Origin of the sequence: Pseudomonas sp. GL93 (assembly GCF_003408955.1) — a bacterium.
GTDB classification, from domain to species: domain Bacteria; phylum Pseudomonadota; class Gammaproteobacteria; order Pseudomonadales; family Pseudomonadaceae; genus Aquipseudomonas; species Aquipseudomonas paracarnis.
Genome location: NZ_NKRF01000076.1, coordinates 1 through 56,366, shown reverse-complemented (window position 1 = coordinate 56,366; position 56,366 = coordinate 1). Strand labels below are relative to the sequence as shown.

The 56,366-nt window shown below is 61.5% G+C and carries 58 protein-coding genes (1 of these 58 running past the window's edge); 46 read left to right on the top strand and 12 right to left on the bottom strand.

The genetic code is table 11. From position 1 onward, the window contains the following. From CER19_RS14970 to CER19_RS14825, 27 genes are all read left to right on the top strand, one after another. Positions 1-433 carry the 3' end of a flagellin gene (locus CER19_RS14970; protein ID WP_005790094.1) on the top strand. 1,292 nt of this gene lie to the left of the window's left edge, so only the last 433 of its 1,725 coding nucleotides appear in the window; its start codon lies off the left edge, out of view; it ends in the stop codon at positions 431-433. A gap of 76 nt (positions 434-509) precedes the next feature. Then, the gene (locus CER19_RS14965; RefSeq protein ID WP_116666969.1) at positions 510-857 is read left to right on the top strand and encodes a flagellar protein FlaG; all 348 of its coding nucleotides are present in this window, start codon (positions 510-512) and stop codon (positions 855-857) included. Between the two features lie 83 nt (positions 858-940). Then, on the top strand, positions 941-2,308 hold the full coding sequence (gene fliD, locus CER19_RS14960) for a flagellar filament capping protein FliD (protein ID WP_032880058.1): 1,368 nt from the start codon (positions 941-943) through the stop codon (positions 2,306-2,308). 128 nt (positions 2,309-2,436) lie between these two features. Next, complete coding sequence (fliS, locus tag CER19_RS14955) at positions 2,437-2,826, top strand: flagellar export chaperone FliS (RefSeq protein ID WP_005790090.1); 390 nt, start codon at positions 2,437-2,439, stop codon at positions 2,824-2,826. A 25-nt stretch (positions 2,827-2,851) separates the two neighbouring features. Further along, complete coding sequence (locus CER19_RS14950) at positions 2,852-3,148, top strand: hypothetical protein (protein WP_003192968.1); 297 nt, start codon at positions 2,852-2,854, stop codon at positions 3,146-3,148. Positions 3,149-3,317: 169 nt separating this feature from the next. Continuing rightward, positions 3,318-4,790, top strand: coding sequence for a sigma-54 dependent transcriptional regulator (locus CER19_RS14945; protein ID WP_116666968.1), 1,473 nt, complete (start codon positions 3,318-3,320; stop codon positions 4,788-4,790). Between the two features lie 110 nt (positions 4,791-4,900). Then, positions 4,901-6,112, top strand: a complete 1,212-nt coding sequence (locus tag CER19_RS14940) for a PAS domain-containing sensor histidine kinase (RefSeq protein WP_116666967.1) — start codon at positions 4,901-4,903, stop codon at positions 6,110-6,112. 7 nt (positions 6,113-6,119) lie between these two features. Beyond that, on the top strand, positions 6,120-7,496 hold the full coding sequence (locus CER19_RS14935) for a sigma-54 dependent transcriptional regulator (RefSeq protein WP_116667128.1): 1,377 nt from the start codon (positions 6,120-6,122) through the stop codon (positions 7,494-7,496). 263 nt (positions 7,497-7,759) lie between these two features. Then, on the top strand, positions 7,760-8,089 hold the full coding sequence (gene fliE / locus CER19_RS14925; RefSeq protein WP_003192959.1) for a flagellar hook-basal body complex protein FliE: 330 nt from the start codon (positions 7,760-7,762) through the stop codon (positions 8,087-8,089). A 16-nt stretch (positions 8,090-8,105) separates the two neighbouring features. Beyond that, positions 8,106-9,881 (top strand): flagellar basal-body MS-ring/collar protein FliF, encoded by a 1,776-nt coding sequence (fliF, locus tag CER19_RS14920; protein WP_073527109.1) that lies wholly within the window; start codon positions 8,106-8,108, stop codon positions 9,879-9,881. Then, the gene (gene fliG, locus CER19_RS14915) at positions 9,874-10,890 is read left to right on the top strand and encodes a flagellar motor switch protein FliG (RefSeq protein WP_003192957.1); all 1,017 of its coding nucleotides are present in this window, start codon (positions 9,874-9,876) and stop codon (positions 10,888-10,890) included. The genes fliF and fliG overlap by 8 nt, the downstream gene beginning before the upstream one ends. Before the next feature lie 10 nt (positions 10,891-10,900). Further along, positions 10,901-11,665 (top strand): flagellar assembly protein FliH, encoded by a 765-nt coding sequence (gene fliH, locus CER19_RS14910; protein WP_116666965.1) that lies wholly within the window; start codon positions 10,901-10,903, stop codon positions 11,663-11,665. Beyond that, the gene (fliI, locus tag CER19_RS14905) at positions 11,655-13,013 is read left to right on the top strand and encodes a flagellar protein export ATPase FliI (RefSeq protein ID WP_003192955.1); all 1,359 of its coding nucleotides are present in this window, start codon (positions 11,655-11,657) and stop codon (positions 13,011-13,013) included. The genes fliH and fliI overlap by 11 nt, the downstream gene beginning before the upstream one ends. A 3-nt stretch (positions 13,014-13,016) precedes the next feature. Then, positions 13,017-13,466, top strand: coding sequence for a flagellar export protein FliJ (gene fliJ / locus CER19_RS14900; protein ID WP_003192954.1), 450 nt, complete (start codon positions 13,017-13,019; stop codon positions 13,464-13,466). 183 nt (positions 13,467-13,649) lie between these two features. Continuing rightward, entirely contained in the window at positions 13,650-13,955 is a 306-nt protein-coding gene (locus tag CER19_RS14895; protein WP_116666964.1) for an STAS domain-containing protein, read from the top strand. Then, positions 13,952-15,670 (top strand): fused response regulator/phosphatase, encoded by a 1,719-nt coding sequence (locus tag CER19_RS14890; RefSeq protein ID WP_116666963.1) that lies wholly within the window; start codon positions 13,952-13,954, stop codon positions 15,668-15,670. Before CER19_RS14895 ends, CER19_RS14890 begins: the two co-directional genes overlap by 4 nt. Before the next feature lie 30 nt (positions 15,671-15,700). Continuing rightward, positions 15,701-16,048, top strand: a complete 348-nt coding sequence (locus tag CER19_RS14885) for an Hpt domain-containing protein (protein ID WP_116666962.1) — start codon at positions 15,701-15,703, stop codon at positions 16,046-16,048. Between the two features lie 84 nt (positions 16,049-16,132). Then, positions 16,133-17,437, top strand: coding sequence for a flagellar hook-length control protein FliK (locus tag CER19_RS14880; protein WP_116666961.1), 1,305 nt, complete (start codon positions 16,133-16,135; stop codon positions 17,435-17,437). A 210-nt stretch (positions 17,438-17,647) separates the two neighbouring features. Beyond that, positions 17,648-18,148 (top strand): flagellar basal body-associated protein FliL, encoded by a 501-nt coding sequence (gene fliL / locus CER19_RS14875; protein ID WP_116666960.1) that lies wholly within the window; start codon positions 17,648-17,650, stop codon positions 18,146-18,148. 9 nt (positions 18,149-18,157) lie between these two features. Further along, positions 18,158-19,126 carry a flagellar motor switch protein FliM gene (gene fliM, locus CER19_RS14870; RefSeq protein WP_003192943.1) on the top strand — a complete coding sequence of 323 codons (969 nt, stop codon included), beginning with the start codon at positions 18,158-18,160 and terminating at the stop codon, positions 19,124-19,126. Between the two features lie 43 nt (positions 19,127-19,169). Further along, positions 19,170-19,637 carry a flagellar motor switch protein FliN gene (gene fliN / locus CER19_RS14865; protein WP_003192941.1) on the top strand — a complete coding sequence of 156 codons (468 nt, stop codon included), beginning with the start codon at positions 19,170-19,172 and terminating at the stop codon, positions 19,635-19,637. Position 19,638: 1 nt separating this feature from the next. Beyond that, positions 19,639-20,073, top strand: coding sequence for a flagellar biosynthetic protein FliO (gene fliO / locus CER19_RS14860; RefSeq protein WP_116666959.1), 435 nt, complete (start codon positions 19,639-19,641; stop codon positions 20,071-20,073). Then, entirely contained in the window at positions 20,073-20,816 is a 744-nt protein-coding gene (gene fliP, locus CER19_RS14855; protein ID WP_003192937.1) for a flagellar type III secretion system pore protein FliP, read from the top strand. Before fliO ends, fliP begins: the two co-directional genes overlap by 1 nt. Positions 20,817-20,820: 4 nt before the next feature. After that, positions 20,821-21,090, top strand: a complete 270-nt coding sequence (gene fliQ / locus CER19_RS14850) for a flagellar biosynthesis protein FliQ (protein WP_003192936.1) — start codon at positions 20,821-20,823, stop codon at positions 21,088-21,090. A 4-nt stretch (positions 21,091-21,094) separates the two neighbouring features. Further along, entirely contained in the window at positions 21,095-21,880 is a 786-nt protein-coding gene (gene fliR / locus CER19_RS14845) for a flagellar biosynthetic protein FliR (protein WP_057700899.1), read from the top strand. A gap of 3 nt (positions 21,881-21,883) precedes the next feature. After that, positions 21,884-23,020: a flagellar biosynthesis protein FlhB gene (gene flhB / locus CER19_RS14840; protein ID WP_116666958.1), complete on the top strand. Its 1,137-nt coding sequence runs from the start codon at positions 21,884-21,886 to the stop codon at positions 23,018-23,020. A gap of 684 nt (positions 23,021-23,704) precedes the next feature. After that, the gene (locus CER19_RS14825; RefSeq protein ID WP_116667127.1) at positions 23,705-23,908 is read left to right on the top strand and encodes a cold-shock protein; all 204 of its coding nucleotides are present in this window, start codon (positions 23,705-23,707) and stop codon (positions 23,906-23,908) included. A gap of 112 nt (positions 23,909-24,020) precedes the next feature. On the opposite strand, the gene CER19_RS14820 is transcribed toward CER19_RS14825, so the two are convergent. Further along, entirely contained in the window at positions 24,021-24,275 is a 255-nt protein-coding gene (locus tag CER19_RS14820) for a DUF6124 family protein (RefSeq protein WP_116666955.1), read from the bottom strand. 390 nt (positions 24,276-24,665) lie between these two features. Here CER19_RS14820 and flhA point away from each other — a divergent pair, with 390 nt between their 5' ends. From flhA to yegS, 15 genes are all read left to right on the top strand, one after another. Continuing rightward, complete coding sequence (gene flhA / locus CER19_RS14815; RefSeq protein ID WP_116666954.1) at positions 24,666-26,780, top strand: flagellar biosynthesis protein FlhA; 2,115 nt, start codon at positions 24,666-24,668, stop codon at positions 26,778-26,780. An 11-nt stretch (positions 26,781-26,791) separates the two neighbouring features. Beyond that, positions 26,792-28,108, top strand: coding sequence for a flagellar biosynthesis protein FlhF (gene flhF / locus CER19_RS14810; RefSeq protein ID WP_019818351.1), 1,317 nt, complete (start codon positions 26,792-26,794; stop codon positions 28,106-28,108). 105 nt (positions 28,109-28,213) lie between these two features. After that, on the top strand, positions 28,214-29,047 hold the full coding sequence (gene fleN / locus CER19_RS14805) for a flagellar synthesis regulator FleN (protein WP_003192912.1): 834 nt from the start codon (positions 28,214-28,216) through the stop codon (positions 29,045-29,047). Beyond that, positions 29,044-29,784 (top strand): RNA polymerase sigma factor FliA, encoded by a 741-nt coding sequence (gene fliA / locus CER19_RS14800; protein WP_003192909.1) that lies wholly within the window; start codon positions 29,044-29,046, stop codon positions 29,782-29,784. Before fleN ends, fliA begins: the two co-directional genes overlap by 4 nt. Before the next feature lie 167 nt (positions 29,785-29,951). Next, entirely contained in the window at positions 29,952-30,326 is a 375-nt protein-coding gene (locus tag CER19_RS14795) for a chemotaxis response regulator CheY (RefSeq protein WP_003192908.1), read from the top strand. Between the two features lie 18 nt (positions 30,327-30,344). Beyond that, a complete protein-coding gene (locus tag CER19_RS14790; RefSeq protein ID WP_003192906.1) occupies positions 30,345-31,133 on the top strand; it encodes a protein phosphatase CheZ in 789 nt (262 codons plus the stop codon). Positions 31,134-31,144: 11 nt separating this feature from the next. Further along, a complete protein-coding gene (locus CER19_RS14785; RefSeq protein WP_116666953.1) occupies positions 31,145-33,346 on the top strand; it encodes a chemotaxis protein CheA in 2,202 nt (733 codons plus the stop codon). Between the two features lie 48 nt (positions 33,347-33,394). Beyond that, a complete protein-coding gene (locus tag CER19_RS14780) occupies positions 33,395-34,525 on the top strand; it encodes a chemotaxis response regulator protein-glutamate methylesterase (RefSeq protein WP_116666952.1) in 1,131 nt (376 codons plus the stop codon). Further along, the gene (locus CER19_RS14775; protein WP_003192902.1) at positions 34,525-35,265 is read left to right on the top strand and encodes a flagellar motor protein; all 741 of its coding nucleotides are present in this window, start codon (positions 34,525-34,527) and stop codon (positions 35,263-35,265) included. The genes CER19_RS14780 and CER19_RS14775 overlap by 1 nt, the downstream gene beginning before the upstream one ends. A gap of 151 nt (positions 35,266-35,416) precedes the next feature. Next, positions 35,417-36,304, top strand: coding sequence for a flagellar motor protein MotD (gene motD / locus CER19_RS14770; protein WP_116666951.1), 888 nt, complete (start codon positions 35,417-35,419; stop codon positions 36,302-36,304). Positions 36,305-36,355: 51 nt separating this feature from the next. Continuing rightward, a complete protein-coding gene (locus tag CER19_RS14765) occupies positions 36,356-37,144 on the top strand; it encodes a ParA family protein (RefSeq protein ID WP_116666950.1) in 789 nt (262 codons plus the stop codon). Next, positions 37,144-37,935 carry a CheW domain-containing protein gene (locus tag CER19_RS14760; RefSeq protein WP_032902451.1) on the top strand — a complete coding sequence of 264 codons (792 nt, stop codon included), beginning with the start codon at positions 37,144-37,146 and terminating at the stop codon, positions 37,933-37,935. Before CER19_RS14765 ends, CER19_RS14760 begins: the two co-directional genes overlap by 1 nt. Positions 37,936-38,014: 79 nt before the next feature. Next, positions 38,015-38,497 (top strand): chemotaxis protein CheW, encoded by a 483-nt coding sequence (locus CER19_RS14755; RefSeq protein WP_003192896.1) that lies wholly within the window; start codon positions 38,015-38,017, stop codon positions 38,495-38,497. Beyond that, on the top strand, positions 38,498-38,890 hold the full coding sequence (locus CER19_RS14750) for a DUF2802 domain-containing protein (protein ID WP_098950739.1): 393 nt from the start codon (positions 38,498-38,500) through the stop codon (positions 38,888-38,890). It begins immediately after the preceding gene. A gap of 639 nt (positions 38,891-39,529) precedes the next feature. Continuing rightward, positions 39,530-40,450, top strand: a complete 921-nt coding sequence (gene yegS, locus CER19_RS14730) for a lipid kinase YegS (RefSeq protein WP_116666947.1) — start codon at positions 39,530-39,532, stop codon at positions 40,448-40,450. Here yegS and CER19_RS14725 read toward each other — a convergent pair. The 3 genes from CER19_RS14725 to CER19_RS14715 form a co-directional block, all read right to left on the bottom strand. Then, a complete protein-coding gene (locus CER19_RS14725) occupies positions 40,409-41,068 on the bottom strand; it encodes a response regulator transcription factor (RefSeq protein WP_116666946.1) in 660 nt (219 codons plus the stop codon). The genes yegS and CER19_RS14725 overlap by 42 nt on opposite strands. Next, positions 41,065-41,958, bottom strand: a complete 894-nt coding sequence (locus CER19_RS14720) for a sensor histidine kinase (RefSeq protein WP_116666945.1) — start codon at positions 41,956-41,958, stop codon at positions 41,065-41,067. Before CER19_RS14720 ends, CER19_RS14725 begins: the two co-directional genes overlap by 4 nt. Before the next feature lie 259 nt (positions 41,959-42,217). Next, positions 42,218-42,664 (bottom strand): hypothetical protein, encoded by a 447-nt coding sequence (locus CER19_RS14715; protein ID WP_116666944.1) that lies wholly within the window; start codon positions 42,662-42,664, stop codon positions 42,218-42,220. A gap of 549 nt (positions 42,665-43,213) precedes the next feature. Here CER19_RS14715 and CER19_RS14710 point away from each other — a divergent pair. Continuing rightward, positions 43,214-44,149 carry a chemotaxis protein CheV gene (locus CER19_RS14710; RefSeq protein WP_116666943.1) on the top strand — a complete coding sequence of 312 codons (936 nt, stop codon included), beginning with the start codon at positions 43,214-43,216 and terminating at the stop codon, positions 44,147-44,149. A 38-nt stretch (positions 44,150-44,187) separates the two neighbouring features. Then, positions 44,188-44,994 (top strand): MOSC domain-containing protein, encoded by an 807-nt coding sequence (locus CER19_RS14705; RefSeq protein ID WP_116666942.1) that lies wholly within the window; start codon positions 44,188-44,190, stop codon positions 44,992-44,994. 48 nt (positions 44,995-45,042) lie between these two features. Here the strand turns inward: CER19_RS14705 and CER19_RS14700 are convergent, their stop codons facing one another. From CER19_RS14700 to CER19_RS14660, 8 genes are all read right to left on the bottom strand, one after another. Further along, positions 45,043-45,327 carry a pyrimidine/purine nucleoside phosphorylase gene (locus CER19_RS14700; RefSeq protein ID WP_003226701.1) on the bottom strand — a complete coding sequence of 95 codons (285 nt, stop codon included), beginning with the start codon at positions 45,325-45,327 and terminating at the stop codon, positions 45,043-45,045. Positions 45,328-45,517: 190 nt separating this feature from the next. Then, a complete protein-coding gene (locus tag CER19_RS14690; RefSeq protein WP_116666941.1) occupies positions 45,518-46,060 on the bottom strand; it encodes an exonuclease domain-containing protein in 543 nt (180 codons plus the stop codon). Between the two features lie 75 nt (positions 46,061-46,135). Continuing rightward, complete coding sequence (locus CER19_RS14685) at positions 46,136-48,019, bottom strand: acetyl/propionyl/methylcrotonyl-CoA carboxylase subunit alpha (RefSeq protein WP_116666940.1); 1,884 nt, start codon at positions 48,017-48,019, stop codon at positions 46,136-46,138. 109 nt (positions 48,020-48,128) lie between these two features. After that, the gene (locus CER19_RS14680) at positions 48,129-48,890 is read right to left on the bottom strand and encodes an enoyl-CoA hydratase/isomerase family protein (RefSeq protein WP_116666939.1); all 762 of its coding nucleotides are present in this window, start codon (positions 48,888-48,890) and stop codon (positions 48,129-48,131) included. Next, complete coding sequence (gene atuD / locus CER19_RS14675) at positions 48,887-50,044, bottom strand: citronellyl-CoA dehydrogenase (protein WP_116666938.1); 1,158 nt, start codon at positions 50,042-50,044, stop codon at positions 48,887-48,889. The genes CER19_RS14680 and atuD overlap by 4 nt, the downstream gene beginning before the upstream one ends. A 68-nt stretch (positions 50,045-50,112) precedes the next feature. Continuing rightward, positions 50,113-51,726 carry a geranyl-CoA carboxylase subunit beta gene (atuC, locus tag CER19_RS14670; RefSeq protein WP_116666937.1) on the bottom strand — a complete coding sequence of 538 codons (1,614 nt, stop codon included), beginning with the start codon at positions 51,724-51,726 and terminating at the stop codon, positions 50,113-50,115. A 4-nt stretch (positions 51,727-51,730) separates the two neighbouring features. Then, the gene (locus tag CER19_RS14665) at positions 51,731-52,603 is read right to left on the bottom strand and encodes an SDR family oxidoreductase (protein WP_116666936.1); all 873 of its coding nucleotides are present in this window, start codon (positions 52,601-52,603) and stop codon (positions 51,731-51,733) included. A 12-nt stretch (positions 52,604-52,615) separates the two neighbouring features. After that, a complete protein-coding gene (locus tag CER19_RS14660) occupies positions 52,616-54,394 on the bottom strand; it encodes an acyclic terpene utilization AtuA family protein (protein ID WP_116666935.1) in 1,779 nt (592 codons plus the stop codon). Positions 54,395-54,547: 153 nt separating this feature from the next. Between CER19_RS14660 and CER19_RS14655 the strand changes: the two genes are divergently transcribed. Then, a complete protein-coding gene (locus tag CER19_RS14655; protein ID WP_034126813.1) occupies positions 54,548-55,171 on the top strand; it encodes a TetR/AcrR family transcriptional regulator in 624 nt (207 codons plus the stop codon). 92 nt (positions 55,172-55,263) lie between these two features. Then, positions 55,264-56,052 carry an ABC transporter substrate-binding protein gene (locus tag CER19_RS14650; protein WP_116666934.1) on the top strand — a complete coding sequence of 263 codons (789 nt, stop codon included), beginning with the start codon at positions 55,264-55,266 and terminating at the stop codon, positions 56,050-56,052. Positions 56,053-56,366 lie beyond the last annotated feature (314 nt).

Below are 56,366 nucleotides of genomic sequence, written 5' to 3'. Positions count from 1 at the left end.
GAACCTGTTCGCTGACAAAGACATCACCATCAAGGATGGTAGCGCCGGTACTGGCCTGGCTGCACTGGGTCTGACCGCTGTTGCAGCGGCCGGCACAAAAACCGCCGTCACCATGGAAACCAGCGTTTCCGACCTGAACATCCTGACTGCCGCTGCTTCGCAGCAGGCTACCCAGGCTCTGGACGATGCCATGCAGCAGATCGACAGCCAGCGTTCGCAGCTGGGTGCCGTACAAAACCGCTTCACCAGCACCGTCGCCAACCTGCAGAGCATTTCGCAGAACTCCTCCGCTGCCAAAGGCCGCGTAGAAGACGCTGACTTCGCTTCTGAAGCGGCTGAGCTGACCAAGCAACAAACCCTGCAACAGGCTTCCACTGCGATCCTGTCCCAGGCCAACCAACTGCCATCCGCTGTACTGAAGCTGCTTCAGTAATAGCGCTAGCGGTTAAATAACGGGAGGGTGCGTTTAACGACGTGCCCTTCCGTTTTTTCAGTTTGGAGGTGGTGACATGGACATGAGCATCAAGCTGACCTCGTCTTACCCCGCGGCCACGGCGCAGGCCAACCTTGGCGCAGTGGTGACCCAGGCCAAACCTGCGGCCAGCAATGAGCCGACCAAGAGTGAAGAGCCTCAGCGCGTGGCGCTGGAAAAGGCTGTTACCGATATGCGTGAGTTTGTGCAGGCTTCACAGCGCAACCTGGATTTTTCCATCGATGACTCTACCGGCAAGGTAGTGGTCAAGGTGATCGCCACCGACAGTGGTGAAGTGATTCGACAGATTCCATCGGAGACCGCGCTGAAATTGGCGCAGAACCTGAGCGATGCCGGCAGCCTGTTGTTTGATAGCAAGGCTTGAGTTGGCACGAAACATGTTTCTGATTGCGGTCTAGGCGTTTAAGCGCCAAAAAAACGGCCGCCGCAGGACAAGGAGAATGAAAAATGGCTAGTTCAACGATTTCCGGCCCTGGTTCGGGCTACGACACCCAGGCTATCGTCAAGGCGTTGGTGGGGGCTGAACAGGCGCCTAAACAACAGCAGATCACCAACGAGCAAAAAACTGCCACCGTCCAGTTGTCGGCAGTTGGTTCGATCAAGACGGCGTTGGAGGCCTATCAGGCGGCGATCACCAAGTTGAATAACCCCTCCGCGTTCAATGGGTTGGCGGCAAGTTCTTCGGAAGAGAAAAACGCCAAGGTGACGTTGGGTGACGGAGCATCCAGTGGCAAGTACGTGTTGCAAGTCGATAACCTGGCAACCGCTTCAAAAGTTACCACTGCGGTGAATGCTGAGGGTGCCTCGGGCAAGGCCAACACTACAGACGAAGACCAGACGCTGACCATCAACCAGTCGGGTAAAAGCTTCGATGTGGTGATTCCAGGTGGCGCGACCCTGCAACAGGTGCGAGAGTCAATCAATACCCAGCTTTCGTCCCAGGGTATCAGTGCCAACGTATTGAGCGACTCCAATGGTGCGCGACTGGTGCTGACCTCGACCAATATGGGCGAAGGCACCGACATCACCCTCAGCGGTGATTCGCAACTGGCCAGCGGGTATGACAAAGGCACGCCGCCGACCAACGCCAAGTACTCCATCGACGGCATTGCAATGTCATCCAGCAGCAACAAAATCACGTCGGCGATCAGTGGCGTCACGTTGGAGCTGTTGGACACCATTGATGTGAAAAAGCCGACGACCATTACCGTGGCCAGTAACACTGACACGTTGAAGACGTCGGTGCAGTCTTTTGTCAGTGCTTACAACACGCTGATGACCGCCATCAATACCCAGACCAAAGTCACCGCAACCGGTGACGCGTCGACTACCACCGCGGGTGCTTTGACTGGCGATGCATCGATGCGTCAATTGGTCAACAGTCTGCGCTCCGAACTGGTCAACGGCTCCGGCGCGGGCACCATGACCAGCCTGGCCCAGATGGGTATCACCACCGACCAGAAAACCGGGCTGCTGAGCCTGGATGACAAGACGTGGGACAAGGCGGTAGTCAAAGGCGCTGGCGATATTGCCAAGCTGTTCACCGGCGACACTGGTTTGATCACGCGCATGAACAAGGCGACGAAGAGCTACGTGGGCACCACCGGTACCCTGGCAACCCGGGCGACGGATCTCAACAACAAGTTGACCGACTTGACCAAAGAGACGGCCGACCTGACACGACGTATGGACGCCTTGCAAAAATCCCTGACCGCCAAGTACACGGCCATGGACACCATGATCGCGCAGATCAACGCCAGCAGCTCCAGCATCCTGACCACCCTCAACTCGCTGAACAATCCGAAATCGAACTGATGGGCGGCGCGCTTTCAGGCCCTGATTCAGGGCCTTGGCGTATGGTTGGGGATTAAAGTTTTCGTCGCCACGGTCGAAAAACTGGTTAAGCAAACCTATTCGATTGTCGCCAGTAACGAGGTAGCAACATGAACCCGATGAGAGCCCTTCGCCAATACCAGAAGGTCAGTTCCCATGCCCAGGTCTCCGAAGCCAGCCCGCACCGCCTGGTGCAGATGCTGATGGAAGGAGGCCTGGATCGCATGGCGCAGGCCAAGGGCGCATTGAACCGTGGGGATATTGCCCAGAAAGGGCTGATGCTGGGCAAGGCGATTGAAATTATCTCTGGCCTGCGTGACGGCCTGGAGCCAGAAAAGGCCGAAGATCCGGCAGCAGTGCACCAGTTGGACGCCTTGTATGGCTATATGAGCAATCGTTTGGTCGAGGCCAACCAAGTGAATGACGCCGAGATAATCGACGAAGTCGCCCGTCTGCTGATCACCGTCAAGACCGGCTGGGATGCCATCGCTCCACAATAAGGCCGATTGCCTTGAGGTACACATCATGAGCCACGCACTGCAACGCATCGACGAAACCCGCGAAGCCCTGATCGGCGCGCTGGCCGAGCGCAACTGGGAAGCCGTTGGCGAGTTGGACCTGGGGTGCCGGGCGGTGATTGATGAGGTGCTCAGCGAGGCGCCGGTAGATGAGGATGCATTGCGCGAGAAGCTTGAAAGTTTGTTGGTGGTGTATCGGCAGTTGCTGGAGGTGACGACCGGCGAGCGCCAGGCGATTTTCGAAGAGATGTCGCAGATCAACCAAGCGAAAAATGCGTCAAAGGTTTACCATCTGTTCGGTTGAACGGGCGCAGTTAATCCGAACGGCGCGTCATATATTTGACTGTGCCAGCATTTTTGACTTAACTAGTGCTGTTTTCAGATTTCAGACGTCTAGAAGGTAAGAAATCTTACAGACGTCTAGATTGCCCTCATTCCGGGGCAGGAAGTTTTACTAGGGAAGTTGCTATTGCATGTGGCGTGAAACCAAAATTCTGCTGATCGATGACGATAGCGTCCGCCGCCGCGATTTAGCGGTGATTTTAAATTTTCTCGGTGAAGAAAATTTACCCTGCGGCAGCCACGATTGGCAGCAGGCGGTCAGCTCGTTGTCGTCGAGCCGTGAAGTCATTTGTGTATTGATCGGGACGGTAAACGCTCCTGGCGCAGTTCTGGGCCTGTTAAAGACACTGTCTACCTGGGATGAGTTCCTTCCGGTGTTGCTAATGGGCGATATTTCTTCCGTGGACCTGCCAGAAGACCAGCGCCGCCGTGTGTTGTCCAACCTGGAAATGCCGCCCAGCTACAGCAAATTGCTCGATTCCCTGCACCGCGCCCAGGTCTATCGCGAGATGTACGACCAGGCCCGCGAGCGCGGCCGTCACCGTGAGCCCAACCTGTTTCGCAGCCTCGTCGGCACCAGCCGTGCCATCCAGCACGTGCGCCAGATGATGCAGCAAGTGGCCGACACCGACGCCAGCGTGCTGATCCTTGGCGAGTCAGGTACCGGCAAGGAAGTGGTCGCGCGCAACCTGCACTATCACTCCAAGCGTCGCGACGGGCCCTTCGTGCCGGTCAACTGCGGGGCGATCCCGGCAGAGCTGCTGGAAAGCGAATTGTTCGGCCACGAGAAGGGCGCCTTTACCGGGGCGATCACCAGCCGTGCCGGGCGCTTTGAGCTGGCCAATGGCGGCACCCTGTTCCTCGACGAAATCGGCGACATGCCGTTGCCGATGCAGGTCAAGCTGCTGCGCGTATTGCAGGAGCGCACCTTCGAGCGCGTGGGCAGCAACAAGACCCAGAGCGTGGACGTGCGCATCATTGCCGCCCCCCACAAGAACCTCGAAAGCATGATCGAGGTCGGCAGCTTCCGCGAAGACCTGTACTACCGCCTCAACGTATTCCCAATCGAGATGGCCCCGCTGCGCGAGCGCGTGGAAGACATCCCGTTGCTGATGAACGAACTGATCTCGCGCATGGAACACGAAAAGCGCGGCTCCATTCGTTTCAACTCCGCGGCAATCATGTCCCTGTGCCGCCACGGCTGGCCGGGCAACGTCCGCGAGCTGGCCAACCTGGTGGAGCGCATGGCGATCATGCATCCGTACGGGGTGATCGGCGTGGTCGAGTTGCCGAAGAAATTCCGCTACGTCGACGACGAAGACGAACAGATGGACAGCCTGCGCAGCGACATGGAAGAGCGCGTGGCGATCAACGGCCATACTCCGGACTTCGGCGCCACCGCGATGTTGCCGCCCGAAGGCCTGGACCTTAAGGACTACCTCGGCAACCTGGAACAAGGGTTGATCCAGCAGGCCCTGGACGATGCCCACGGCATCGTGGCCCGCGCCGCCGAGCGCCTGCGTATCCGTCGCACCACCCTGGTGGAAAAGATGCGCAAGTACGGTATGAGCCGCAAAGAAGGTGATGAACAGGCGGATGATTGACGCCTGTTTTTCAACTGACTGATTTATAGGTAGTTTTTTTTCGGCACGGGTATTGCTACAGCCCTCGCAACGTTCCGTTTAACTGACGGTCAGCCAAGCGAGAGAGCATCATGCCCCACGCCGCCCAACTATCTTCGACCCCTGCCATCCAGGGGCTGGTTTCGCCTGTAGAACCGCCGACCCGCCAGGGCCTGGAACAGGCGTTCTCGCAGTTCAACCAGATGTCGAGCCAGCTGACCGACTCCTACAGTCTGCTTGAGGCCCGGGTTTCCGAGCTTAAAGGCGAATTGGCGGTGGTCAGCGCCCAGCGTATGCAAGAGCTGGCCGAGAAAGAACGCCTGGCCAACCGTCTGCAAAACCTGCTGGACCTGTTGCCCGGTGGCGTGATCGTCATCGACGACCAGGGCCGCGTGCGTGAAGCCAACCCGGCGGCCTGCGACCTGCTCGGCCTGCCGCTGGAAGGCGAGCTGTGGCGTGAAGTCATCACCCGCTGTTTTGCCCCCCGTGAAGACGACGGTCACGAAGTCTCCCTCAAGGATGGGCGCCGGCTGTCTATCGCGACCCGTTCCCTGGACGCCGAGCCGGGCCAGCTTGTGCTGCTCAATGACCTGACAGAAACCCGGCACCTGCAAGATCAGTTGGCTCGCCATGAGCGGCTGTCGTCCCTGGGCCGGATGGTCGCTTCCTTGGCCCATCAGATTCGTACGCCGTTGTCGGCGGCATTGATCTACGCCAGTCATTTGACTGACGAGCAATTACCGGCGGCCACCCACCAACGCTTTGCCGGGCGCCTCAAGGAGCGCCTGCATGAGTTGGAGCACCAAGTGCGCGACATGCTGGTGTTTGCCCGTGGCGAACTGCCGCTGACGGATCGCGTTACCCCTGCCGGCTTGATGCAGTCCCTGCAAGCGGCAGCGGCGACCCATGTGCAGGAGGCCAACCTGCGTTGGCAGTGCGACAGCCACCAGGGCGAATTGCTGTGCAATCGCGACACCCTGGTGGGTGCGCTGCTCAACCTGATCGAAAACGCCACCCAGGCCAGTGGCCCCGGGGCGCGGCTGAAAGTGCACCTGTACACCCGCGGGCAAACCCTGCGCCTGTGCGTCAGCGACAGCGGTAGCGGTATCGCCCCGCAAGTGCTGCAGCGCCTGGGCGAGCCGTTTTTTACCACCAAGACCAACGGCACTGGCCTGGGCCTGACCGTGGTCAAGGCAGTGGCCCGTGCCCATCAGGGACAATTGCAGCTGCGTTCCCGCCTGGGGCGTGGCACCTGTGCATTGATGACCTTGCCGCTGTTTTCCAGCGCGGCAAGCGCGGAGTAAGAGGATGATGGCTATCAAGGTTTTATTGGTGGAAGACGATCGCGCCCTGCGTGAAGCATTGGCTGACACGCTGCTGTTAGCGGGCCATGACTACCGTGCGGTCGGCTCTGCCGAGGAAGCCTTGGAGGCGGTCGAACAGGAACCCTTCAGCCTGGTGGTCAGCGACGTCAACATGCCCGGCATGGACGGCCACCAATTGCTCGGCCTGCTGCGGGTGCGCCAGCCGCAACTGCCGGTGCTGCTGATGACCGCCCATGGCGCGGTGGAGCGGGCGGTGGATGCCATGCGTCAGGGCGCGGCGGATTACCTGGTCAAGCCGTTCGAACCCAAGGCGTTGATCGAACTGGTCGCCCGGCATGCCCTGGGCGTGATGCCCGCCGCCGACGGCGATGGCCCGATTGCCTTTGAGCCGGCCAGCGCACAATTGCTGGAACTGGCAGCGCGAGTGGCGCGCAGTGATTCCACCGTGCTGATTTCCGGCGAGTCCGGCACCGGTAAAGAAGTGCTGGCGCGTTATATCCACCAGCAATCGGGCCGCGCCAAGCAACCGTTCATTGCGATCAATTGCGCGGCGATCCCCGACAACATGCTGGAAGCCACCTTGTTTGGCCATGAAAAGGGCTCGTTCACCGGCGCCATCGCGGCCCAAGCCGGCAAGTTCGAACAGGCGGACGGCGGCACCATCCTGCTCGACGAAATCTCGGAAATGCCCCTGGGCCTGCAAGCCAAGTTGCTGCGGGTATTGCAGGAACGTGAGGTGGAGCGCGTGGGCGCACGCAAGCCGATCCAGCTGGATATCCGCGTGGTCGCCACCACCAACCGCGACCTGGCGGGCGAAGTGGCAGCGGGGCGCTTCCGTGAAGACCTGTTCTACCGACTGTCGGTGTTCCCGCTGGCCTGGCGCCCATTGCGTGAGCGCCCGGCGGATATCATCCCCTTGGCTGAGCGCCTGCTGAACAACCACGTCAAAAAAATGAAGCATGCCCAGGCGCGTTTATCGCCCGAGGCCCAGGCCTGCCTGGTCAGTTACCCATGGCCGGGCAACGTGCGCGAGCTGGACAATGCCATCCAGCGTGCGTTGATTTTGCAGCAGGGCGGCTTGATCCAGCCCCAGGATTTTTGCCTGGCCATGGGCAATGGTGCTGCGCCGTTGCCCAGCCTGGCGCCAGCGCCGGTGGTTGCCGAGGCAGAATCGGCCGGTGCCCTGGGCGATGACCTGCGCCGCCGTGAATTCCAGATGATCATCGACACCCTGCGCGCCGAGCGTGGCCGCCGCAAAGAAGCGGCCGAGCGCCTGGGCATCAGCCCGCGCACCTTGCGCTACAAGCTGGCGCAGATGCGCGACGCCGGTATGGATGTGGAAGCCTATCTTTTCGCCACATGACCGCGCGCCAATACCGTTTGTTTGTAAGAGCGAGCTTGCTCGCGAAAAACGTCAACGATAACGCGTGCTTCCTGGATGCTCGCGGCGTCCATGAGTTCTTCGCGAGCAAGCTCGCTCCTACAAAAAAAACGTGCGGTAACAAGTTCGACAAGCTTTGTCGCCTTTTCTTACGACTTGCTCCAGAGCTGGCACCCTTGTTGCTACCACCCCTAGTAACCGCTGCGTAGTGTCAAAAAATTGCGGGTCGTCGGAGAGAGAAGGTCATGAGCCAGGGTATTGAGTTCAATCGGTTGATGTTGGATATGCGCGCCATGCAAATGGATGCCATGGCTCAACCGAAATCCGTCGCGCCAGCGCCGGAATTGGGCCAAAGCAATTTTGCCGACATGCTCGGTCAGGCAATCAATAAAGTCAGCGATACCCAGCAGGCGTCCAGCCAGTTGGCGACGGCTTTCGAGATCGGTAAAAGCGGCGTGGACCTCACCGATGTGATGGTCGCCTCGCAAAAGGCCAGTGTGTCCTTCCAAGCCTTGACCCAAGTGCGTAACAAGCTGGTTCAGGCGTATCAAGACATCATGCAGATGCCGGTTTAAGGACGAGATTTAAGTCATGGCTGAAGCAGTCTCCGACAACCTCCCCGCCAAGGCCGACGGCAAACCGCCGTTGTTTGGCCTGTCGTTCCTGGAAAACCTCTCGCAAATGACCATGCTGCGTCAGGTGGGCCTGATGGTGGGCCTGGCAGCCAGCGTGGCGATTGGTTTTGCCGTGGTGCTGTGGTCGCAGCAACCCGATTACCGCCCCCTGTACGGCAGCCTGTCGGGCATGGACTCCAAGCAGATCATGGAAACTCTCGCCGCCGCCGACATCGCCTACACCGTGGAGCCCAACTCCGGCGCGTTGCTGGTCAAGGCCGATGACGTAGCCCGCGCACGGATGAAACTGGCCGCCGCTGGCGTGGCGCCGTCCGACAGCAATATCGGTTTTGAGATCCTCGACAAAGACCAAGGCCTGGGCACCAGCCAGTTCATGGAAGCCACCCGCTATCGTCGTGGCCTGGAAGGTGAGCTGGCGCGCACCATTTCCAGCCTGAATAATGTGAAGGCCGCGCGTGTCCACCTGGCGATTCCGAAAAGCTCGGTGTTCGTGCGTGACGAACGCAAGCCCAGCGCCTCGGTCTTGGTCGAGTTGTTTGCTGGCCGCTCCCTGGAGCCTGGCCAGGTACTGGCGATCGTCAACCTGGTGGCCACCAGTGTTCCCGAATTGAGCAAGTCGCAAATCACCGTGGTGGACCAGAAGGGTAACCTGCTGTCCGACATGGCCGAAAACTCCGCACTGACCCAGGCCGGCAAGCAGTTCGACTACAGCCGCCGCATGGAAAGCATGCTCACCCAGCGCGTGCACAACATCCTGCAACCGGTATTGGGTAACGACCGCTACAAGGCTGAAGTGTCGGCCGATGTGGACTTCAGCGCTGTCGAGTCCACCTCCGAGCAGTTCAACCCCGACCAGCCGGCCCTGCGCAGCGAGCAGTCCACCAGCGAACAACGCACCGCCAGCAATGGCCCCCAAGGTGTGCCGGGCGCCCTGAGCAATCAGCCACCCGCGCCGGCCTCCGCACCGCAAACCACCGGGGGCGCCGCCGCTACCGCTGGCGCGATCCAGCCCGGCCAACCATTGCTGGACGCCAACGGCCAGCAGATCATGGACCCGGCCACCGGCCAGCCGATGCTTGCGCCATACCCTGCGGACAAGCGTAACCAGTCCACCAAGAATTTCGAGCTCGACCGATCCATCAGCCACACCAAGCAGCAACAGGGCAAGATCAATCGCCTGTCGGTGTCGGTGGTGGTCGATGACCAGGTCAAGGTCAACCCAGCGGACGGCGCCGTCACTCGCGCACCGTGGACGGCTGACGAACTGGCACGTTTCACCCGCCTGGTGCAGGACGCCGTTGGCTTCGACGCCAGCCGTGGCGACAGCGTCAGCGTGATCAACATGCCGTTCTCCGCCGAGCGCGGTGAAGTGATCGCTGACCCTGCGTTCTACACCCAGCCGTGGTTCTGGGACATCGTCAAGCAAGTGCTGGGGGTATTGTTCATCCTGGTGCTGGTGTTTGGTGTACTGCGCCCGGTGCTCAACAACATCACCGGTGGCGGCAAGAAGCAATTGGCGCTGGCCGGTGGCGACGTCGAGTTGGGTGGCATGGGCGGCCTGGACGGCGAACTGGCCAACGACCGCGTCAGCCTTGGCGGCCCGCAAAGCATCCTGTTGCCAAGCCCGAGCGAAGGCTATGACGCTCAGTTGAACGCAATCAAGAGTCTGGTGGCAGAAGACCCGGGCCGTGTGGCCCAGGTCGTGAAAGAGTGGATTAACGCAGATGAATGATCGAGCCGCTGTGGCCAAGCTGTCCCGGGTCGACAAAGCCGCCGTGCTGCTGCTGTCCCTGGGTGAAACCGACGCTGCCCAAGTGCTGCGCCACATGGGCCCTAAAGAGGTCCAGCGAGTGGGCGTGGCCATGGCGCAGATGCGCAATGTGCACCGTGAGCAAGTCGAGCAGGTGATGAGCGAGTTCGTCGAAATCGTCGGCGACCAGACCAGCCTGGGCGTCGGCTCCGACAGCTACATTCGCAAGATGCTCACCTCGGCCCTGGGCGAAGACAAGGCCAACGGCCTGATCGACCGCATCCTGCTGGGTGGCAACACCAGCGGCCTGGACAGCCTCAAGTGGATGGAACCGCGGGCAGTGGCCGACGTGATCCGCTACGAGCACCCGCAGATCCAGGCGATCGTGGTGGCCTATCTGGACCCGGACCAGGCCGGCGAAGTGCTTGGTCACTTCGACCATAAAGTGCGCCTGGACATCATCCTGCGTGTGTCGTCGTTGAACACTGTGCAACCGGCGGCGCTCAAAGAACTCAACACTATTCTGGAGAAGCAGTTCTCCGGCAATTCCAACGCCTCGCGCACCACCCTGGGTGGCATCAAGCGCGCAGCCGACATCATGAACTTCCTCGACAGCTCGGTCGAAGGCCAGTTGATGGACTCGATCCGCGAGATCGACGACACCCTGTCCGGCCAGATCGAAGACCTGATGTTCGTGTTCAACAACCTGGCCGATGTCGACGACCGTGGCATCCAGGCGCTGCTGCGCGAAGTGTCCTCGGACGTGCTGGTGCTGGCGCTCAAGGGCTCGGACGAAAACGTCAAAGAAAAGATCTTCAAGAACATGTCCAAACGCGCCTCGGAGCTGTTGCGCGACGACCTGGAAGCCAAGGGGCCGGTGCGCGTCAGCGACGTGGAAACCGCCCAGAAAGAAATCCTCACCATTGCCCGCCGTATGGCCGAAGCCGGAGAAATCGTTCTCGGCGGGAAGGGCGGCGAAGAAATGATCTAAGGCGCCTTGCATGTCGAATAAAGATGAGGCGCCCAGCGATCTGATTCGCGCACGGGATGTCGGCGGCTTCGACATCTGGTCGCTGCCCAGCTTCGACCCCCATGTGCCGCAGCCCGAGCCTGAACCGGTGGAGGAACCGCCGGCGGAAATGGAAGAAGTGCCGCTGGATGAAGTCCAGCCACTGACCCTCGAAGAGTTGGAAACCATTCGCCAGGAGGCCTACAACGAAGGCTTTGCGGCGGGGGAAAAAGACGGTTTTCGCAGCACCACCCTCAAGGTTCGCCAGGAGGCCGAAGCGGCGCTGGCCACCAAGCTGGGTAGCCTGGAGCGCCTGATGGGCAACCTGTTCGACCCTATCGCCGAACAGGACTCGCAGCTGGAAAAATCCATGGTCGGCCTGGTGCAGCACATCGCGCGCCAGGTGATCCAGCGCGAACTGGTGCTCGATTCCAGCCAGATCGAAGGCGTGATGCGCGAAGCCCTCAAGCTGCTGCCCCTGGGCGTCGGCAATGTGCGGCTGTACATCAACCCGCAAGATTTCGAACAGGTCAAAGCCCTGCGCGAGCGCCATGAAGAAACCTGGCGCATCGTCGAAGACGCCTCGTTGCAGCCCGGTGGTTGCCGTGTCGAAACCGAGCACAGCCGCATCGATGCAACGGTGGAAACCCGTATCAGCCAGATCATGGCCAAGTTGTTCGATCAACTGCATGAACAAGCCCTGCACCCCGCCGAGCCGGACCTGAGCGTTGACCTGGACGCCACCGATGCGCCTTGATCGCACCAGCTTCGCCAAGCGCCTGGGCAGCTACGCCGAGGCCACCGAGTTGCCCGGCCAGCCAATCCTCGAAGGGCGCCTGTTGCGCATGGTCGGCCTGACCCTCGAAGCCGAGGGCCTGCGCGCCGCCATGGGCAGCCGCTGCCTGGTGATCAACGACGACAGCTACCACCCGGTGCAAGTCGAAGCCGAGGTGATGGGCTTTTCGGGCAGCAAGATTTTCCTGATGCCGGTCGGCAGCCTCGCCGGCATTGCACCCGGCGCCCGCGTGGTGCCGCTGGCCGACACTGGCCGCCTGCCCATGGGCATGAGCATGCTGGGCCGCGTACTCGACGGGGCCGGCCGTGCGCTGGACGGCAAGGGCGGCATGAAGGCCGAAGACTGGGTGCCGATGGACGGCCCCACCATCAACCCGCTCAAGCGCAACCCCATCAGCGTGCCACTGGATGTGGGTATTCGCAGCATCAACGGTTTATTGACGGTCGGTCGCGGCCAGCGCCTGGGCCTGTTCGCCGGTACTGGCGTGGGTAAGTCGGTGTTGCTGGGCATGATGACGCGCTTTACCGAGGCCGACATCATCGTGGTGGGGCTGATCGGCGAGCGGGGCCGCGAAGTGAAGGAGTTCATCGAGCACAGCCTCGGTGAAGAAGGGCTCAAGCGTTCGGTGGTGGTGGCGTCGCCTGCGGACGATGCGCCCTTGATGCGTCTGCGTGCGGCGATGTACTGCACACGCATCGCCGAATATTTTCGCGACAAGGGCAAGAACGTCCTGTTGCTGATGGACTCGCTCACGCGTTTCGCCCAGGCCCAGCGCGAGATTGCCTTGGCCATCGGTGAACCGCCCGCGACCAAGGGTTATCCGCCATCGGTGTTCGCCAAGCTGCCCAAGCTGGTGGAGCGTGCCGGTAATGCCGAAGCCGGCGGTGGCTCGATCACCGCGTTCTACACCGTGCTGTCCGAAGGCGACGACCAACAGGACCCGATTGCCGACTCGGCGCGAGGTGTGCTCGACGGCCACATCGTGCTGTCGCGCCGCCTGGCCGAAGAAGGGCACTATCCGGCCATCGATATCGAAGCATCCATCAGCCGGGTGATGCCGGCGGTGGTCACGCCGGAGCATATGGCGCGTGCCCAGCAGTTCAAGCAGTTGTGGTCGCGTTACCAGCAAAGTCGCGACCTGATCAGCGTCGGCGCCTATGTGGCCGGTGGTGACCGCGACACCGACCTGGCCATCGCCTTGCAGCCGCAACTGGTGACCTACCTGCGCCAGGGTCTCAACGACAAGATCACCATGGGCGAGAGCCAGTCGCACTTGCAGTCTATCTTCGCCCCGGCGCCGGGCGGCTAAGCCATGGCCAACAGCCGCGCCGCCCGCCTGGCTCCGGTGGTGGACATGGCCGAAAAGGCCGAGAAAGCCGCCGTGCAGCGCCTGGGCTACTTCCAGGGCCAGGTGCGCCTGGCCCAAAGCAAACTGGGCGACCTGGAGCGCTTTCGGGGCGAGTACCAGCAACAGTGGATCGAGCGCGGCAGCCAGGGTGTATCCGGCCAGTGGCTGATGGGGTACCAGGGCTTTCTCAATCAGCTTGAAACCGCCGTTGGTCAGCAACGCCAGAGCCTGGCCTGGCACGAGGCTAACCTCGACAAAGCCCGCGAGGCCTGGCAACAGGCGTTTGCCCGGGTCGAGGGGCTGCGCAAACTGGTGCAGCGCTACATCGACGAAGCGCGAGCCATCGAAGACAAGCGCGAGCAAAAACTGCTCGATGAACTCTCCCAGCGCCTTCCCCGCCCAGAACAGTTCTAACCGGCACCACAAATCCAGTGTGGGAGCTGGCTTGCCTGCGAAAGCGGTGGTTCAGTTAAAGTTTCAGTGGCTGACACGCCGCCTTCGCGGGCAAGCCCGCTCCCACAGTTGATCCACTGTGTTGCTCAGATGCGGTTCAACTGCTACACCTTGTGTCTAGTGCAATGACAAGGAAGCAGTCACATGTCAGTCGAGTCAGAAGTATCCCTGGATGGGAAGAAGTTGACGATCGCAATCAAGGGCCGGTTCGATTTCGGCAGCCACCAGGCATTTCGGGAGGCCTACGAGCGTTTCTACAAGGTCCCGGAGACCTATATCGTCGACCTCAAGGATGCCACCTACATGGACAGTTCAGCCCTCGGCATGCTGCTGTTGCTACGTGATCATGCCGGCGGCGATGACGCCGAGGTCTGCGTGACGAACAGCAACTCCGACGTGCGCAAGATCCTCGCCATCTCCAACTTCGACAAGCTGTTCGACATCAGTTGAGCGCCTTGGCCCCGGTCCTTGAAGCGCTGACCATCCTGATCGCCGAAGACAGTGCCGCCGACCGCCTGTTGCTGGCGAGCATCATCCGCCGTCAGGGCCATCAGGTGCTGACTGTCAGCAATGGCGCCGAAGCGATTGAGGTGTTTGCCCGCGAGCGTCCGCAACTGGTGTTGATGGACGCGCTGATGCCGGTGATGGACGGCTTCGAAGCCGCGCGGCAGATCAAGCAACTGGCGGGGGAGGCGCTGGTGCCGATCATCTTCCTCACGTCGCTGCGCGAAAGCGAAGCCCTGGCCCAGTGCCTGGACGCCGGTGGCGATGACTTCCTGCCCAAACCCTATAACCCCTTGATCCTGGCGGCGAAGATCAACGCCATGGACCGCCTGCGCCGCCTGCAGGCCACGGTTATGCAACAACGTGACCTGATCGCCAGGCACCACGAGCACCTGATGCATGAACAGCGGGCGGCGAAGGCGGTGTTCGACAAGGTCGCCCATTCCGGTTGTATCAACGCCGCGCCGAATATCCGCTACCTGCAATCGCCTTATGCGCTGTTCAACGGTGACCTGTTGCTGGCTGCTTACACACCGTCCGGCGATATGCACGTGCTGCTAGGGGATTTCACCGGCCATGGCCTGCCGGCTGCCATCGGTGCCATGCCCCTGGCTGAGGTGTTCTACGGCATGACCGCCAAGGGCTATGGCCTCACGCAGACCCTGCGGGAAATGAACGCCAAGCTCAAGCGCATCCTGCCGGTGGACATGTTCTGCTGTGCCACCTTGCTGTGCCTGAGCGCCCAGCGGCGGGCGGGGGGAGTGTGGAACGGCGGCATGCCCGAAGGCTATGTGCATGAAGTCGCCACGGGCAGGCGTACGCCGTTGATGTCGCGGCACCTGCCCTTGGGGGTATTGGCGGCAGAGGCGTTCGATGACAGTACCGAGGTCTGGCCCATGGCGCTGGGCGACCGGGTATTCTTGCTCTCAGATGGTGTGCTGGACACCGCTGACGCCAACGATCAACTGTTCGGTGCCGAGCGCTTGCAGCAGGTGTTCGCCGCCAACCGCGAGCCCGACCGCCTGTTCGAGGACATCGAGCAGGCCCTGGCGGCCTTTCGCGGCCAGGCGCGCGATGACGTCAGCATGGTCGAGATCACCTTGCAGGCGGGCCAACCCTTGCGGGCGGCCGAACCGATGTATGCCGACAGCGGCCAGTCGTGCCCGCTGGATTGGTCGGTGAGTTTCGAATTTCGCGCCCAGACCCTCAGGACCTACAACCCGCTGCCATACCTGCTGCAACTGCTGTTGGAGATCCACGGCCTGCGGGAGCAGAGCGGGGCGCTTTACAGTGTGATGGCCGAGTTGTATTCCAATGCGCTGGAGCATGGCGTGCTGGGCCTGGACTCACGGCTCAAGCGCGATGCCCAGGGATTTGCGCAATATTATCGCCAGCGTCATGAGCGCCTCGCGCAGTTGGACAGTGGTTACGTGCGCGTGCATGTACAGGTGGTGCCCACCGACAAGGGCGGCAAATTGAGCTTGCGCCTCGAAGACAGCGGGCAGGGTTTTGATGTGGAGCAGGAGCTGGCACGCCCCGTGGACATCGACCGTCTGTCTGGTCGGGGCCTGAGCCTGGTGCGTCAACTGAGCAACGCGGTACGCTGGTCTGATGGTGGGCGCAGTGTCTGCGTGGAGTTTTGTTGGGAGGCTCTGGCATAATCCGCCGATTCTTGATCAAGGAGCGAGCAAGTGGCTGAGCATCATTTGGACACCAAGGTATTATCGGATTTACAGGAAGTCATGGAGGGCGAGTACCCCATGCTGCTGGACACCTTTCTGACTGACTCTGAAGAACGCGTCAACGCGTTGCGCAAGGCGCGGGACGACGCCAAGGCGTTGGGGCAGATAGCGCATAGTTTCAAGGGCAGCAGCTGCAATCTCGGGGCGGTACGGTTGGCGAAGTTGTGTCAGCGCTTGGAGACAGCGTCCATCAAGCATGCTTCGGACTTGGGGGCGTTGGTGGATCAGATTGATCATGAGTTTGCGCTGGTGCGCCCGCTGTATGAGCATGAGCGGGAGCGGTTTTCTGGGGTTTGATATTTTATCGGCCTGACTTGGCCCGACTCTTGCTCTAACTCCACAGACTGCATCCCCGACCCCATGCAGTGGAGACCCTTACTTATGCCAGTCGCCCCCAATTCGCTCCTTCAGGCTGCCACCGCGGCCAAGCCTCAGGCGCCGGCCGCCACGCCTGCGGTAGCGCCAGCGGCCCCGCGGGACAAGGGCGCTGGCTTCGCTCAAGTGTTTGCCAAGCAAGCTACCAAGCCGCAGGCCAGGAGCGACGACGCGCCGGCCAAGCCGGTGCGCGACAAGGCGTCTGATGCCAGCGCCAAACCGGCCACCGGCAGCGATAAACCTGCCGCCAGCGCGCCCGCGGTTGCCGATAGCGGCAATCCCTTGCCTGCCAAGCCGGCCAAGAGCGACGACCACGCTGACAGTGAGGGTGAGCAACCTGCCGACCCGTCCCTGGCGCAGCAACCGGTGGCCGACCCGGCGCTGGTCGCCGCCGTGACGCCCGTGGCGGTCCCTGTGCCCGTACAAGCGCCTGCCGTTACTGCCGCAGATGACAACGCCCAGCCGCTCATTGCTGTGACCGAGGAGCCCAAGCAGCCGGCCTTCGACCCGCAGGCTGATCCCCTGGATTCGATGCCGGCCGTGCGCCTGGCGATGGAGCAGGGCGGACACGTCTCGGCCAGCAGCCAGGCGCCGCAGAAAGCCGCGCCCACCACTCAGGACCAGCCGACTGCCGCGCAGAGCTTTGCCGCCGGCCTGGCCAACATGGTTGACCAGCAAGCCACCAAGGACAGCACCGACCAGGGGGGCGACAAGGCCTTCGGCGCGCTGATTGATGACGGCCTCAAGGACCTCAAGAACGCCAGCAGCGACACCCGTGTGGATGACTTCGCCAACCGCCTGGCTGCGCTGACCCAGGCGGCCACGCCGAAAACCGCGAATGCCTTGCCGCCCGTCACCAACGCGCCCCTGGCCATGCACCAGAGCGGCTGGACCGAAGAGGTGGTCAACCGCGTGATGTACCTGTCCAGCGCCAACCTCAAGTCGGCCGAGATCCAGTTGCAGCCCGCTGAACTGGGGCGCTTGGATATCAAGGTCAATATGACGGCGGACCAGCAAGCCCAGGTCAACTTCATGAGCGGCCATGCGGTGGTGCGTGAAGCGCTGGAAAGCCAGTCTGGGCGCTTGCGGGAGATGTTTGCCCAGCAGGGCATGGGGCAGGTGGATGTGAACGTGTCCGACCAGTCACGGGGCCAGGAGCAGCAGCAACAGCAGGGCCAGGCGCGGGGCGTCAGTGGCAGCGGCAGGCGTACTGACAGCGGCGACGCCGGTGGCCCTGTGGACGTGGCCGAGGTGGCGGCGCCAGTGAGCCAGAGCGTGATCGGCTCCAGCGCGGTCGACTACTACGCCTGACTTCCTGCTCAAACCCGCTCAGTGTGGGAGCTGGCTTGCCTGCGATGGCGGTGGAACAGTGACACACATGTGCACTGACCCACCGCCATCGCAGGCAAGCCAGCTCCCACATTTGATTTCGGTTGTCTTGGCCTAAGCCAACTCTGGCATAACACTTGCTCTTGCCTTGCCATAGATCTACGAATCCCCGAATAGTGACGGATTATTGGCATGGCGAAGAGTGACGACGCAGCAACTCCCCCCGCAGGCAAAGGCAAGCTCAAGCTGATCCTGTTGATTGTGCTGGGCCTGCTTCTGGCCATCGGTGCCTCGGTGGGCGGCACCTGGTACATCATGCACAGCAGTGCGAGCAAACCGGCGCCCGCCGCCGAAACCGCCGCGAACGTCAAGCAACCGGCAATCTTCGAGCAGATGCTTCCGGCCTTTGTCGCCAATTACAACCAGAATGGTCGTCAACGCTACCTGCAGGTGAGCATCACCTTGCTGGCGCGCAACCAGGCGGACCTGGATGCCCTCAAGGTGCATATGCCGGTGATCCGCAACAACCTGGTGATGCTGTTCTCCGGGCAGAGCTTCGACAGCCTGGCCACGCCAGTCGGCCAGGAAATGCTGCGCCAGAAGGTCACTGCCAGCGTGCAGGAAGTGGCCCAGAAAGAACTCGGCAAAGTCGTGGTCGAGCAGGCGCTCTTCACTAACTTCGTATTGCAGTAGGATCACGACATGGCCGTGCAAGACCTGCTGTCCCAGGATGAAATCGACGCGCTGTTGCATGGCGTGGACGATGGTCTGGTACAGACCGAAATGGCTGCCGAACCCGGCAGCGTCAAAAGTTATGACCTGACCAGCCAGGATCGCATCGTGCGGGGACGCATGCCGACCCTGGAGATGATCAACGAACGCTTTGCCCGCTACACCCGCATCAGCATGTTCAACATGCTGCGCCGCTCGGCGGACGTGGCCGTGGGCGGTGTGCAAGTGATGAAGTTCGGTGAATACGTGCACTCGCTGTACGTGCCCACCAGCCTCAACCTTGTCAAGATCAAGCCGTTGCGCGGCACTGCGCTGTTCATCCTCGACGCCAAGCTGGTGTTCAAGCTGGTGGACAACTTCTTCGGTGGCGACGGCCGTCACGCCAAGATCGAAGGGCGTGAGTTCACCCCCACCGAACTGCGGGTGGTACGCATGGTGCTGGAGCAGGCCTTCATCGACTTGAAGGAAGCCTGGCAGGCGATCATGGAAGTCAACTTCGAGTACATCAACTCGGAAGTGAACCCGGCCATGGCCAACATCGTCGGCCCCAGCGAAGCCATTGTGGTGTCGACCTTCCACATCGAACTCGATGGCGGCGGCGGCGACCTGCACGTGACCATGCCTTATTCGATGATCGAACCGGTGCGCGAAATGCTCGACGCCGGCTTCCAGTCCGACCTCGACGACCAGGACGAACGCTGGGTCAAGGCCCTGCGCGAAGACCTGCTGGACGTCGATGTGCCGCTGAGCGCCACCGTGGCCCGCCGCCAGTTGCGCCTGCGGGACATTTTGCACATGGCGCCAGGGGACATCATCCCCGTCGACTTGCCGCAAGAGTTGATCATGCGCGCCAACGGCGTGCCGTCATTCAAGGTCAAGCTCGGTTCCCACAAAGGCAACCTGGCGCTGCAAGTGGTTGAGCCGATCAACCGCCGCTGATTCAACCCTAATTCATGATTGTTTGCTGCGCCGAGGACATGTAATGGCTACCGAACACGAAAACACTTCCGCCGAAGACCAGGCCCTGGCTGACGAGTGGGCTGCGGCCCTGGAAGAAACCGGCGATGTTGGCCAGGACGACATCGACGCGCTGCTGGCCGCCGACGCCGCCACCGCGCCGGCCGGCAACCGTCTGGCTATGGAAGAATTCGGCAGCGTGCCGAAGAACAACGACCCGGTGAGCCTCGACGGCCCGAACCTGGATGTGATCCTCGACATCCCGGTGTCGATTTCCATGGAAGTGGGCAGCACCGAAATCAACATCCGCAACCTGTTGCAGCTCAACCAGGGTTCGGTGATCGAGCTGGACCGTCTGGCCGGCGAGCCGTTGGACGTGCTGGTCAACGGCACCCTGATTGCCCATGGCGAGGTGGTGGTGGTCAACGAGAAGTTCGGCATCCGCCTGACCGACGTGATTAGCCCGAGCGAACGCATCAAGAAGTTGCGCTGAGATGAAGTACTCGATGGCGGGACTGTTGCTGGCGCTGCCATTGAGCGCCCTGGCGGCTGAGCCGGTGGCGCAGGTGGCTGCGGCGCCAGCGGTCGGCAGCGTCGGCGGGCAGTTGACGCAACTGGTGCGGGGCCTGTTGCTGGTGATCGGCCTGATCTTCGTGCTGGCCTGGTTGATGCGCCGCGTGCAGCGCATCGGCCCGGGCAACGGCCAGGTGATCGAGCTGGTGGGCTCGCGCGCCCTCGGCCCGCGTGACCGGCTGGTGCTGGTGCAGGTGGGCGAGGAGCAGATCCTGCTCGGCATCACCCCCGGCCGCATCACCCCGCTGCATGTACTCAAGACCCCGGTGGACGCGGTCAAGACCGAAGCCGCCACGCCAGAATTCGCCCAGCGCCTGATGGAGTTGCTGGGCAAGGATCAGAAGGATAAGAAGTAATGCGCGTTTTGTTGACGCTCATGCTGTTGCTGGCCGCGCCGATGGCCCTGGGCGCCGACCCGTTGTCGATCCCGGCGATCACCCTGGGCACTAATGCGGCGGGCGCGCAGGAATATTCGGTCAGCCTGCAGATCCTGCTGATCATGACGGCGCTGAGTTTTATCCCGGCGTTCGTCATGCTGATGACCAGCTTTACGCGGATCATCATCGTCTTCTCGATCCTGCGCCAGGCCCTGGGCCTGCAGCAGACACCGTCGAACCAGATCCTCACCGGCATGGCGCTGTTTTTGACGCTGTTCATCATGGCGCCGGTGTTCGACAAGGTGAACCAGCAAGCCCTGCAACCTTATCTGGCGGAAAAACTCACGGCCCAGGATGCGATCGACAAGGCCCAGGGCCCGATCAAGGACTTCATGCTGTCGCAAACCCGCTCCAGCGACCTTGAGCTGTTCATGCGCCTGTCCAAGCGCACCGACATCGCCACCCCGGACCAGGCGCCGCTGACTATTCTGGTGCCGGCGTTTGTCACCTCCGAACTGAAGACCGCGTTCCAGATCGGCTTCATGATCTTCATCCCGTTCCTGATCATCGACCTGGTGGTGGCGAGCGTGTTGATGGCCATGGGTATGATGATGCTGTCGCCGTTGATCATCTCGCTGCCGTTCAAGATCATGCTGTTTGTGCTGGTGGACGGCTGGGCGCTGATTATTGGCACCTTGGCCGGCAGTTTCGGAGGGGTATAGCGCTATGACGCCAGAAGTCGCTGTCGACCTGTTCCGTGAAGCGCTGTGGCTGACCACCCTGATGGTCGCCGTGCTGGTGGTGCCGAGCCTGTTGGTGGGCCTGCTGGTGGCGATGTTCCAGGCCGCCACCCAGATCAACGAACAGACCTTAAGCTTCCTGCCGCGCCTGCTGGTGATGCTGGTGACCCTGATTGTCGCCGGCCCGTGGCTGGTGCAAACCTTCATGGAATACATCCTGCAGTTGTACGGCAGTATTCCGCAGTTGATCGGCTGAGCCGATGCAATCCTTGCTGGCCTTGACCGACACCCAGATCAGTACCTGGGTGGCCTCGTTCATCCTGCCGCTGTTTCGCGTCACGGCCATGCTGATGGCCATGCCGGTGTTTGGCACCACGTTGGTACCGCGTCGTGTGCGCCTGTATTTCGCGGTGGCGATCACCGTGGTGATCGTGCCTGGCCTGCCGCCGATGCCGCCGGTGAACGCCCTCGACCTGAGTGCCTTGCTGCTGATCGCCGAACAGATTCTGATCGGCGCCATGCTGGGGTTTTCCCTGACCCTGTTTTTCCAGGCTTTCGTGGTCGCCGGGCAAATTATTTCGATCCAGATGGGCATGGGCTTCGCGTCCATGGTCGACCCCACCAACGGCGTGTCGGCGGCGGTGATCGGGCAGTTCCTGACCATGCTGGTGACCTTGCTGTTTCTGGCCATGAACGGTCACCTGGTGGCGTTCGAAGTCTTGACCGAAAGCTTCACCACCTTGCCGGTGGGCTCGGGGTTGGTGGTCAACCATTTCTGGGAGCTGGTGGGGCGCCTCGGTTGGGTGCTGGGCGCGGCGCTGTTGCTGGTGTTGCCGGCGATCACGGCGCTGCTGGTGGTCAATATTGCCTTTGGCGTGATGACCCGTGCGGCGCCGCAACTGAACATCTTCTCGATTGGTTTCCCGCTCACCCTGGTGTTGGGTATGGGGATTTTCTGGGTCGGCCTGGCTGACATTCTCAATCAGTATCAACCGCTGGCGACCGACGCCTTGCAGTTCTTACGTGACCTGGCACGGGCGCGCTGAGCCATGGCCGAGAGCGAGAGTGGTCAGGACAAAACAGAAGACCCCACGGAGAAACGTAAAAAGGACTCCAGGGAAAAGGGCGAGATCGCGCGCTCCAAAGAGCTCAACACCTTTGCCACCATGATCGCCGGCGCAGGCGCCTTGCTGATCTACGGCGGTGGCCTGGCGCTGGACCTGCTGGAGATGATGAAACACAACTTCAGCTTGCCGCGCGAAGTGTTGCTCAACCCCGATGCCATGGCCCAGTACCTGCTGCACCCGGGCAAAAACGCGCTGCTGGCGGTGCAGCCGATCTTGATCACCTTGCTGCTGGCCGCGCTGATCGGCCCGGTGGCCCTCGGCGGTTGGCTGTTTGCCGCGGGCAGCATGGCGCCCAAGTTCAGCCGCATGAACCCGGGGGCGGGGCTCAAGCGCATGTTCTCTGCCAAGGCCCTGATTGAATTGCTCAAGGCCCTGGCCAAGTTTTTCCTGATTCTGTTCGTGGCCTTGGCGGTGTTGTCGTCCGACATCGACGATTTGCTGCGCATCGCCCATGAGCCGCTGGAGTCGGCGATCATCCACAGCGTGCAGGTGGTGGGCTGGAGCGCGCTGTGGATGGCCCTCGGGCTGATCCTGATCGCCGCCGTGGATGCGCCGATCCAGCTGTGGGAAAGCCACAAGAAACTGCTGATGACCAAGCAGGAAGTGCGCGACGAGCACAAGGACCAGGAAGGCCGTCCCGAGGTCAAGCAACGCATCCGCCAGCTGCAGCGGGAAATGTCCCAGCGCAAGATGATGGCCTCGGTGCCCGACGCCGACGTGATCATCACCAACCCGACCCACTACGCCGTGGCCCTCAAGTACGATCCCGAGAAGGGCGGCGCGCCGATGCTGCTGGCCAAGGGCAGCGACTTTACCGCGTTGAAAATCCGCGAAATCGCGGTGGCCAACGACATTCTGTTATTGGAGTCGCCAGCATTGGCGCGCTCGATTTTCTACTCCACCGATCTGGACCAGGAAATCCCGGCCGGCTTGTACCTGGCCGTTGCCCAGGTACTGGCCTACGTTTACCAGATCCGCCAATACCGCGCCGGCAAGGGCAAGCGGCCTGATCCGCTCAAGGATCTACCGATTCCGCCGGACCTGCGTCGCGATTCCTGAACGCTCCTACAGAGAGGGCTGTTTACCTGTCAACTTTGACAGTAGCCATTACGCCGCCTTCACTGTTTGATACAGCGATGAGACGCGCAACCGTGCGCGGCTCGGGAGGCGGTGATGGATAGGGGTACGGTCAGGTGGTTCGATGCGGTCAAAGGCATCGGCTTTATTGCCCGGGATCGCGATGGCAACGAGGTTGCCGTTCAGTCGACAGGCGCTCAACGCGGTGACGTTCCACCCCCCCTTCCCAAGCCGCGAAAACCCCGCAAGCGCAAAAAAACATTGGATGCATGAATCGTCTGCTGCGCCACCGCTAGCACCTATCGGCAGCTCGCGTCTACCTGTCAACTCTGACAGTAGCCAAAGCACGTTCCCCGTTGTTCTATGACTGAACCAAACACTGCACGTATGTAGTTAACGAGAGGCAGGGAGAGCGGGATTGAAGGTGGCTACAGGGACTGTCAAATCCTATGACTGGATCAGGGGCGATTGGCTGATCGGGCTGGATGACGGGACAGAAGAGGTATTTATCAATCGCAAGGATTGGCGCTGCACCGCGCTGTCGGTGGGTAAGCGTCTGAGGTTTCAAATGGTCCATCGGCCCAAGGGCATCTATGCGTTGCCCGTCAGGGTGCATCACCGGGGTGGGTTGGGTTCTGAGTAAGGGTAAGGAGAGCGGCAATGGCAATGGCAATGGGTACCGTGAAATGGTTTAACGCGGAGAAGGGGTTTGGCTTTATTGCTCAGGAGGATGGAGGGGATGACGTTTTCGTCCATTACTCGGCAATCCAGTTGCAGGGGCACAAAACCCTGGAGGAAAACCAAAAAGTAGAATTTGACATCGTGCAAGGGTCAAAAGGCCCTCACGCTGAGAATGTGCGGCCAGTTTAAAAACTGGATCACATGTGGGAGCTGGCTTGCCTGCGATGGCTGACTCACAGCCAATATCCTGGTGCCTGACACACCAGATTGCAGGCAAGCCAGCTCCCACCCTTGTCCCGTACTATGCGCTGCTTGCTCTGCCCGCCATTGCGGCGCCAAGGTGCAGGCGATCAGCCAGTAACTGCGCCAGTTCGATCAACTGCGCAACACCGAGCAATTCCTCTCGTTTCGAACCTTCCAGGTCAAAGGCCAGGTCGCAGCTCAGCGCATTGGCCGAAGCAAGTGTTTCACTGAGGTTGACCAGCAGGTTTTCGGTGCTGATGCCGTCGGCTACGGTAAACAGCCGGGTGGGGGAATTTGGGGCGTGTTTGATCACTGTGAAGCTCCTTTTACTGAAAGGGAGATGGTGCTTTTGCTCCTAGGTAATCCGGGCCGCGACGCCCGTCCGCTGCGTTTGCAGCGGTGTACGGAGACTAGAGAGCGAGTTTCCTAGGGGCAACCCCAAATCCTTATCGGAAATTTCCTCGATACCCGAGGTACACACAAATGCAACTGTGGGAGCTGGCTTGCCTGCGATGACCGACTCACAGCCAGTATCTCAGTGACTGGCCCACCGCAATCGCAGGCAAGCCAGCTCCCACACTTGAATCGGCTCGTCCCAAAACCAAAGTTGGAAGGCTTCTTGCACCCCCGCCTCCAAGTCGCCCTCCAGCGTCAAAACTTTGCTTCAAGGACCCGAGGAATACCGGTGGTAGATCGCTCTCAAATGCTCAACACGGCCCGTGGCACCCTGACTGACCTGTCGCGGGGCAATCTGGGTGTGCCGTTGTTGTTGCTGGTGATGCTGGCAATGATGATGTTGCCGATGCCGCCGTTTCTGCTCGATGTGTTCTTTACCTTCAACATTGCCCTGTCCGTGGTGGTGTTGCTGGTGTGCGTGTACGCCCTGCGTCCGCTGGACTTCGCGGTATTCCCGACGATTCTGCTGGTGGCGACCCTGCTGCGCCTGGCGTTGAACGTGGCCTCCACGCGGGTGGTGATGCTCCACGGCCAGGACGGCCACGCCGCCGCCGGTAAGGTGATCCAGGCCTTCGGTGAGGTGGTGATCGGCGGTAACTACGTGGTCGGTATCGTGGTGTTCGCGATCCTGATGATCATCAACTTCGTGGTGGTGACCAAGGGCGCCGGGCGGATTTCCGAGGTGAGTGCGCGGTTTACCCTGGATGCGATGCCTGGCAAGCAAATGGCCATCGACGCCGACCTCAATGCTGGCCTGATTGACCAGAACCAGGCCAAGTCGCGCCGTGCGGAAGTCGCCCAGGAAGCCGAGTTCTACGGCTCCATGGACGGCGCCAGCAAATTTGTGCGCGGCGACGCCATCGCCGGCCTGTTGATTCTGTTTATCAACCTGATTGGCGGCATGGCGGTCGGTATCTTCCAACACGGCATGACCTTCGGCGATGCCGGCAAGGTGTACGCCTTGCTGACCATTGGTGACGGTTTAGTGGCGCAATTGCCATCACTGTTGTTATCCACAGCGGCGGCGATCATGGTCACCCGTGCTTCGGGCTCCGAAGACATGGGCAAGCAGATCAGCCGTCAGATGTTCGCCTCGCCCAAGGCCCTGGCCGTGGCGGCGGGCATCATGGCGATCATGGGCATCGTGCCGGGTATGCCCCACTTCTCGTTCCTGAGCATGGCGGCCCTGGCTGGCGGCGCAGCTTACCTGTTCTGGAAAAAGCAGAACGCGGTCAAGGTCCAGGCCCAGCAAGAGATTGCCCGCCAGCAGGATCTGCTGCCATCCCCGGCCCGCGCCCAGGAAACCAAGGAACTGGGCTGGGACGATGTGACCCCGATCGACATGATCGGCCTGGAAGTCGGCTACCGCCTGATCCCGTTGGTGGACCGCAACCAGGGCGGGCAACTGCTGGCGCGAATCAAGGGCGTGCGCAAGAAGCTGTCCCAGGACCTGGGTTTCCTGATGCCCACCGTGCATATCCGCGACAACCTCGACCTGGCCCCTAGCGCCTATCGCCTGACCCTGATGGGGGTGATCCTGGCCGAAGCCGAGATCTACCCGGACCGTGAACTGGCGATCAACCCCGGCCAAGTGTTCGGTACGCTCAACGGCATTACCGCCAAAGATCCGGCTTTCGGCCTGGAAGCGGTGTGGATCGAAGTCAGCCAGCGCAGCCAGGCGCAGTCCCTCGGTTACACCGTGGTGGATGCCAGCACCGTGGTCGCCACGCACCTCAACCAGATTCTCTACAAGCACTCCCACGAATTGATCGGCCACGAGGAAGTCCAGCAATTGATGGGCTTGCTGGCCAAATCGTCGCCAAAACTGGCCGAAGAACTGGTGCCGGGCGTGCTGTCGCTGTCGCAGTTGCTCAAGGTGTTGCAAGCGCTCTTGGCCGAACAGGTGCCCGTGCGCGACATTCGCAGCATTGCCGAGGCCATCGCCAACAATGCCGCCAAGAGTCAAGATACTGCCGCTCTGGTGGCGGCGGTGCGTGTCGGCGTGTCCCGCGCAATCGTGCAAAGCATTGTAGGGACTGAGTCCGAGCTGCCTGTGATCACCTTGGAACCCAGGTTGGAACAAATATTGCTCAATAGTATTCAGAAGGCAGGGCAAGGCCAGGAAGAGGGCGTTTTACTGGAGCCAAGCATGGCTGAAAAGCTGCAGCGTTCGTTGATCGACGCCGCACAGCGCCAGGAAATGCAGGGCAACCCGGTGATCCTGCTGGTGGCTGGCCCGGTTCGCGCGATGTTGTCGCGGTTTGGACGCCTGGCTGTACCGAATTTGCACGTATTGGCTTACCAGGAAATTCCTGACAATAAGCAAGTGACTATCGTCGCGACAGTTGGGCCCAATGGCTGAGGTAGTGGGTTATGCAAGTTAAGCGTTTTTTCGCCGCCGATATGCGTCAGGCCATGAAGTTGGTCCGCGATGAGCTGGGCGCCGATGCCGCGATTATCGGTAACCGTCGGATTGCCGGCGGTGTCGAGCTGACGGCTGCCCTGGATTACACGCCCCAGGCGCTGGCCCCGCGCGTGCCGAACATGGAACTCGAAGACGAGCTGCGCAAGACTGCCTCGCGCATTGTGTCGGCCCAGGCTGAACTGAGCATGCGCGGTGACAGCGATGCCAGCACCAATCGCCAGTTGTTCGCCGGCCTGCCGCTGACCGCCGCTGAGCCTCTGGTTGAACCCACCTTTGTCGAACCGCCGCGTCCTGCAGCGCCTGCCCCGGCCGCCGCAGTGGACCAGCGTGTGATCGACTCGATGCGTTTTGAACTCAACGGCCTGCGTGAATTGCTCGAAGTGCAGCTGGGCTCGCTGGCCTGGACCCAACTGCAAGGCAGCAAGCCCCAGCAAGCCAACCTGTGGCGTCGCCTGCAACGCATCGGCCTGTCCGGCCCATTGTCCCGCGACCTGCTGGCCCTGACCGCCGAAGTCGAAGAACCCCGCCAGGCCTGGCGCATGTTGCTGGCGCATTTGGCGCGCATGATCGCCACGCCGGAAATCGAACCTTTGGAAGAGGGCGGTGTGATCGCCATGGTCGGCCCCGCCGGCATGGGCAAGACCACCACCCTGGCTAAGCTGGCCGCCCGTTATGTGCTTAAGTACGGCGCACAGAATATCGCGTTGGTGAGCATGGACAGCTACCGCATCGGCGCCCAGGAGCAGCTCAAGACCCTGGGCCGCATCCTCAACGTGCCGGTAACCCATGTCGACCCGGGCCAGTCCCTGGCCAATGCCCTCGAGCCGTTGCTGCGCAAGCGCGTGGTGCTGATCGACACCGCCGGCCTGCAAGCCAGCGACCCAGCGCTGCGCATGCAGCTCGAAAGCCTGGCCGGGCGTGGCATCAAGTCGAAAAATTACCTGGTGCTTGCAACCACCAGCCAGAAACAGGTTCTTACCGCTGCCTATCACAGCTACAAGCGTTGCGGCCTGGCCGGCTGCATCCTCACCAAGCTCGACGAAACCGCGAGCCTGGGCGAGGTATTGAGCCTGGCCATCAGCCATGAATTACCGGTTGCCTACCTCACCGACGGGCCGCGGATCCCGGATGATCTGCATCTGCCGCGCCGTCATCAGTTGGTCAGCCGTGCCGTGAGTGTGCAAATGCAAGACGAGCCTAGCGAGGAAGCGATGGCCGATATGTTCGCCGACCTTTACCACCACCCGGCTAAACGGGTGGGTTGAGGCAGGATGAACACCGTGAAATGTACCTACATCGATGGTCTGCAAGCGATTCACGCGGCCAAGCCATGTAGCCTGCGTCTAAGCAAGACAAGGTAAAGAAATAAAATGGGCAGCATGCATCCCGTACAGGTGATCGCGGTGACCGGCGGCAAAGGTGGCGTCGGGAAAACTAACGTGTCAGTGAATTTGTCCCTGGCCCTGGCAGAGCTTGGCCGTCGCGTCATGCTGCTGGATGCTGACCTGGGCTTGGCGAACGTGGACGTTCTCCTGGGGCTGACACCCAAACATACCCTGGCCGATGTGATCGAGGGCCGCTGTGAGCTGCGCGATGTGCTGCTCCAGGGCCCCGGTGGCATCCGCATCGTGCCGGCGGCCTCGGGTACCCAGAGCATGGTGCACCTGAGCCCCGCGCAGCATGCCGGGTTGATCCAGGCGTTCAGTGATATCGGCGATAACCTCGACGTGCTGGTGATCGACACCGCCGCCGGGATCGGCGAGTCGGTGGTCAGCTTTGTGCGCGCCGCGCAGGAGGTGCTGCTGGTGGTGTGCGACGAACCCACTTCCATCACCGACGCCTACGCGCTGATCAAACTGCTTAACCGTGACTACGGCATGAACCGCTTTCGCGTGTTGGCCAACATGGCCCAGAGCCCGCAGGAAGGGCGCAACCTGTTCGCCAAGTTGACCAAGGTCACGGATCGCTTCCTCGATGTGGCTTTACAATACGTCGGCGCAGTTCCCTATGACGAGTGTGTGCGCAAGGCCGTGCAAAAGCAGCGTGCGGTCTATGAAGCGTTCCCTCGTTCGAAATGCGCACTGGCGTTCAAAGCCATTGCCCAGAAGGTCGATACCTGGCCGTTGCCCGCCAACCCGCGGGGGCATCTGGAGTTTTTCGTCGAGCGTTTGGTGCATCAGACGAGCGCAGGACCGGTGCTATGACATCCAGCGGCTACAACCTTTACAAAAAGTCGGCACGTGACAGCCAGGGCGAATTGATCGAGCGCTATGCGCCGTTGGTCAAACGCATTGCCTATCACCTGTTGGCGCGCCTGCCCGCGAGTGTGCAGGTTGAAGACTTGATCCAGGCCGGCATGATCGGCCTGCTTGAAGTCTCGACCAAATACGACGCCAGCAAGGGTGCCAGTTTCGAAACGTATGCGGGTATCCGTATCCGTGGCGCGATGCTCGATGAAGTGCGTAAAGGCGATTGGGCGCCGCGTTCGGTACACCGCAATACGCGCATGGTCAGTGATGCAATTCGTGCAATTGAAGCAAAAACCGGTCGTGACGCTAAAGATCATGAAGTTGCGGCCGAACTCCAATTGAGTCTCGACGATTACTACGGGATTTTGAACGATACCTTGGGCAGCCGCCTGTTCAGTTTCGACGACCTTTTACAGGACGGCGAACACGAAGGGCTGCACGAGGACGGCGCGAGCGCGCATACGGAGCCGTCGCGCGACCTGGAAGATGAACGTTTCCAGGGCGCGTTGGCCGATGCAATCGCCAATTTGCCGGAGCGTGAGCGGCTGGTGCTGGCGCTGTACTACGACGAGGAGCTGAACCTCAAGGAAATCGGTGAGGTCCTGGGGGTCAGCGAATCGCGTGTCAGCCAGTTGCATAGCCAGTGCGCAGCCCGCTTGCGGGGGCGATTGGCCGAGTGGCGCGCGCGCTGACAGGCAGTGTGGGGGCACTGCAGATGCTGCCGTGAGATCGCAAGGTTTCGCGGCTGTGTGCCGTGGTGCCCTGGGCAGTCCTTTTTGTGTAACGCCTGTTGATTGAAATGGCGCGTCCAGGTGCTGGGCGCGTTTAAGACTGCTTGGAGGTCGAATTGGACAAGAACATGAAAATCCTCATCGTTGATGACTTCTCAACGATGCGGCGGATCATTAAAAACCTGTTGCGTGACCTTGGGTTCACCAACACGGTCGAGGCGGATGACGGCCTGACGGCCATTCCGATTCTCAACAGCGGGAGCATCGACTTTCTGGTAACCGACTGGAACATGCCGGGCATGACCGGTATCGACCTGCTGCGCCACGTGCGCGCCGATGAAAAACTGCGCAGCCTGCCTGTGCTGATGGTGACCGCCGAAGCCAAGCGTGAACAGATCATCGAAGCCGCCCAAGCCGGGGTCAACGGTTACGTGGTCAAGCCATTCACGGCACTGGCCTTGAAAGAGAAGATCGAGAAAATCTTCGAACGCATCCACGGCTAATGCCATCGCGGGGGAGCTATGGAGCATAACGAAACGTCACAGGGCGACTTTGAGTCGACCCTGAAAAAACATGCTCACCAGTTGGTCGACAGCCTGGAAAAAGGCCAGTTCGCCGATGCGGTGCAGTTGATCCATGAGCTTAACCAGACCCGTGACCGCGGCCTGTACCAGGAAGTGGGCAAGCTCACACGCGAGCTGCACAGTGCGATCGTCAATTTCCAGATTGACCCGCGCATGCCCCAGGCCGAAGAAATTTCCCAGATCACTGATGCCACTGAGCGCCTGTCCTATGTGGTCAGGCTGACTGAGGCGGCGGCCAACCGCACCATGGACCTGGTGGAAAATGCCACGCCCCTGGTCAATGGCATGGCCACCGAAGCCCAGGCCTTGAGCCAGGACTGGGGCCGCTTCATGCGCCGCGAAGTCGGTGCTGAAGAGTTTCGTGAATTGGCGCGTCGCGTTGACGGGTTCCTGTCGCGCAGCGAACAGGAAAACCGCACGGTGGCCAGCAACCTCAACGACATCCTGCTGGCCCAGGATTACCAGGACCTCACCGGCCAGGTGATCAAGCGCGTGACCCAGTTGGTCACCGAAGTGGAAAGCAACTTGCTCAAATTGGTGCTGATGGCCGGCCAGGTCGATCGTTTTGCCGGCATCGAACATGACCGTGAAGCGATCCTCTCGGAAAAAGATCCACAAAAACATCTCGCCAAGGGTGAAGGTCCGCAGATTCATGCCGATAAACGTGAAGACGTTGTGTCAGGTCAGGATGACGTAGATGACCTGTTATCCAGTTTAGGCTTCTAAGGAGCACCCACATGAGCTTCGGCGCCGATGAAGAAATCCTTCAGGATTTCCTTGTAGAGGCCGGCGAAATTCTAGAGCAACTGTCCGAACAACTGGTCGAGCTGGAAAGCCGACCGGATGATGCGAACCTGCTCAATGCAATTTTTCGCGGTTTTCACACTGTAAAAGGGGGCGCCGGCTTCCTCCAGCTCCATGAGCTGGTGGAGTGCTGCCACATCGCCGAGAACGTCTTCGACATCCTGCGCAAGGGTGAGCGTCACGTTGACTCGGAATTGATGGACGTGATTCTCGAAGCACTGGATGCGGTCAACGGCATGTTCAGCCAGGTGCGTGAACGTGCACCGATCACGGCGGCTACCCCGGAACTGCTGGCCGCCCTGGCGCGCCTGGCCGAACCTGCCGACGCCGCGGCTGCGCCGATGGTCGAGGCCGCGCCGGAGCCGGTGGTGCAAGCCGAGCCGGACGTGACCGACAGCGAGTTCGAACAACTGCTCAACTCCCTCAGCGCGGTCAAGGCCGAAGCTGAGGCGCCGGTGCAGCCCGCCGTGACGCCGAGCAGCGAAGACATCACCGACGCCGAATTCGAGTCGTTGCTCGACCAGTTGCACGGCAAAGGCCAGTTCGCGGCGGATGCCGTGGCCCCGCCTGCCGCAGCGTCAGAAGCACCCGCTGGCAACGCCAGCACCGACATTACCGACGACGAATTCGAGGCACTGCTCGACCAACTGCATGGCAAAGGCACCTTTGTGGCCGAAGCCCTGCCCGAGGTGGCGGCCACTGCCGCTGCTGCGCCAGCGGCCAGTGCCGCACCGGCCGGCGACGGGCTGATCTCGGATCACGAATTCGAGGCACTGCTCGACCAACTGCATGGCAAAGGCAAGTTCAGCGAAGTGGCCCCGGCCGCTGCCGCCCAGGTTGCAGCACCAGCGACTGCGGCACCGGTTGCTGCCAAACCTGCGCCGGCTGCCAAGCCAGCACCTGCCGCCGCCCCGGCCCCTGCGCGGGCAGCGGCCCCGGCAGCTGCGGAAAAACCCGCCAGCGAAGCCGAAACCACTGTGCGTGTGGACACCGCGCGCCTGGACGACATCATGAACATGGTGGGCGAACTGGTGCTGGTGCGTAACCGCCTGGTGCGCCTGGGCCTGAACAGCGGCGACGAAGCCATGCAGAAGGCCGTGTCGAACCTCGACGTGGTCACCGCCGACCTGCAAACCGCGGTGATGAAAACGCGGATGCAGCCGATCAAGAAAGTCTTCGGCCGTTTCCCGCGCCTGGTTCGCGACCTGGCGCGCCAGCTCAAGAAAGAAATCAACCTGGAACTGGTGGGCGAAGAAACCGACCTGGACAAAAACCTCGTCGAGGCCCTGGCCGACCCGCTGGTCCACTTGGTGCGCAACGCGGTCGACCACGGCGTAGAAACCCCGGAAGAACGCGAAGCCGCCGGCAAGTCCCGCAACGGCAAAGTGATTTTGGCGGCGGAGCAAGAGGGCGACCACATCCTGCTGTCGATCACCGATGACGGCAAAGGCATGGACCCGACCATCTTGCGCAATATCGCGGTCAAGCGCGGCGTGATGGACAAGGACGCCGCCGACCGCCTGACCGACACCGAGTGCTACAACCTGATCTTTGCGCCGGGCTTTTCGACCAAAACCGAGATATCCGACGTGTCCGGGCGTGGCGTGGGCATGGACGTGGTGAAAACCAAGATCAGCCAACTCAACGGCTCGATCAATATCTACTCGACCAAGGGCCAGGGCTCCAAGATCGTCATCAAGGTGCCGTTGACCCTGGCGATCATGCCGACCCTGATGGTGATGCTGGGCAACCAGGCGTTCGCCTTCCCGCTGGTCAACGTCAACGAGATCTTCCACCTCGACCTGTCGCGCACCAACGTGGTGGACGGCCAGGAAGTGGTGATCGTGCGCGACAAAGCGTTGCCGTTGTTCTATCTCAAGCGTTGGCTGGTGGCCTCGGCCGCCCATGAAGAACAACGCGAAGGCCATGTGGTGATTCTGTCCGTGGGTACCCAGCGCATCGGCTTTGTGGTCGACCAACTGGTGGGCCAGGAAGAAGTGGTGATCAAGCCTTTGGGCAAGATGCTGCAGGGCACCCCGGGCATGTCGGGCGCAACCATTACCGGTGACGGTCGCATCGCACTGATTCTCGATGTTCCGAGCATGCTCAAGCGTTACGCCGCACGGCGTATTTGATTCTGGTGGGGCAGGGCGGTCCTGCCCGCCCCGCCTAACGGAGTGTTTATGGCAGTCAAGGTCCTGGTGGTGGACGATTCGGGTTTCTTCCGCCGCCGCGTCTCGGAAATTCTTTCCGCTGATCCAACGATCCAAGTGGTCGGCACGGCCACCAACGGCAAAGAGGCGATCGATCAAGCCATTGCCTTGAAGCCGGACGTGATCACCATGGACTACGAGATGCCGATGATGGATGGCATCACGGCCGTGCGCCACATCATGCAACGCTGCCCCACACCGGTATTGATGTTCTCGTCGCTGACTCACGAAGGCGCGCGGGTGACCCTCGACGCCTTGGATGCCGGCGCGGTGGATTTTTTGCCGAAGAATTTCGAAGACATCTCGCGCAACCCCGACAAGGTCAAACAGATGCTGTGCGAGAAGGTGCACAGCATCTCACGCAGTAACCGTCGCAGCCTGTTCAGTACACCTGCGCCAGCCCCTACGCCTGCGCCCGCAGCGGCGGCGCCCAGCGCTTCGTTTGCGCGCCCGGCCCCTGCGCCCGTGGCCCGGCCGGCGGTAGCACCGGTGCGTGCCGCCGCAGCGCCGAGTGCGCATTCGCCGGCGCCTAAGCGCAAGGCTTACAAGCTGGTCGCCATCGGCACCTCCACCGGCGGCCCGGTGGCCTTGCAGCGTGTACTGACCCAACTGCCGGCCAACTTCCCGGCGCCGATTGTGCTGGTGCAACACATGCCGGCGGCGTTCACCAAAGCCTTCGCCGAGCGCCTGGACAAGCTGTGCCGTATCACCGTCAAGGAAGCCGAGGATGGCGACATCCTGCGTCCTGGCCTGGCACTGCTGGCGCCGGGCGGCAAGCAGATGATGGTGGACGGGCGTGGCGCGATCAAAATCCTGCCGGGCGATGAGCGCCTGAACTACAAACCGTGCGTGGATATCACCTTCGGTTCGGCGGCCAAGTCCTACGGCGACAAAGTTCTGGCGGTGGTGCTCACCGGCATGGGCGCCGATGGCCGTGAAGGTGCGCGCCTGCTCAAGCAGGGCGGCAGCGCGATCTGGGCCCAGGACGAAGCCAGCTGTGTGATCTATGGCATGCCCATGGCCATCGTCAAGGCTGACCTGGCCGATGCGGTCTACAGCCTGGACGACATCGGCAAGCACCTGGTGGAGGCCTGCCTCTGATGGATGTCTTGAGCCTGATCGGCATCACCATGGCATTTGTCGCCATCATTGGTGGCAACTACCTGGAAGGCGGCCACCTCGGCGCCTTGGCCAACGGCCCGGCAGCGCTGATCGTGATCGGTGGCACCGTGGGCGCGGCATTGTTGCAGTCGCCCCTGAGCTCGTTCAAGCGTGCCATGCAGATTTTGGTGTGGATCATTTTTCCGCCACGGGTCGACCTGGCAGGCGGCATCGACCGCGTGGTCAATTGGAGCCTCACTGCCCGCAAGGAAGGCCTGCTGGGCCTGGAAGGCGTGGCCGATGCCGAGCCTGACAGCTACGCGCGCAAAGGCCTGCAACTGTTGGTCGATGGCGCCGAACCGGAAGCGATCCGCAGCATCCTCGAAGTGGATTTCTACACCCAGGAAAGCCGTGATATCAACGCGGCCAAAGTCTTTGAAAGCATGGGCGGCTACGCGCCGACCATTGGCATTATCGGGGCGGTGATGGGCCTGATCCACGTGATGGGCAACCTGGCTGACCCTTCGCAACTGGGCAGCGGCATTGCCGTGGCGTTTGTGGCGACCATCTACGGCGTGGCCAGTGCCAACCTGGTGTTGCTGCCGGTGGCCAGCAAGCTCAAGTCGATTGCCATGCGCCAGTCGCGTTATCGCGAAATGCTGCTCGAAGGCATCCTGTCGATTGCCGAGGGCGAAAACCCGCGCTCCATCGAATTGAAGCTTCAGGGCTTCATGGATTGATGCACATGAGCACCCGTATCCCCGTAGGAGCGAGCTTGCTCACGAAGAACCTGAGAGCGCCGCGTGCATCCAGAATGCCCGCGCCTGTATTGACGTCTTTCGCGAGCAAGCTCGCTCCTACAGTGGGGTGGGTGTGTGGGGGGGAGTGCCTGTGAGCCGTCGCCGTCGCGAGCCTGAAGAACATGTCAACCACGAGCGCTGGCTGGTGTCCTACGCGGACTTCATCACCTTGCTGTTTGCGTTTTTCGTGGTGATGTATTCGATTTCGTCGGTCAACGAAGGCAAGTACAAGATCATTTCCCAGGCGCTGGTGGGCGTGTTCAACGATACCGAGCGTGCGCTCAAGCCGATCCCCATCGGCGAAGAGCGGCCCAAGACCGTGACCCCGGCCAAGCCTCTGGTCAATGACAGTGATGAAACCGCCGCAGGCATCGGCGGCACCAGCGACCCGCTCAAAAGTATCGCCGACGATATCAGTGCCGCCTTTGGCGACCTGATCAGTTCCAATCAGATGACCGTACGCGGCAACGAGTTGTGGGTGGAGATCGAACTCAACTCCAGCCTGTTGTTCGCCAGTGCCGATGCATTGCCCAGTGACCAGGCGTTCACCATCATCGACAAGGTCGCTTTGATCCTCAAACCGTTTGAAAACCCGATCCACGTGGAAGGCTTCACCGACAATTTCCCCATCAGCACTGCGCAGTACCCGACCAACTGGGAACTGTCCTCGGCCCGCGCGTCGAGCATCGTGCGCATGTTGGCGATGCAGGGTGTGAACCCCCAGCGTCTGGCGTCGGTGGGCTACGGTGAATTCCAGCCGGTGGCCAATAACGCCACGGTCGAAGGCCGTGCCCGTAACCGCCGGGTGGTGCTGGTGGTCTCGCGCAACCTGGATGTGCGTCGCAGCCTGACCGGTACCGGCACGGCCAATGCCACCCCGGATGCGGCGTTGAAGCGTGCTGGCACACAAACTGCACCGCCCGTTGTCAAACCGCCGGTCCGACCGAGTAACGTCAATTCTCCGTCGCTGGCTCAATAACCGTATGCAATGTCTCGGTCGCGCCTGTGCCCGCCGGGAGGAACCAACCGAATGAGAGTCTGGGCAGTTGCCAATCAAAAGGGTGGAGTCGGCAAGACCACCACTTCCATCGCCTTGGCCGGCTTGCTGGCCGAAGCGGGCAAGCGTGTGGTCGTGGTCGACCTGGACCCCCACGGTTCCATGACCAGCTATTTCGGCTACGACCCGGATGCGCTGGAACACAGCTGCTATGACTTGTTTTTGCACAAGGGCAGCGTGCCGGCGGATCTGCCTGGGCAACTGCTGTTGCCCACCAGCAACGACAGTATTTCCCTGCTGCCGTCGAGCACCGCCCTGGCCACGCTGGAGCGCCAGTCGCCGGGCCAGAGCGGCCTGGGCCTGGTGATCGCCAAGACCCTGGCGCAGCTGTGGCAGGAGTTCGATTACGCGATCATCGACAGCCCGCCGTTGCTCGGCGTGCTGATGGTCAATGCGTTGGCGGCCAGCCAGCAATTGGTGATCCCGGTGCAGACCGAGCACTTGGCGGTCAAGGGCCTGGAGCGCATGGTCAGCACCCGGGCGATGATCACCCGCTCGCGCAAGCAGGCGCTGCCGTTCAGCATCGTGCCCACTTTGTTCGACCGCCGCACCCAGGCGTCCCTCGGCACCTTGCGCGTGTTGCGCGATGCCTATCCGGACACCATCTGGAACGGCTACATTCCGGTGGACACGCGCCTGCGTGACGCCAGCCGGGCCGGGCTCACACCGTCGCAGTTCGACGGCAAGAGCCGTGGCGTGCTGGCCTACCGTGCGTTGCTCAAGCACCTGCTGTCGCAACAGCTTGTGGCGCAGGTGGCGTGATGAACCGTCCTGTCGAATTCAAGACTCGCCCGCAACTGGCACTGGAATCCTACCTGGATGCCTTGCTGCAGGATGCGACGGCCGAGGAACTGCCAGAACCGATTCTGGTACTTGAGCCTGCTGTCGAACCCGAAAGCCCGCTGGATGAATTCCAGCAGGCGGTGATGGAAGAACAGGCGCGGGATGCGCAGGGGGTGGAGGCGCCCGTGGTGGTGCCGAGCGCCCCTGCAGTGGTGGCGCCCCCGGTGGTCGAACCGCTGGTGGACGTGCACCTGCCGCCCAGCATCACGCCGCCACCGGTGACGGGCGACGGTCGCCCCTCATGGGCCGCCGAGCCGTTCGAGTGCCTGCTGTTCGACGTCGCCGGGTTGACCCTGGCGGTGCCGCTGGTGTGCCTGGGCTCGATCTATTCTCTGGAAGGCCAGGAGCTGACGCCGCTGTTCGGGCAGCCGGAGTGGTTCCTCGGCATCCTGCCCAGCCAGGCCGGCAACCTCAAGGTGCTGGACACGGCGCGCTGGGTGATGCCCGACCGATACCGCGATGATTTCCGCCAGGGCCTGCAATACGTGATCTCGGTGCAGGGCTACGAGTGGGGGCTGGCGGTGCATCAAGTCAGCCGCTCGCTGCGCCTGGACCCCAATGAAATCAAATGGCGCAGCCACCGCGGCCAGCGGCCGTGGCTGGCGGGCACGGTGATCGAACACATGTGCGCGTTGCTGGATGTCGCCGAACTGGCCGAGTTGATCGCCAGCGGTGCGGTGAAGGCAATGCCACAGAACAAACGCAGTTGATTGAACAATAAGGGCCGTGCGGTTGCGCGGCCCACTTGCACACACGCCGTCGATAGCGGCATTTGAAGGGGTCAGATGAATGAACAAGTCAGCGTCCGCACAAGGTTTGGATGATCCGATCCTGCAATGGGTGACCTTCAAGCTGGACAACGAAACCTACGGCATTAACGTGATGCGCGTGCAGGAAGTGCTGCGCTACACCGAGATCGCCCCGGTTCCAGGCGCACCAAGCTACGTGCTGGGCATCATCAACCTGCGCGGCAACGTGGTGACGGTGATCGACACCCGCCAGCGGTTCGGCCTGGACACGGTTGAAGTCAGCGACAACACCCGTATCGTGATCATCGAAGCCGACAAGCAAGTGGTCGGTATCCTGGTCGACAGCGTGGCTGAAGTGGTCTACCTGCGCCAATCGGAAGTGGAAACCGCACCGAACGTGGGTAACGAAGAGTCGGCCAAGTTCATCCAGGGCGTGTGCAACAAGAACGGCGAATTGCTGATTCTGGTTGAGCTGGACAAGATGATGAGCGAAGAAGAGTGGTCGGAACTGGAGAGCATCTGATTGTTCCTTGAGGCAGCGGTGATTGTCCTGGCCCTGTTGTGGGCCGGGACCTTGGCGTTTGTGCTGCGCTATCTGCGCCAGCAACGGGAGTTGGCCTTGCAACAGGCCGAGCGCGATGCGGTGCGTGACCGGCGCATCCTGGAACTGGTCAAGCGTGTTGATCATTTCCAGCAAAGTGCGGTGCGGGTTGGGGATGAAGTGCATGAACTGCGCGCGATTCTCGCGCCGTTGCCCGACAGGTTGGTGCAGTTGGAGCAGCGGGATCCGTCGAACCTGTCGTTTGCCCAGGCGGCCAAGCTGGTCGGCATGGGCGCGACGGTGGATGAGTTGACCCAGTCGTGCGGGCTGACCCAGGCCGAGGCGCAGTTGATGAGCAAGTTGCACAAGAGCTGATTCTCGACGCGGCCTGGCCGCCGCAGCAATCAACTGTGGGAGCTGCCTGCGATGACGGCTTGCCAGCCGACGCTTCTCTACCTGACACCCCACCATCCAACTGTGGGAGCGGGCTTGCTCGCGAAGGCGGCCTGACAGGCGACACAGTTGGATTGTGTACATATCCATTCCTGCGATAACGGCCACTTAGGGTTCCGCCCTGACGGCGGCTCACTTTCGAAAAGCGCGAAAGTAAGCAAAGCGCTCTTGCCCCACCACTCGGCACCTCGCCTAGGCTCGGTGTGCCCGAACGCAGGCTTGAATCCGTGGGCCGCCGCCACGCACCATCCATGGCGCGGGGCGGCTAACCCGGCGTCCTGCCGGGTTACCCACGAATTCAAGCCTGCGTTCGGCCAGCGTGGTTTAACGGGGCGCCTAAGATCAAAAGCAGATCAAGATCAAGAGCGGCTCGCTTCGCATCGTGGTTACCTTTGGGCGGCAGATTGGACATCTCTGTCGATTGAACTGCCGCCATCGCAGGCAACCCAGCTCCCACAGTTTGATCTGTGTACTTCAATCAATTTTCTCCAGCCACAGACTTTTCCTATTCCCCAAGGGTCAACATCCTTCATGCACCTTTGACCCAGGAGATTCCCCCAAATGACCGCCCCCAAAGCCCTGTTAATCCTCCACGGCAAACAAGCCCTCAACGAGGATGTGCGCGCCGCCGTGCTGGCCCGGCGTGAGCAGGGTTGGGAATTGGCCGTGCGGGTGACGTGGGAGGGCGGCGATGCCCGGCGCCTGGTCAATGAAGCCCTGGCCCAGGGGTACACTCATATCATTGCCGGCGGTGGCGACGGCACCCTGCGCGATGTGGCCGAAGCCATGGCCTATGCCAGCGCTGACGCTAGCCTGGTGCTGATGCCCCTGGGCACCGCCAATGATTTCGCCAAGGCCGCCGGCGGGCCGTTGGGGCCGGCTGGCGCCCTGGCCTTGCTGGACGTACAGCCCCGGGCCATTGACCTCGGCCAGGTCGGCCAGCAAATCTTCCTGAACATGGCCACCGGTGGTTTTGGCAGCCAGGTCACGGCCAACACGTCCGAAGACCTGAAGAAGGTCCTGGGCGGTGCCGCCTACCTGTTCACCGGTTTAACCCGCTTCAGTGAATTGAAAGCCGCCTACGGTGAGTTGGAAGGCCCGGATTTTCACTGGAAAGGCGAGCTGCTCGCGCTGGGCATCGGCAACGGTCGCCAGGCCGGTGGTGGGCACGTGCTGTGCCCTGGCGCATTGGCTGATGACGGGCTGCTGGATGTCAGCATCCTGCCGGCGCCCCAGGAAGTGGTCGGCACGCTGCGTGAATTGATGAACAACGGCTGGGGCCTGGACACCATGTTCGTGCGCGCACGCCTGCCGTGGGTGAAGATCAAAGTCGCACAAGGCTTGTACATCAACCTCGACGGCGAGCCGCTGGAAGGCGACGACCTGCACTTCGAGGCGCTGCCCAAGGCCCTGCGCGTGCACTTGCCGCTGGGTTCGCCGTTAGTCGTCCAGGCTGATGATCTGCTCACGCACGGCAAATAACACCAGGCCCGCCACGTCAAAAATCTGCAAGCGCTTCATGATCTGCGAGCGATGGGCTTCGACAGTCTTGATGCTCAGGCCCAGGCCGTGGGCAATTTCCCGGGTGGATTTGCCGCGCACGATCAAACGCAGGATTTCCAGTTGACGCGCCGTCAGGCTGTGGCTGTGGGCGACAGGCGCGCTGGGGACCTGGTTACGGATCAGCGCCTGGTTGATCACTGTGTGGGCGATGGCGGGGCTCAGGTAGCGTTCGTTGTTACGCAGGGCCAGCAGGGCATGTTCCAGCTCGTTGGCGGTGGTGTCCTTGAGCAGGTAGCCGTGGGCGCCGGACTCCAGTGCGCGCATGATCAGGTCCGGCTCGGTGTGCATCGACAGAATCAGCACCTTGCACGTGGGGTAAAAACGCTTGAGTTGCTGCAAGGCATCCAGCCCGCCGGTGTGCTTCATCGACAGATCGAGCAGCACGATATCTGGCTGCAAGGCACTGTATTGCTCCAGCAGTTGCGCGCCATCGCTGGCTTCGCCAATGACGCTGTAGCCGGGAATATCCAGAATCAGCGCACGCACGCCGGCGCGGATCAAGGCATGGTCATCGACCAGGAGCAGATTGCAGGTCACTGGAGAACCTTATGGGCACTGGCCCGTTCGAGGGCGCGGGGTGCCCAGGGGAAAAGTGCGTGGATGCGTGTGCCGTTGCCTGGCTGGCTGCTGACGGACACGGTGCCGCCCAGCTGGTGTGCCCGTTCGCACATACCGGCCATGCCCCGTTGGCCTTCCTTGCCGGGGTCGGCGGCAGGTGCAAAGCCCTGGCCGTCATCGCAGATCGTCAGTGACAGCCCTTCAGGCAAACGTTGCAGGCGCACCAGCAGGTTGTGCGCCTTCGCATGGCGCAGCATGTTGGGGACCGATTCCTGGGTGATGCGAAAGGCCGCCACGGCCATTTCTTCGGGGATGCCGGTGAGTCGTTGCTGGCACTCCAGGCTCCAGCACACCTGGGTATTTTCCAGGGTTTTAAGCAGGTGCGCGCGCAGGCTGGCTTCCAGCCCCAGGCTTGCCAGTTGGCGAGGGTTGAGAATGGCGGACACGTCGCGCACCTTGGCCAGGGTTTCGTTGAGCGTGTTACACAGCACCGAGCAATGACTTTGCAGGTCTTGGGGCAGGCGACGCTGCAGCCATTCGCTTTGCAGCTTGGCGGCGGTCAGCAGTTGGCCGATGTCATCGTGCAGCTCGCGGCTGAGGCGGTGGCGTTCGTTTTCCTGGACTTGCAGCAGGCGGTCGGCCAGTTCCTGGGGCTCGAACTTGATAGCTTTGCGCGAATTCCACTGTTGCAGCCCCCCCACCACCAGCGTGGCGAAGTTGAGCAGCAGGATCAGCAACGGCAGCGGCGCGTCCTGCAGATAGGCCCACAGGCTGGCCAGCAATGAGCACAGGCACAGCGCAAGGGTGAGGCGGCGCACATGGCTGCGGGACACGGACCTGGCGATAAGTGACTTGAAACTGGCGTACATAGCGGATGGAGCCAATGAGGGTTCACTGCGGTGAGACCGGTTGACCGGGCTCTGTTTGGAGTGCGCTGCCAAATCGTCTTTAAGCATGTTGAAGTTAAATCACTTCGAGCGGGGCATAGTACCACCCCGCTTACCGTTGGTCGCCTGATTGGTTTATGGCTCACACAAATACTCTGGGCGTTAATCCCAGAGTTGAAAGCGGAAAGTTGTATTAACTAAGTTGGTTTGTATAATTATTGCGTTGATGGCTAATTGATATTTATTGCGCGCGTCGATCATGCTGCGGATTGTATTGGTGGTCTTTTTGCGGGATCTGCAAGCTGACCGCCTCAATCAACGACGATTGCTCATCTTCATCCAGGCTCAGCTTGCCAGTACGGATATCGATCAGTTCCAGTTGCCAGGCCAGTAGCGTCAGGCAGGCATGCAAGGCATCCAGTGCCTGGTCATGCAATTGCATCGGGCTCACAGCATTGGCAATCAGGTATTGAATCTGCCGGGAGAACTCGCTGATGGCCTGCAATGCAAGGCAGTCTGCGCTCTCGGCGAGCTTGCTCAGGCTGGCTTTCATGCAGTCGATAGCGTCACTGTCGTTTCGAATCAAATGCAGATGGTTCAAGCACTCTTCTGACCTGATCAGCAGCTTTTCAGCCTCGTGCAGGAACTCGGGAAGTACAAGTTGCCACTCGTTACCGTCGTTCATCATGCAAGTCTCCACAACTTAAGGTCGGGTGATGAGATGTCGCACCGGGTGAATGGCTTAAAACTAGCGCTGAAACACGACTGGGGTGTGTAGGTTGCTTCCGATAATCCAGTAGGACGTTTATTGAAAAGCTCACGAATGCCGCCTTTAGCCGCTGTTATGCGGGATGACGCAACTTCAGTTGCCGATACGTGAGTGCCTGAAAGGCCCGTAGACCAAGGGCTTGGGTTGGCAAACAAAAGCCTGACTCCATTCATGCAATGAGAATGGCGTCACATTAATGGCTATTAGATATCGCGAATATCAGGTTAGGCCTGATTGCGTATAGGGGAATCCCTTATGACGTGGAACCGCGCGCCGATTCGAGTGTCGTGCACGGTCATTGTAAGTATTCGGAAGAGGTGAATGCAGTAAAGCATGATGTCAGTGTGACATCAATGTGTTCGCGTGGCATTTTAGCAGGGTCAAGGTTTGGCGCTTGCCGCCGATAACCGCCTATACGAACCGCACACCCCTTTCAGCGCACACCTGCGTGTACACCAGGAGCTTTCAATGGCCGGCATTCTCGACACGGTAGATCAACGCACGCAATTGGTGGGTGAGAATCGCCTGGAAATTCTCATGTTCCGCCTCTTCGGACGGCAGTTGTTCGCGATCAACGTGTTCAAGGTGCAGGAAGTCCTGCAACTGCCCAAGCTGACCCTGATGCCCCAGCGCCACCCGTTCGTGTGCGGGGTGGTCAACCTGCGTGGCCAGACCTTGCCGGTGATCGACTTGTCCCAGGCCATCGGCATGCGGCCTTTGGTGCCGGGCCCCAACAGCACCATTATCGTCACCGAGTACAACCGTTCGGTGCAGGCGTTTCTGGTGGGCGGCGTTGACCGCATCGTCAACATGAACTGGGAAGCCATCCTGCCGCCGCCGACCAGCGCCGGTCGCCAGCACTACCTCACGGCCATCAGCAAGGTCGACGACCAGTTGGTGGAAATCATCGACGTGGAAAAAGTCCTCGCCGAGATCGTGCCCTACAGCGCCAAGGTCTCCCGGGAAAAACTCGAAGACCCGGTGCTTGAGCGTGCCCGTGGCCGTGAAGTGCTGCTGGTGGATGACTCCAACGTGGCTTTGTCGCAGCTGCGTGACACCCTGGGCCAGTTGGGCGTGAAGATGCACGTCGCCAGCGATGGCCTCAAGGCACTGAACATGCTCAAGGCCTGGGCCGACAGCGGCCAGGTGATGACTGATAAACTGCTGATGATCTTCACCGACGCCGAAATGCCCGAGATGGACGGTTACCGTCTCACCACCGAGATCCGCAACGACCCGCGCCTGCGTGGCCTCTACGTGGTACTGCATACCTCGCTGTCGGGCAGCTTCAACGACTCGATGGTGAAGAAGGTCGGCTGCGACAATTTCCTCTCCAAATTCCAGCCGGACAAGCTGGTGGACGTGGTGCGCCAGCGACTGATGTTGGACGAAATGCCCGCCTGACTTTAGGATGACACTTTGTTTCCTAGGAAGGCAGGCCCATGCTGCATCTCAGCGCGTTGTACCGTTACCCCTTGAAGTCCGGCAAGGCCGAAGCCTTACAGCAGATTGGCCTGGATAAACTCGGGTTGGGCGGGGATCGACGCTGGATGCTGGTGGATGAAGCCAGCGGACGGTTCTTGACGCAGCGCGCCGTGGCGAAGATGAGCCAGCTCTCGGCGTTGTGGAACAGCAACGGGGGCCTCACCCTGAGTTCGCCGGGCTACGCGCCGCTGGATGTGGCATTGCCGGGCAGCGCCAGCGAACTGCGCGGTGTGACCATTTGGCGTGACACCCTGCGCGTGCCGGATGCTGGCAACGAGGCCGCGGCCTGGGTCAGCGCGTTCATTGGCAAGCCGACGCGCCTGGTGCAACTGCCCCTGGAACGTGCGCGCACCACCGAAGCCGGGTATGGCAAGGATGACGACAAGGTCGGCTTCGCTGACGGCTACCCGTTGCTGTTGATCGGCCAGGGCTCCCTCGACGACTTGTGTGAAAAGATCGGCCGCCCGATGGAGATGCTGCGCTTTCGTCCCAACCTGGTCATCGAAGGCGCCGAGGCTTTCGCCGAAGACGGCTGGAAGCGCTTGCGCATCGGCGACGTGGAGTTTCGGGTGGTCAAGCCGTGCTCGCGGTGCATCCTCACCACCATCGACCCCCAGACCGGTGAGCGCAGCCCCGACCGCGAGCCCTTCGCGACGCTGGAAACCTACCGCAAGACTGAAAAGGGCGCGATGTTCGGCCAGAACCTGGTCAACGACGGCATTGGGCGCCTGGAAGTCGGCATGCCGGTAACGGTGCTGGAATAAAAAAGCCCGTCTCGTGGGAGACGGGCTTTCTTGTGTGCCGGGTACCGCTTAGCCGCGGTATTCACACAGGTAGGCGGTGTCCACCGCAACTTTCAACTGGAACTTGCTGTTGGCCGGTACGTTGAACTGGCTGCCGGCAGCGAAGGTTTCCCAGTCGCTGCTGTCAGGCAGCTTCACGGTCAGGGCGCCGGAGACCACGTGCATTATTTCACGTTGGGCGGTGCCGAATTCGTATTCACCCGGAGCCATCACGCCGATGGTCGCCGGCCCTTCTGCGGTGCCGAAAGCGATCGACTTGACGGTGCCGTCGAAGTACTCGTTGACTTTGAACATGGGTGGATCCTCGGAAAAAGGTCAAGGCTTACGCCAACCACTGTAGGAGCGAGCTTGCTCGCGAAAAACCTGAGAACACCGCGTTTAACCAGAAGCGCTGGGTTATCGTTGGCGATCTTCGCGAGCAAGCTCGCTCCTACAGAGCAGCAGGAAAATGGCTGGCCAGTATGCCCAAGGCTGCAAGCGCTGCCTAGACCGGTAAAATCAATGGCAGCAGGCGCGCGGTATTGCGTGCATCTTCCAGGGCGCGATGCTGCTGGCCATTGAACTGCATTCCGGCCAATTGCAGCGCACCATTGAGCCCCAGCGGCTTGTCCAGGCGCCGGGCCTTGGCAAAGCGTTGCTTGAGGTTCACATGCGGGGTGTCGCCCAGGGCGCTGGTGAGGCCATGGCGCTGCCACTCCAGCTCAAGCTGCACGCGATCATAGTCACCCCAGCTGGCCCAGCCTTCCAGGCGTGGCTGATGTTGGCCCAGCCAGCGCTCGAACAGCGGCCACACCTCGGTGATCGGCGCGGCCATGTCGATATTGGCCTGGGTGATATGGGTGAGTTTGCGGCAAAAGGGTGTCAGCAATGGCCGCCGCAAGGGCCGCACAAAGCGCTGGAAGTGGTCCAGTTCGCGGCCCTGGCGGTTGACCAGGCTGGCGCCGATCTCGATGACTTCCATCTCCGTCACGGGCCAGCCGCCGTCATCCGTTGTGGCTTCAAGGTCAATAATCAGCCAATGAGGCATGGTGCAGGTTCCCGTACTCGTCCCTTCCTGATGGGGATAGAGCGTAGCCCGGCCCTGTAGTTCCGCCTAAGGGCGTTATTCGATCTCCAGCAAAACCTGACGGTTGCGCACTTGATCGCCCGTCACCACGCGCATCTGCTTGACGGTGCCATCAATACCGGCCTTTAAGGGGTGCTCCATTTTCATCGCTTCAAGCACCAGCAAAAGCTGGCCTTTACTGACGCTCTCACCGACACGCACACGTATATCGACGATGGCGCCGTCCATGGGCGCCTGGACCATGCCATTGCTGGCGTCGGCCGGGCGGCTGGCGACTTGCTGGGTGCGGTCGGTGACGGTCAGCCCTGGTAGCCATAGCCGGTTGCCGTCCAGGTGATAAGCGATGCGGCGGCGGACCCCCTTGATGACCAGGCTGGCGTGGCGGCCGTCGGTGCTGAGTTGCAGGTCGTCAACGCTGACGCTGTGGAGTTGGCCGTTCACCTCCAGGCGGTACGTTACGGGGACACTCGCCGTATTGCGCCAGCGCGCGAGTGTTTGGGTGTGCTGGTTGGCGCTGTGTTGATAAAACAGCGCGGCGGCCAGCTTGAGCTGTTCAGCGGTCGCCGTCTGCGGTGGGATGACGCTGAAGTGTTCGGCGATCAATCCCGTGCTGAAGTCGCCGTTAATAAAGTCCGGGTGCTTGAGCAGGTCGACGAGCAAGCGCTGATTGGTCCCCACGCCCAGCAATGTGGTGTCTTCCACGGCCCGCAGCAGTTTTCGCCGGGCTTCTTCGCGGCTGGCGCCGTGGGCGATGATCTTGCCCAGCATCGGGTCGTAGAACGGGCTGACGGTTTGGCCTTCACGCAACCCATGGTCGATGCGTACGCCGGGGGCAGGTTCCCAACGCAACACGTCACCGGTTTGCGGCAGGAAGCCCTGGGCCGGGTCTTCGGCGTACAGGCGCACTTCCATGGCGTGGCCGGTCAGGGTCACCTGTGATTGGGTGAGTGGCAGCGGTTGGCCGGCGGCGATCTGCAACTGCCAGTCCACCAGGTCGAGGCCGGTAATCATTTCGGTGACCGGGTGTTCCACTTGCAGGCGCGTGTTCATTTCCAGGAAATAGAACTGGCCGTTACGGTCGAGCAAAAACTCCACGGTGCCGGCACCCACATAGTTCACCGCCCGCCCGGCTTTGAGCGCGGCTTCGCCCATGGCCTGGCGCAGCTCGGGCGTCATCACGGGGCAGGGTGCTTCTTCAATGACTTTCTGATGGCGGCGCTGGATCGAACAGTCGCGTTCGCCGAGGTAGATGAGGTTGCCATGGCTGTCGCCGAACAGTTGCACTTCTACGTGGCGCGGTTCGATCAGCGCCTGTTCGAGGATCAGTTCGTCGCTGCCGAACGCATTCATGGCTTCCGAGCGTGCGGTGCGCAGTTGCTCCAGCAGCTGTTCGCGCTGGTGCACCAGGCGCATGCCACGCCCACCGCCACCGGCGCTGGCCTTGATCATCAGCGGGAAGCCGATGCGTTCGGCTTCCTGTTGCAGGGTGGCATCGTCCTGGGCACTGCCTTGGTAGCCGGCGATGCAGGGTAGGCCGGCGTCGAGCATGGCGAGTTTGGACAGGCGTTTGCTGCCCATCAGTTCGATCGCCTCGACGCTGGGGCCGATGAAGGTGAGAGTGGCCTGCTGGCAGGCGCGGGCGAAGTCGGGGGTTTCCGAGAGGAAGCCGTAGCCGGGGTGAATGGCGTCGGCGCCGGTCAGTTGGGCGGCGGCGAGGATGGCCTCTGTGTTCAGGTAGGACTGGTGTACGGGAGCCGGGCCGATGTGTACGGCTTCGTCGGCCATCTGCACGTGCAGGGCATCGGTATCCGCGTCGCTGTACACGGCCACGGTGCGGTAGCCCAGGGCCTGGGCGGTGCGCTGGAGGCGGCAGGCGATTTCGCCGCGGTTGGCGATCAGGATCTTGCTGAATGCGGGCATTGGGTTATCCCTTGGTGGTTATGGCGTGTGTTGGGGCCTCTTCGCAGGCAAGCCAGCTCCCACATTTGAAATGTGTTCCCCTGTGGGAGCTGGCTTGCCTGCGATGGCGTCATCGAGACCAACTCGGCTTTCGCTTCTGCACAAACGCCTGCGTCCCCTCAACCCCTTCCTCACTCCTCACCGCCTCGGCAAACCACTGCGCCCCGCGATCCAGCACGGTCTCAAGGGGCTCATCCACACTGGCCAACAACAAGGCTTTGGTTCGCGCATTTGCCCCCGGCGCGCACTGCAACACCTGCCCCAACACCTCATCCACCCGCTGCGCCAACGCCTGCGAGTCGTGCTCGACAAAATGCACCGCCCCCAGCCGCCCAGCCTCCACCCCATCAAACCGCGCCGCCGTCAGCGCCAGGCGCCGCGTGTGGGTAAGGCCAATACGCTTGACCACAAACGGCGCAATCTGCGCCGGCAACAAGCCCAGGCGGGTCTCGGGCAAGCCGAACTGCGCCTGGCCCTGTGCAATCGCAATATCACTCACGCACGCCAGCCCGAACCCACCGCCCAGCACCGCGCCTTGCAGTACCACGATCACCACTGGTGCCAGCGCCTGCACCTCTTGCAGCAAGGTGCCAAACGCGCGGTTCAACGCTTGCAGTTGATCCCCGGCGCCGACCAGATCCTTCACATCGGCCCCCGCACAAAAATGCCCGCCCGCGCCGCTGATCACCACGGCGCGCACCTGGCTGTCCAACTGCGCCAGTACCGCACGCAGTTCATTGACCATTTCAAGGCTCATCGCATTGCGGCATTCAGGCCGGTTGAGGGTGACGTGCAGCACGCCGTTGTGGGCTTCGAGCAGCAAGGTGTTCATGGCTTTTTACCGGGCAGGGTGCCCATCAGTTTGCAGATGATGCCCAGCATGATTTCGTCGGCACCGCCGCCAATCGACACCAGGCGCACGTCGCGATAGGCGCGGGCCACCGGGTTGTCCCACATGAAGCCCATGCCGCCCCAATATTGCAGGCAACTGTCGCTGACCTCACGGCCCAGGCGCCCGGCCTTGAGCTTGGCCATGGAGGCCAGCCGCGTGACGTCCTGGCCTTTGATGTATTGCTCGGTAGCCTGGTAGACCAAGGCGCGCAGGCATTCGATCTCGGTGGCCAGTTCCGCCAGGCGGAAGTGGATCACCTGGTTGTCGATCAAGGCCTTGCCGAAGGTCTGGCGCTCTTTGCAGTATTCAATGGTGCTGTCGATGCAGTGCTCCAGGCCCTTGATCATATTCGCCGCGCCAAACAGGCGCTCTTCCTGGAACTGCAACATCTGCATCATGAAACCCGCGCCTTCGTGGCCGATGCGGTTGCGTTGCGGTACACGCACGCCGTCAAAAAACACCTGGGCGGTCTCGGAGCTGTGCATGCCAAGTTTTTCCAGCGGCGGGCTGACGCTGATGCCGGGGCTGTTCATCGGCACCATGATCAGGGATTTGTTGATATGCGGCTTGTCGTCGGACGTGTTGGCGAGCAGGCAGATGAAGTCAGCGCTGGGCGAATTGGTGATCCACATCTTGCTGCCATTGATCACGTAGTCATCGCCATCCTTGCGCGCATGGGTCTTGAGCCCGGCCACGTCGGAGCCGGCACCGGTTTCCGAGACGCCGATGCAGCCGACCTGTTCGCCGCTGATGGCCGGGCGCAGGAACTCCTCGCGCAGTTCATCGGAGCCGAAGCGCGCCAGGGCCGGGGTGCACATATCGGTCTGCACGCCGATGGACATGGGAATGCCGCCGCAACGGATGGTGCCGAACTCTTCGGCGGCGACAATGGAGTAGCTGTAGTCCAGGCCCATGCCGCCGAAGTTTTCCGGTTTGGAAATACCCAGCAGGCCGAGGTCGCCGGCCTTGCGGAAGATCTCGTGAATGGGAAAGCGCCCGGCTTTTTCCCATTCATCCACGTGCGGGTTGATCTCGCGGTCGACGAAGGCGCGCACGGTGCGGCGCAGTTCCTGGTGTTCCTGGGTGAAGATCATTTTTATTGTTCTCCCTGTTGGGACGCGGAGCGTCCTGGTCTGCATTCCCACGCGGAGCGTGGGAACGATCAGCGCGCTACGCCGAAGGTGTTCGGTTGCAGTTGCCGCAGTTCGGCTTCGTGACAGATATCCAGCAAAAGACCGAGCAAGGTGCGGGTGTCCCGTGGATCAATCAGCCCGTCGTCCCACAGGTTGGCGCTGCCGTAGAGGGCGGTGGACTGGCTGTCGAGCTTCTGCGCGGTGACCTGTTCGAGCATGTCGAGAACCTTGGGGTCGGGCACCAGGCCGTCCTTGAGTTGCTTGGCCTCGGTGACAATGCGCAGCACCTTGCCGGCCTGTGCGCCGCCCATCACCGCGGTGCGGCTGTTGGGCCAGGCGAAGATAAAGCGTGGGTCCAGGCCGCGGCCGCACATTGCGTAGTTGCCGGCACCGTAGGAACCACCGACCACGATGGTGAGCTTAGGCACACGGGCATTGGCCACCGCCTGGATCATCTTCGCGCCGTGCTTGATCACCCCTTGCTGTTCCGACTCGGTGCCCACCATGAAGCCGGTGGTGTTATGCAAGAACAGCAGCGGCGTGCGGCTTTGGTCGCACAGCTGGATAAACTGGGCGGCCTTGCTCGCGCCCTTCGGCGTGATGGGGCCGTTATTGCCGATCACTCCCACGGCGCGCCCCTGGATATGCAGATGGGCGCAGACGGTGTGGGGGTCGAACTCGCCCTTGAATTCCAGCACGTTGGAACCGTCGGCCAGGCGCGCCAGGATCTCGCGCACGTCGTAGGGTTTTTTCGGGTCATTGGGGATCAGCCCCAACAGCTCTTCAATCGGGTGCAGCGGTTCGCGATAGGCGCGTTGTGGCGTGTGCGGCAAGCGGTCATTCCAGGGCAGCAGGCCCACAATCTCACGCACGATGCGCACGCCGTCGGCATCGTCTTGGGCCAAGTACTCAGCGGTGCCGGCGGTTTGCGCGTGCATCTGCGCACCACCCAGTTCTTCATCGGTGGCGACTTCGCCGGTGGCGGCCTTGAGCAACGGTGGCCCGGCGAGGAACAGCTTGGCCTTGCCGCGCACCACCACCACGTAGTCCGACAAGCCCGGCTGATACGCACCGCCGGCGGTGGCCGAGCCGTGCACCACGGTAATCTGCGGCAAGCCCATGGCTGACATGCGTGCCTGGTTGGCAAAGCTGCGCGCGCCTTCGACGAAAATCTCGGCGGCATAGTTGAGGTTGGCGCCGCCGCTTTCGGCGAGGGTCACCACCGGCAATTTGTTCTCCATGGCGATCTGTTGCAGGCGCAGGGATTTCTTCAGCCCGGAGGGGGAAATGGTGCCGCCCTTGATCGCGCTGTTGTTGGCCACCACCAGCATGCGCACGCCGCTGACATAGCCGATACCGGCGATCAGCCCGCCACCGGCAGCGCTGCCGTCCTTGTCGTCGTGGAGTTTGTAGCCGGCCAGGCTGGCCAGCTCCAGGAACGGCGCGCCGGGGTCCAGCAGCAGGTTGAGGCGCTCACGGGGCAGCAATTGGCCGCGCTTGTCGAACTTGGGCTTGGCTTCCTGGGCCTTGGCCAGCAGCGTGTGTTCCAGCTGGCGCAACTGGGCGATGGACGCCAGCATGGCTTCGCGGTTTTGCGCGAACGCTGGGCTGTTGGGGTCGATCAGGGTTTCAATGGTTGGCATGGCGTTATTGCTCCGCCTTGAGCACATCCGGCAGGTAGGCGCGGTGGAATCCATTGAACGGCTCGCTCGGCGCCTGCGCCTTGTGCAGCGGCCATGCGCGGCTGCCCAGGCTGGCGGCTCCGTCGATGCGCAGGGTGCTGCCGCTGATAAAAGCTGCCGCCGGGCTGAGCAGGAAGACAATGGCCGCGCTGACTTCCGACTCGGTGCCGATGCGCTTGAGCGGCACATGCTCACGCAGGGTGGGAATCACCGCCTTGAACGCGCCTTCGTAGGTGTCCATGCCGCTGGAGGCAATCCAGCCAGGCGCCACGGCGTTGACGCGCACCCCGGCATAGCCCCACTCAAACGCGGCGGTCTTGGTGAAATTGTCCATCCCTGAACGCGCCGCGCCGGAGTGGCCCATGCCGGGCATGCCGCCCCACATGTCGGCGAGCATGTTGACGATCGCGCCCCCGTGCTTGCCCATCGACTGGTTGAACACTTCCCGCGCCATCAGGAAACCGCCCACCAGGTTGGTGCGCAGTACGGTTTCAAAGCCCTTCTGATTGATCGCGGCCAGTGGCGACGGGTATTGGCCGCCGGCGTTATTCACCAGGCCATGGATGGGGCCGTGGTCGTGCAGAACTTGCGTGACCAGTGCCTTCACCGCCTCTTCATCGCGGATGTCACAGGCCAGCCAATGGGCGACGCCGCCGTCTTGGGTAATTTCCTTGGCTACCTGCTGCAACTTGTCTGGCTTGCGCCCCACCAGGATCACGCGGGCGCCAAGGGCCGCCAGTTCATGGGCGGTGCAGCGGCCAATGCCACTGCCGCCGCCGGTGACGATCAGGGTTTGCCCCTGGAACAGGTCGGCTTTGAAGATCGAGTCGAAGGCCACGGCGACGGTCCTTTAGGTGAGTTGATCGGCAATGTGTTGCGGTACGGCGATGGGGATTTCCAGCAGTTGCTGGGCGAAGGCCTTGCCTTGGGGATCGATGCGCAAACTGGCGATGCCGCCGCCGCCCAGGGCGTTTTCCAGCAGGAAGTTGAGGCTGTGGCTGCCGGGCAAGTACCAGCGCTCGACGCGGCCATGGATCGGGTCGAGCACGTGGTCCATCCAGTCGACGATCACCTCCGGGGTCAGGGCTTCGGCGATCCACGGCAGGTAGTCGGGGTGGCGGGCGATCACGCCGATATTGCTGTGGTTGCCCTTGTCACCAGAGCGCGCCACGGCGAGTTTCACCAGCGGCACACTGGCATCGGCACGGCCCTGGGGCTTGGTCGGCTCGATGGGCGCAGCGGGCGCGAGCAGTGGCATCAAGACGGGCAGCTCAACGGCATAACGTTGGCCTTGGTACTCAATGGCGACGCTACACAATGATTTGTCGACCAGGAACGAAAACAGCCGGATCAGCGGATACACCGTCGGCCGCCCTCCGACAATGCCGGTCAGCCCCGGTGCCATGCCGGTGGCCGCCTGGGCGATTTCGCGGGCGAACAGCACCAGCGCCTGCTTGCTCGGGTGCCGCACCGCCAGCTTCACCACCACTTCACGGCAATCCGTACGCCGGGCGTGGGCGCCGTAGGTGGCTTCGCTGCCGAGCAGTTCGATGTTGACGTCGGTGTAGGGCGCCCAGCCGCGCTGGCTGAACAGCTCCGAAGTCTTGTTGATGAGCGCCTGGCTGACCCGCTCGGCCTTGGCCACCGCGTCGATGCCGGCGAGCAGGCAACTGGCGGTGCAGCGAAAGCCATCGGGGTAAGTGGCGCTGACCTTGTACTGGTCGGTGGGTGGCAAGCCCTTGGCGCCGTGCAGGCGCACAGTGTGCTTGCCTTGTTGCTGCAGTTTGACCTGGCTGAAATCGCAGATCACATCCGGCAGCACATAGGCGCGCGGGTCACCGATTTCATACAGCAATTGTTCGGCCACGCTGAGTTCGCTGATCAGCCCGCCGCTGCCCTCGACCTTGTTGACGGTGAACTGGCCGTCAGCGCTGACTTCGACGATGGGGAAGCCGATGTGTTCGTAGTCGGGCACGTCACGCCCGTCGGGGAAGTTACCGCCGGTGCACTGGGCACCGCACTCGATGATATGCCCGGCCAGGGCGGCCTGGGCCAGATGATCGTAGTCCTGCCATGACCAGTTGAATTCATGCACCAGTGCCGCGCTGACCACCGCGCTGTCGACCACCCGACCGGTAATGACGATATCGGCGCCGAGCCCCAACGCCTGGGCAATGCCCGGTGCGCCGAGGTAGGCGTTGGCGGACACGCACAGGGGCGGTAGTGGGGCGCCGTTGTACAGGTCGGTGACAGGCGGCAGGTGTTTGAGTTGAGGGTGTAGATCATCGCCGAGCAACACGGCGATTTTCAGCGGGATGTGCGCGTTATCGCAGGCCGCTTGCAGGGCGGCGGCGCAGGCCTGGGGGTTGATACCGCCGGCATTGCTGATCACCCGGATGCCCTGGCGCTGGATATCCGCCAGCAGGGGTGTCAGCACCTCGACAAAATCCGTGGCGTAACCGGCCTTGGGGTCTTTCAGGCGGGCACCGGCGAGGATCGACAGGGTGACTTCCGCCAGGTAATCGAACACCAGGTAATCCAAGGCTCCGCCCTGCACCAATTGGGCGGCGGCGGTGCAAGTGTCGCCCCAGAAGGCGCTGGCGCAGCCGATACGTACCGTCTTGCTCATGAGAAATCCTTCCTCCAAGGGCTGGCGTCGAGACTACCAAGCAAGCGCTTGGTTTGTAAACTCCAGTCACAAGTTTTACCCAAGCGCTTGCTTGGGTGGCAGTCACGGCCTAAATTGCCGGCCAAGACGACAGTAGACGTGAAGGAGAGCAGCATGGATGAGCACAAAGCCCTGGGGGTGATGCGCACCATGGTCGATGGTGGCCAATTGACCGACCCCGAGAGCGCCCGCGGCAAGTTGTTGCAAACCGCAGCTCATCTGTTTCGCAACAAGGGGTTCGAGCGCACCACCGTGCGAGATCTGGCCAGCGCCGTGGGCATCCAGTCCGGCAGCATCTTCCATCACTTCAAGAGCAAGGATGAGATCCTGCGCGCGGTGATGGAGGAAACCATCCATTACAACACCGCGATGATGCGCGCTTCACTGGAGGAGGCGAGCACGGTGCGCGAGCGCGTGCTGGCGCTGATCCGCTGCGAGTTGCAGTCGATCATGGGCGGCAGTGGCGAGGCCATGGCGGTGCTGGTCTACGAATGGCGCTCGCTGTCGGCCGAAGGCCAGGCGCACGTGCTGGCCCTGCGTGACGTGTATGAGCAGATCTGGTTGCAGGTGCTGGGCGAGGCCAAGGCCGCTGGCTACATCCGGGGCGATGTGTTTATCACCCGGCGCTTCCTGACCGGCGCCTTGTCCTGGACCACCACCTGGTTTCGCGCCCAAGGCAGCCTGACCCTTGAAGAGCTGGCCGAAGAGGCTTTGTTGATGGTGCTGAAGTCGGACTGAGGCGCAAGTTATTAATTTGCTGGCGAAAGTTGTCTCCCCAAGTAAAAACGCCTAGCTTATTGGCATTGAACTCTTCAACGGTGTGTGCCTCGATGTTTTCGCCATGGCGGCTGGCTGCAGGACTTACTTTATGGGCACTGGGCACCGCCGCGTGGACGCAGGCCGGTGCCGCGCAGTTGGTGAGAATCGGCGCGGCGCATTTTCCGCCCTATACCGTGCGGCCTGAACAAGGCGCCGACACCGGGTTGCTGCCGCAATTGGTGGAGGCGTTGAACGCTGCGCAAACCGACTACCAGTTTGTGGTGGTGCCTACCTCGATACCCCGGCGTTTTCGTGACTTCGAGCAAGGCCGGGTCGACATGGCTATCTTCGAAAACCCCTCTTGGGGCTGGCAGAATATTGCCCATACCAGTGTTGATATGGGCCTGGAAGATGCAGAAATATTCGTCGCCCAGCGCCAACCCGGGCGCGACCAGAGCTACTTCGCCGACCTCACCGGCAAGCGTCTGGCGGTATTCAGCGGGTATCACTATGCCTTTGCTGACTTCAATCCCGATCCCAAGAACATGGCCGAGCGTTTCAACGCGACGTTGACCTATTCCCATGACAGTAATCTGCTGATGGTTGCTCGTGGGCGTGCAGATATTGCGCTGGTTACCCGCTCGTACCTGAGTGATTTCATGGTGCGCAACGCGGACATGGCGGGGCAGTTTTTGGTGTCGGGGCGTATTGGTCAGGTGTATCACCACTACGCGTTGTTGCGGCCAAAGGCACCGATCACGGGGGAGGCGTTTTCGGCGTTGCTCAAGGGGCTGCGCAGCAGTGGGCAGATGCTGAAGATTTTTGAGCCGTATCGTATTGATGTGACGCCGCTGCCCTAGAGCGCAGTAAATAAAATCCTTCGGGCCCAGCGGGATCAAATGTGGGAGCTGGCTTGCCTGCGATAGCGGCCTGCTAGCCGACGCTTATCTACCTGACACCCCACGATCAAACTGTGGGAGCGGGCTTGCTCGCGAATGGGGGCTGACAGTCGACGCAGTTATACCGAGTACATATCCATTCCTGCGGTAACGGCCATTTAGGGTTCCGCTTTTACAGCCATCCCTTTCAAGGTCTTTTCGTTTTGGCTGCCTTGATTACCCTGTCCGTTGAAACATGAGCATTCACCGCTGTGCCTTTTACCCATGTCTTGGGT

Excerpts from the sequence above, each read along its gene's own strand:
- CER19_RS14965 (WP_116666969.1), top strand. The coding sequence starts at position 510 with ATGGACATGAGCATCAAGCTGACCTCGTCTTACCCCGCGGCCACGGCG.
- fliD (WP_032880058.1), top strand. The coding sequence starts at position 941 with ATGGCTAGTTCAACGATTTCCGGCCCTGGTTCGGGCTACGACACCCAG.
- fliS (WP_005790090.1), top strand. The coding sequence starts at position 2,437 with ATGAACCCGATGAGAGCCCTTCGCCAATACCAGAAGGTCAGTTCCCAT.
- CER19_RS14950 (WP_003192968.1), top strand. The coding sequence starts at position 2,852 with ATGAGCCACGCACTGCAACGCATCGACGAAACCCGCGAAGCCCTGATC.
- CER19_RS14945 (WP_116666968.1), top strand. The coding sequence starts at position 3,318 with ATGTGGCGTGAAACCAAAATTCTGCTGATCGATGACGATAGCGTCCGC.
- CER19_RS14940 (WP_116666967.1), top strand. The coding sequence starts at position 4,901 with ATGCCCCACGCCGCCCAACTATCTTCGACCCCTGCCATCCAGGGGCTG.
- CER19_RS14935 (WP_116667128.1), top strand. The coding sequence starts at position 6,120 with ATGGCTATCAAGGTTTTATTGGTGGAAGACGATCGCGCCCTGCGTGAA.
- fliE (WP_003192959.1), top strand. The coding sequence starts at position 7,760 with ATGAGCCAGGGTATTGAGTTCAATCGGTTGATGTTGGATATGCGCGCC.
- fliF (WP_073527109.1), top strand. The coding sequence starts at position 8,106 with ATGGCTGAAGCAGTCTCCGACAACCTCCCCGCCAAGGCCGACGGCAAA.
- fliG (WP_003192957.1), top strand. The coding sequence starts at position 9,874 with ATGAATGATCGAGCCGCTGTGGCCAAGCTGTCCCGGGTCGACAAAGCC.
- fliH (WP_116666965.1), top strand. The coding sequence starts at position 10,901 with ATGTCGAATAAAGATGAGGCGCCCAGCGATCTGATTCGCGCACGGGAT.
- fliI (WP_003192955.1), top strand. The coding sequence starts at position 11,655 with ATGCGCCTTGATCGCACCAGCTTCGCCAAGCGCCTGGGCAGCTACGCC.
- fliJ (WP_003192954.1), top strand. The coding sequence starts at position 13,017 with ATGGCCAACAGCCGCGCCGCCCGCCTGGCTCCGGTGGTGGACATGGCC.
- CER19_RS14895 (WP_116666964.1), top strand. The coding sequence starts at position 13,650 with ATGTCAGTCGAGTCAGAAGTATCCCTGGATGGGAAGAAGTTGACGATC.
- CER19_RS14880 (WP_116666961.1), top strand. The coding sequence starts at position 16,133 with ATGCCAGTCGCCCCCAATTCGCTCCTTCAGGCTGCCACCGCGGCCAAG.
- fliL (WP_116666960.1), top strand. The coding sequence starts at position 17,648 with ATGGCGAAGAGTGACGACGCAGCAACTCCCCCCGCAGGCAAAGGCAAG.
- fliM (WP_003192943.1), top strand. The coding sequence starts at position 18,158 with ATGGCCGTGCAAGACCTGCTGTCCCAGGATGAAATCGACGCGCTGTTG.
- fliN (WP_003192941.1), top strand. The coding sequence starts at position 19,170 with ATGGCTACCGAACACGAAAACACTTCCGCCGAAGACCAGGCCCTGGCT.
- fliO (WP_116666959.1), top strand. The coding sequence starts at position 19,639 with ATGAAGTACTCGATGGCGGGACTGTTGCTGGCGCTGCCATTGAGCGCC.
- fliP (WP_003192937.1), top strand. The coding sequence starts at position 20,073 with ATGCGCGTTTTGTTGACGCTCATGCTGTTGCTGGCCGCGCCGATGGCC.
- fliQ (WP_003192936.1), top strand. The coding sequence starts at position 20,821 with ATGACGCCAGAAGTCGCTGTCGACCTGTTCCGTGAAGCGCTGTGGCTG.
- fliR (WP_057700899.1), top strand. The coding sequence starts at position 21,095 with ATGCAATCCTTGCTGGCCTTGACCGACACCCAGATCAGTACCTGGGTG.
- flhB (WP_116666958.1), top strand. The coding sequence starts at position 21,884 with ATGGCCGAGAGCGAGAGTGGTCAGGACAAAACAGAAGACCCCACGGAG.
- CER19_RS14825 (WP_116667127.1), top strand. The coding sequence starts at position 23,705 with ATGGCAATGGGTACCGTGAAATGGTTTAACGCGGAGAAGGGGTTTGGC.
- flhA (WP_116666954.1), top strand. The coding sequence starts at position 24,666 with ATGCTCAACACGGCCCGTGGCACCCTGACTGACCTGTCGCGGGGCAAT.
- flhF (WP_019818351.1), top strand. The coding sequence starts at position 26,792 with ATGCAAGTTAAGCGTTTTTTCGCCGCCGATATGCGTCAGGCCATGAAG.
- fleN (WP_003192912.1), top strand. The coding sequence starts at position 28,214 with ATGGGCAGCATGCATCCCGTACAGGTGATCGCGGTGACCGGCGGCAAA.
- fliA (WP_003192909.1), top strand. The coding sequence starts at position 29,044 with ATGACATCCAGCGGCTACAACCTTTACAAAAAGTCGGCACGTGACAGC.
- CER19_RS14795 (WP_003192908.1), top strand. The coding sequence starts at position 29,952 with ATGAAAATCCTCATCGTTGATGACTTCTCAACGATGCGGCGGATCATT.
- CER19_RS14790 (WP_003192906.1), top strand. The coding sequence starts at position 30,345 with ATGGAGCATAACGAAACGTCACAGGGCGACTTTGAGTCGACCCTGAAA.
- CER19_RS14785 (WP_116666953.1), top strand. The coding sequence starts at position 31,145 with ATGAGCTTCGGCGCCGATGAAGAAATCCTTCAGGATTTCCTTGTAGAG.
- CER19_RS14780 (WP_116666952.1), top strand. The coding sequence starts at position 33,395 with ATGGCAGTCAAGGTCCTGGTGGTGGACGATTCGGGTTTCTTCCGCCGC.
- CER19_RS14775 (WP_003192902.1), top strand. The coding sequence starts at position 34,525 with ATGGATGTCTTGAGCCTGATCGGCATCACCATGGCATTTGTCGCCATC.
- CER19_RS14765 (WP_116666950.1), top strand. The coding sequence starts at position 36,356 with ATGAGAGTCTGGGCAGTTGCCAATCAAAAGGGTGGAGTCGGCAAGACC.
- CER19_RS14760 (WP_032902451.1), top strand. The coding sequence starts at position 37,144 with ATGAACCGTCCTGTCGAATTCAAGACTCGCCCGCAACTGGCACTGGAA.
- CER19_RS14755 (WP_003192896.1), top strand. The coding sequence starts at position 38,015 with ATGAACAAGTCAGCGTCCGCACAAGGTTTGGATGATCCGATCCTGCAA.
- yegS (WP_116666947.1), top strand. The coding sequence starts at position 39,530 with ATGACCGCCCCCAAAGCCCTGTTAATCCTCCACGGCAAACAAGCCCTC.
- CER19_RS14720 (WP_116666945.1), bottom strand. The coding sequence starts at position 41,958 with ATGTACGCCAGTTTCAAGTCACTTATCGCCAGGTCCGTGTCCCGCAGC.
- CER19_RS14715 (WP_116666944.1), bottom strand. The coding sequence starts at position 42,664 with ATGATGAACGACGGTAACGAGTGGCAACTTGTACTTCCCGAGTTCCTG.
- CER19_RS14710 (WP_116666943.1), top strand. The coding sequence starts at position 43,214 with ATGGCCGGCATTCTCGACACGGTAGATCAACGCACGCAATTGGTGGGT.
- CER19_RS14705 (WP_116666942.1), top strand. The coding sequence starts at position 44,188 with ATGCTGCATCTCAGCGCGTTGTACCGTTACCCCTTGAAGTCCGGCAAG.
- CER19_RS14700 (WP_003226701.1), bottom strand. The coding sequence starts at position 45,327 with ATGTTCAAAGTCAACGAGTACTTCGACGGCACCGTCAAGTCGATCGCT.
- CER19_RS14690 (WP_116666941.1), bottom strand. The coding sequence starts at position 46,060 with ATGCCTCATTGGCTGATTATTGACCTTGAAGCCACAACGGATGACGGC.
- CER19_RS14685 (WP_116666940.1), bottom strand. The coding sequence starts at position 48,019 with ATGCCCGCATTCAGCAAGATCCTGATCGCCAACCGCGGCGAAATCGCC.
- CER19_RS14680 (WP_116666939.1), bottom strand. The coding sequence starts at position 48,890 with ATGAACACCTTGCTGCTCGAAGCCCACAACGGCGTGCTGCACGTCACC.
- atuD (WP_116666938.1), bottom strand. The coding sequence starts at position 50,044 with ATGATCTTCACCCAGGAACACCAGGAACTGCGCCGCACCGTGCGCGCC.
- atuC (WP_116666937.1), bottom strand. The coding sequence starts at position 51,726 with ATGCCAACCATTGAAACCCTGATCGACCCCAACAGCCCAGCGTTCGCG.
- CER19_RS14660 (WP_116666935.1), bottom strand. The coding sequence starts at position 54,394 with ATGAGCAAGACGGTACGTATCGGCTGCGCCAGCGCCTTCTGGGGCGAC.
- CER19_RS14655 (WP_034126813.1), top strand. The coding sequence starts at position 54,548 with ATGGATGAGCACAAAGCCCTGGGGGTGATGCGCACCATGGTCGATGGT.
- CER19_RS14650 (WP_116666934.1), top strand. The coding sequence starts at position 55,264 with ATGTTTTCGCCATGGCGGCTGGCTGCAGGACTTACTTTATGGGCACTG.